Here is a 57,671-nt window from a genome sequence, read left to right on the forward strand (position 1 = left end):
AGAGAAGCGGCTACGTTTCATGTCCTGGTCCTCTCGATGGGCCAGAACGAACTTCAAACCGGATTAGATCAGAGGGGCAAGGTCAACTTCAATTCTCTCAAATAACACCGCAGTCCGTAATGCACTACAGCAAGTCGAGCATGTACTTGGAGCCACGTTCTTTGAAAGCGGTTTGGACGAGCTTAGATCTGCCGTCCGAGACGAAGCGGTGTTAGAAACGACGACACAACTCGCACTTCGTATGCTCGAACCCTTTCGGTCCCTCGTTGAGGAGGAGGAGCGTAAGCGCGCCGTGGCTGGAGGGCAGAGACGCACGGTATCAAGCGAATTGTGGTGCCAACATAGAATGGATCCGGCGATCGCCGAGTTGGTCTCACGTTGCTTTTACAAAAACCGGCTTTACACAGGTGATGACAGGATTGAGAGCGCCAAGGTACCATTGCCTTTTACGTTCGATAGCAAAATTCCAAGCTCGCCTATCGTCTTCATCGACATGCCATTTGCCAGCCGATCCGGTCGAGCTGAGCCGGTTGAGAGGGGGCGGCCACGATGGCATAATCCATCTGAGCGCAGGATTGTATTAGAGATACTTCGTCGTCTGAAGGTCGCAGATTTAAAACACGACCCTGCCGACCTGAATACTCTGGCTGTGTTATCCCCCTATAGGGCTCAGGTTGAGCGTATGGCGAGGGACCTGGACGTGTTGCGAAATAGCGGTGCGAGTTCCATCGCGCAGTTCTCAGGTTTCACCCACGATAGCCGCATGCATGGAACGGTCGATTCTTCTCAGGGCAGCGAGGCAGACTTGGTGATCGTTTCTTTAGTACGAAACAATCACCGCAATGGCGTCGCCTCGCTCGGCTTTCTAAGAGATCCGCGACGGATGAACGTGCTTCTAAGCCGGGCAAAAATGCAGCTAATCGTCGTCGGGTCTTTGGAGTTCTTGAAAGAAAGCACGCGGCACGCCTCCGCCGTCGAACAGGATGACCTCGCGTTCATACGTTTGTTCCTCGACACGCTAGAGCACCTTACTACACAAAAAGCATACCGAGGTGGACCTGCGGCGGTTGTCACTAGCGCGGCTGATGCTCTTGAAGGAGTGACATTTTGATCACGAGCAAAAGCCGTCCACTGGCGATTGCCGCAATCCCCATTCTTCGTGTTTCGGCCCGGGTTGTTCTTGAGAAGGGACGGGGCTGGAGCGCCATTGATGAACTTGTCCTATGGGCATTTTCAATTAAGGCACGATCAGCAACACAGATGGCGAGTGAGTTGAACCTCCCGAGGCGCGTTATCCTAGAAATCGTCTACAGGATGATGCGCTTCCGGCTGATCGAAGCGGTGTTGCTTCATGGTGTTCCGGCATTTCAGGCCACCGCATACGGGTCGGCAATCGTCCTTCATGGTGAGGAAATCCCCACGCTTCAGCGAAGATTTTCTCGCAAGATTGCCTTCGTGGTCGACAAGATAACGGGAACGGTCTTTCCTAAAAGGGACGTTCGCGTCGAGAATGCTGGGGCGCTGACGGCTTTCAAAGAGAGTGGGGCTGCTGTCCATGAGATCGAAGTACGTGGACAAAAGATTCAAACAAGTCCGTCTCAAAATGTCGCAAGATTTCAGGAGATTCTTAATCCCGATGAGACTTTAATTTATTTTGATGGCGATACTCTAATCGAGAGAGATGACGAATACATCATCGTGACTGCTGACGGTCATGATCTAAGGGGGCTGCCAGCAAAGGCACCTACGCAGCTAAAATCTCAAGTTGTTTATGCCCTTTCGCTTCCCGTATCGGGAAAGAAGGTCGTGATGAACTCTCTCATTTCGAAGGACGACGAACCGATCGTGCCATTGATGGCCCGAATTGATTTTGATCCGCGCACAGACCTGATCGTGGGTGGTCAAGAGCACCGGGATGCATTCCATGCCATTCTTGCGACGGCCAGCCGTCGAATATACCTCCACTCGTCGTTTTTGAAAAAGGACAGCTTCGACAATGTTGTAGACCTTTTGCGTGGCGCTGTAAGGAGGGGGGCGCGCATAGATATATTTTGGGGAGCCGGAAGCCCGAACGAGCCAAAAGAAAAGACTCTTTTGGAAGCGACTGCGATCTCAAAGGCGATCTCGGGTGATGACTCTCTCAGAGGAAGTGTCACTATTCATCTGCGCTCCACCGGGTCGCATGCCAAACTGATTGTTGCGGACGATGGGCTCGGTGGTTGGATCGGAGCAATAGGATCTTGCAGCTGGCTCTTCAGCAAGTTTGATCGCCTTGAAGTCACTGCAATATTGCGATCGCCTGGTGTCGTAGCGCAGCTGGTTAGCAGCTTCTGCAAACTTATAGCGCAACCCGGCTTTCGGCCCGAAGTCGGTAGTGAACTTTACCTTTTGGGTAACGCTCTCAGGCTTCAGCCTCAACAAGGAAAAATGACCGCGGGAGTAGTATCGGGCCAGATGCATGAAGCCCTCTTGCGCCACGCGAGTGGGACCGCCGAAAAGCGCTTCCTGATTGCCAGTGATCGGCTAGGAAATGCCGCATTTGCCAATGCAATAATTCCTTCTGAACACTTTCATTCGAGGACAGGTTTAACCCCCGTAGTCGTATACAGTCAGAACTCCGGTGCCATAGCCGAGGCCGGTGCAGCCATGTCGGTCGCAGTGGAGGCACTGGCAAGAGGCGTTCAGGTCGTGTCCCCGTCAGAGAGTTTCCACGCGAAGTTCCTCCTATGGGGCGAAGACGACGTGGTGATCACGAGTCTCAACATGGGCTCTGCAACAATCAGTCCAGACCTTCCGATGGGGGAATTGGGCGTTCATCTGTCAGGTTCGCAGATTGCCAGCCACCTTATTGATAGGCTCCGAGGGTGGTGGTCCTTTCTTTAGGGAGTTTTTGTTCACTACGAGGATGTTGGCATGCTTTTTGACGTAACTACCTATGAAGTTAGCGTCGAAATTGGAAGCAGGCTTGCTCTGGACATAGCGTAAGGCTGGCGCCGATATTGCGTCCGGATCGCTGTCGGCGGGCGCAAATCGGCGTCGGTCGTCAAGCAGATCGATCGCCGTCATTCCGTCCGGCGGCTGCACGAGGTCGCGCTGCAGAAGTGTCGGTGGATTGCCCTCGGTCAGTGCAACGAGCGCAACCTGGGCACGCTTCTTTTGCGTCACGCCGAACTGCACGCCAGCGGAACGCATGCCCGTTCCGATCCCGTCCTTGCGCGCGACCTGCGAGACGCTGACACCAGGCTGGTCGCTCTCCAGCGCGATCATGCTTTTCCTTATCGCTGAGCAGGTTGCCGGCGGGCGCCTGGATCATCCTTCGGGTCGGCGGTCAAGCTGTATTCCGGCGGCGTTCCGCTAGCACTAGTGCCAACGACCGGACGGGGCAGGTGGATAAAGATGCGTCTGCCAGTCGATTTCGACCTCACACTTGTCCAGTCAGGACGCCATGTGCGCAGGCTCGTCGGCGAAAGATGCAGCGTTGCGGTGTATTCACGGATGCCATGCGCTCCATTTCGTTGCCTCGACATGCAGCTCCCAGAACGCCTGGACGGCACGGTTGCGCACATCCGTGCTCACCGCAAAGCGCAGCCGAGCGCGCTTTTTCTGCCGGGCCGCTCGTTCTTCCAGGCGCTTCAGACGGCGTAATTCCACCTGACATTCCGCCTGCTTGAGCCCCGCTTCGTTGCCCACGAAGTACTTCAGCCAGCGATCGAGCGTGTCCTTCGTCAGGCGATGCACGCTATAATATTCCGTACGCGTCGGACCGCTGCGCCGCCACGCCTCGACGTGAACTACCGTGCTCTCGATCTCGAAATGTCTCAAATTCACGGGAAATCCTTGATGCAACGAAGGAGCCCGATCTGTCGCGCCATCGCACTATTCAATCTGGGAGCAGCGACCGCGCGCTTACACACGGCCGAGGGATGGCGAAGGATTGCCGCCCGTAATCGGGGCGAGCGCCTTGCCGAGCAGGAAAGCTGTGGGTCGACCGCGGGTCAACTGGCGATCGCCGGCGACTCGGCTGCAAAATCTGTTCCTGTGAAGCAACGCAGGAGGCGAACGATGGAATTCTTTTGCGGAATTGGACGTCGCTATGGATGAGAAGCGGTGTGCGTCGTCGATGATCATGGCGTGGTGCATCTTGAGAAGACGGCGGTGACAGATGCCGATGCGCTGTTTGCAGTGCTGAAGCCGTTTCTGCCGCGCCTGCGCCACGTCGGCCACGAGGCAGGATCACTGTCGCCCTGGCTGCATCCGGAACTCAAGAAACTCGGCCTGCCGGCCCTGCCTGGAGACGTAGAACGTGCGCGCCGCGATGTAGGCGCAGCGCACAAGACCGACAGGGCCGGTGCGCTCGGCATCGTCCATATCATGCGCACCGGCTGGTTCCGCCAGGCCCATATCAAGTCGGAGAGCTGCTACCGCACGAAGCTTCTGCTGACGCACCGGCGCAATCTGAAGGCCAAGTTCCTCGACCTGGAGAACGCCATACGCCATTCGCTGAAGGCGTTCGGCATCCGCCTTGGCAAGGTTGGCCGAGGAGCCTTCGATCAGGCGGTGCGCACTGCGGTGCCGGAAGATCCACTGTCGTCCGAGCTGATGGACGCCATGCTGTCGGCGCGCGCAGCGCTATGGAGGCACTATTGTCGGCTGCACGATCTCGTCGTCAAAATGGTGGCACACAGCCAACTGTGCCGGCGCTTCATGGCGATCCCCGGCGTCGGCCCGGTCACGCCACTTTCGTTCATGACGGCGATCGATGATCCGTAGCGCTTCCGTCGCTCACGCGACGTCGCGGCCTACTTCGGGCTGACCTCGCGGCGTTGGCAGTCGGGCACCTCGATCGACGTTCAGGGTCGCATATCGAAAGCCGGCGATGCTGATGTACGACGCTCGCTTTACGAGGCGGCGTCGGGGTTGATGACGCGCTTCAAGGGCAGAGACAAGGTCAAGAGCTGGGGCCAGGCGATCGCCAAACGCTCCTGCCACCGTAAGGCCTGTGTCGCCGTGGCGCGCAAGCTGGCGGTGATCATGCACGCGATCTGGACCGATGGAACGTTCTATGTCGGCGATCCGGCGGCAAGCCAGGCGGACGCCGGCCGGCGTGCTCATGACAAAGCCCGCAAGCTGCTCGGAGCGCATCGATGAGCAGAAGACCGACAGTTGAAACGCATGGCGCCGGCACGTTGACGGACACCATCTGACACAAGGAATCCGCTCCGGCGGATGAGGACCGATGCAGACCAGGAACGACGGAACGCACGTTATCTTGCCTGCGGCGCGCCGATCGCGAGACGGCCGGACCGCGCCGGATTGCCTGTGACGCTGCTCCGTCACTCCGATGGAAAAGTGCGCCACGATGGTTCCCGTGTTGCAAATAAGCAGCGCTGCTACCCCGTCGCAGAGCGCGGAAGACTGCACGGCGCATCGGAACTCGACGCAAGAGTACGGGATCGTGTCTTAGAGCATAGAATAGTGTATTATCGCAGTTTGGAAGAGGAACGACGATGGATAGCAAGTCTCTCAAAATACGACCGATTAAGACGGCAAGATAAAAGGGCGCACATTGTGCTGCGGTCGGCTGGTTGTTTTTGCTAGTATTTTCTGCGCCCTCGGCACATTGTGAGGTTTTGCCGCAATGTGCGCTAAGATCCGAAACAATTGTTTTAGCTCAACAATTTACAATGTGCTTCTCAATCGACGATTGCGATTGTCCACGGATATTTGGAAGTGGTTCCTCACCGCCGTGAGGTTAGGCCCTGGATGGCTGCCGCGTTGCATGAGGGCAGCCTGCATCCTTGTCGACATCGCATCTTTGACCGGCAGTCTGCGACCTCGATCGCTCAAAGTGCGAACGTTGGGCCGGTTACTATGAAGGGATACGCCGGCGCCACGCTGCCTTAAAAGTTATCCAAACCGCTGATAGGCGAATGACGAGCGATGTGCATCACCAGCCGCTGCTGGCGGTGCGATATCGGCCACGATCGAATTGAGACGTATTTCGCCGTGCAACTGACACGCCTTGAGCTTTACAATCGAGTCTGCGAGAGGCCTCTCAGCAAAATCGCTCCAGAGCTCGGAATTTCCGGCACGGTGCTGGCATCGATATGTAAGCGATTTCAGGTTCCCTATCCTGGGTCGGGATATTGGACGCGTAAATTGCTCGGACTCCCGGTAGACTTGCCGCCGCTGCCGGAGGCATCGGACGAACTGATTGAGCTAACGTCGCCGACTCCAAAGCCACGCCAAAAGAGAACCGCGAAAGAAGGCTCTGTTCGCAAGGCCAGACCTGCCGCGAAACCCCATCGCCCGGCGCGCCATCGGCTGCTCTTCGGCGTTGAAGAGCACATGCGAAAAACACGCGACGTAAAACAGGGCGAGTTCCTCAGGCCCTACAAGAGAATCCTGCCGGATCTGATTTCCTCAGAGACCCAGTTGCTTCGCGCACTCTCGATCGCCAACGATCTCTATCTCGCGCTGGACGAACAGGGATACCGCGTTCAAATTGCGCCGGCTGCCGACGGCCTTGATCGCATCCGCATCAAGGAACAGGAGGTGGAGCGCAAGGATCGCAAATACGGGCACTATCACTCCGGGAGCATCTGGGCACCGGATCGACCTACCGTTCTCTATGTCGACACGGTGCCGATCGGGCTCGCCATCACCGAAATGACAGAAAGAGTGACGGTGCGATACCTTGATGGCGAATACCATCGGGAGGACAGCAGGCTCATCCGATCCGCCAAGCCTTGGCAGTTAACGCATTCCTGGACAAGGGAGCAGGACGTGCCCTGCGGGCGCTTTCGGGCCATTGCCTACTCGCCGAAAAGGGGCGTCGACTGGTCTGTCAGTTGGCAAGAGACCGAGCAGGAAGCGATGGGCGCGCTGATCCCAAAAATCGTGGAAACATTGAAAGCGGCCAAGGGTACTGTTCAACGCCTTATGGACGCCGAGGATGTGGCGGCCGCGAAGAGGAAGAAAGAAAGAGAGGAGGAGTGGGAGCGCTATCTAAAGCAGGAGGATGCCCGCAAGGTGGCTCAGGCACTAGCGGACAGCCAGAAGCAGCTGGCCGAAATTATTGAAAGGTGGGGCAGGGCGATGACAATAGCGGTCTTATGTAGCAAACGCACCAAATTCCCGCGCGACCTAAAGGGTGGGTTCCCATAAAATCCGGGGATGCCAAGAGTTGCCCCTATCGTCCGGTCCACCCGATACGAACACGCCATCAATACGCTGGTGGCGAAGCGATCCGAGATATCCGGCGCGATCCGGTTCAAGGGTGCGGACCTGGCTCACCAGCTACAGCACATAGACGCGGTGCTGTTGATCCTTGGCTACAAGGGCGATCCGGCGCTTATCGTGCCGCTACGGCGCACCCCAAGCCGATTTCGCAAGGGCGAGCTTTACCGGCTGATCTTGAAGCATGAGGCGGACGGCAGCGCGTCAAACCGAGAGACGGCGACGCGCATCGTAAGCGCCAAGGGATGGGATGCCGCGCTGGTTAAGCCGCTCATGAACAACATCAAGACGGCAAAGGGCTGGCGACGGCGGAAGGCGATCCGAGAGCGTCAAGAGAGCAAATAATAGGGCTAGGCACCCGCCTTCTACTATGGGGTGCCAGGGTCGGTAACGGTATTTCGAAGACCATTAATCATGGTTTATTCATTTCACTTCGGTATATTGTGGAAACGTCACGAAGGACTTACACTCCGAGTCGGTGGGATAAAAATGGCTCTCGACTGGAAATCCAGCGGGAGAAGGGGTGGGGATGACAATCTACAAGGCGGCTATAGCGGTGCTGGTCCAATGAACCCGCACGATCTGGACCATACGATTCTCCATCACATTAACGGGAAGGCCGCCGAGCTTGAGGATCGCCTCAAGTCTGACGTTGTTGCTTTTTACGGCCAAATTCAACCAGCCTACTTCCGTATATTCCGGAATTTTATTGAGGAGGTAGCAAAAACCTCCAAGCGCAAAGAAAAGACGCTTTCTATAGTGCTACGAACACCCGGCGGATCAGCGCAGACCGTTGAGAGAATGGTTTCTGTGGTTCGGAAGCATTACAAATTAGTGAATTTTATTGTTCCAGACCTTGCTATGTCAGCAGGGACAATTTTCTGTATGTCTGGCGACAAGATTTACATGGACTATTCTTCGTCTCTTGGGCCAATTGATCCACAAGTGATGCTCCCTGACGGCAGCGGGTTTGTGGCAGCCTTGGGCTATCTTGATAAGGTCGAAGAGATCGTCAGTAAGAAACAATTGTCGCCGGCGGACGTTGTGTTTCTTCGAGGTCTTGACTTGGCCAAACTTGCATTGTTTGAACAGGCAAGGGATTTATCGATCGATCTGCTAAAAACGTGGCTGGTTAAGTATAAATTCAAAGACTGGAAGACTCATCGAACTACTAATCCTGGCGCAAAAGTGACTAGAGCTGAAAAGATAGAACGAGCTGAAGAGATAGCTAAGCAGCTTGCCAATCATAAGAAATGGCATTCCCATGGCCGTGCTTTGGACATCGATAAGCTACGAGTCTTGCGCCTAGAGATTGACGACTATTCCGATGATGTCGACCTTGCGCCTGCTGTCCGTGGGTACAATGATCTTCTAACTGCTTATACAGACCAGCAGAAATTCCCTTTCTACTTGCATAGTCATCTAACGGAGGCTCTATAATGTCTGAAAAGCTGACCGAAAAAGTGAAAAAAGTGCAAGGTGATCTTAACAAAGTTAAGGTTCGGCACGCTGGTGCTCTTAGCAAGGAAGTGCTGGAGGCTCTTGCGCTCGCCGACCAGTTTTCTTCCATCCAGCCCGAGGTTTATGTACTCCCTCTCGATGCGATGGGAGGATTTTGCGTTGCAAACGCCAAAACAGAGTTGGTTTTGGAAGCTGCGGTCTAGGCGGCCGAACGCTGCCAATATCCGGCCCACACACGGCTAACCGAATGATTGAGTGCGCCGCCAAGCAGGGCGAAGGCATTGCCGCCATTTGACCGGCGACTGTGATCTTCAAGCCATGCGGCGTGGTTGGCGTACTGGTAGAGGTAGCGGTGCGAAACGTGGTGGTGCTGGCCGCCGACCATGCGACGCAGGCGGCTGAAATAGCTTTCCACCATGTTGGTATGCTTGCCATGGCCGTCGCTGTAGCTTTCCGAGTGATTGATACGTGTCGAAGCAAAATCGGCCTCCAGCACGTCCCAATGGTTCGCTTCGTCCGCGAACAACTTGGCGCCGGCCACCATGCGAGCGCGGGCGATCTCGACGCCTTCGGCTTCGCGATGGCGGATGAACGTCAGGGTGCGGCCAGCGCGCTCGCGCAGGGCGATGACAACGCGGCGGCGGTCTGACTGGTGTTCCTTCAAGCGGCGGTCCTTGCGGTCCTCTACGCGGTTCTCAGGGCGCACCACGCCGCCGAAGTAAGCGCCGTCAATCTCGACCTCGCCTTTGAGGGTTTCGTTCTTGGTTTCAGCCGACAGGGCTTCGCGCAGCTTGTGAGCCAGCACGAAGGCGGTCTTGTATTGAACGTCAAGGTCGCGGGAGAACTGGACTGCCGACATGCCCTTGGCGCCGTTGACGAACAGGCAGATCGCGGCGAGCAGATCGACAAACGACAGCTTGCGCGAGGCGAAGATTGTGCCGCTCGTAACCGAGAACTGCGCACCGCAAGCCGCGCACTTGAACTTGCGACGGGTCGGAATGTCGTAGTGATCCAGGCACCCGCATTTCGGGCAAACAGGCTCGCCTTGCGTCGAGGCCCAGCGAAGGCGCTTGAACGTGTCATAAGCCTTTTCCTCGCCACCCTTGTAAATCTCCTTCAGGGAGAGGGTGCGGCTCCTTGTCGGTCTCGTGGGCATCTTTCTGATACGAGACACCCTCGCCACGAACAAAGAGGCTACCGACGCCGCCAAAGCTGCCGTCACTCATGCGACCGAGACGGCCAAACTTGAACTTCGCGCCTACCTGACTGCCGTTCCCGATGGGATCAATCAACTGATCCGCCAGAATGATGTCATGGGCCACGTACTTGTGAAGAATGTAGGCCGACTGCCAGCACAGAACGTGACCCTGCTCATTAAGATGGAGCGTTCGCTTGGACCGGAATTCGACTCGTTCTTTCGGCGAGAGACTTTTGACTTGCCCAAAGTGGCCACTAACTCTGACCGCGTTATTCATCCGGGCAGCGAGATGCGGCAGGGCAGCGAAGAAAGGATAGCAATCTCTGATCTCTGCCTGCCCGAGCACAATGTTTATGTTTATGGCATCGTGTCTTACCACGACGGATATGGCGTTCGGCGGTCCACCCGGTTTTGTCACCGATACGCAACGGCCAGCCGCGACCATGGAATTACATGGGATGTAACCCCCAACCAAAGCCGGACTTTCATTGGCGCTGACAAAGCGCGTTACCACAACTACGGCAACAGCGCCGATTAAGACAGCGGCCCACACCGCTCGCGCCCACACGGCGCGCCGCCTAGCTCACGGTCCCCTCCTGTCGTCGGGGCTTGGTGCTTTTGCTACATAAGACCGGACAATAGAGCGCTTTTTCCTGGATGCCCAAGAGCGGTTGAACACCACGGACGACAATGATCGCCGCAAGCGCCTGGAGGAGCGTCTGGCTCTCGCGAGAGCAATGATGGAAAGCGTCGATCCGCTGGATTTCATTGAAAGCTGGCGGGCACCGCAGGAGCGGTACCAGGCAAAATTCGTCTAGACCAGATTTGTGCTGCCTAGACTTGTTCTTGGCGGCAACGGGACCGCATCCGGACTGTCCGCTTTCGGAAAGCGCTTGGCGTTAAGGTGCCCGCTTCCGTGAAGCGAAGGGGCCGGTTGAGAAGCATCGACGCTGCCCCCTAACTCTTGCTACGCACCCCTCTTCCATTAGAGCCAATCCTGCGCCATCATCCCCGCTGCTTGGAGCTCGCGGCGATCCACGCAGCTCATACATGCGAGGCCCTTCTATCGATTACCAGCCATAATTCGACGCATTCTTCCACTGCGCGTCAAAACAGCAAAAACCTGACTAATACCTCACCCCCTAATTGCTCGAATCTATTTAATCGTGCACGTTGCTATGGCTCGTGAAGGGGCGCACCAAGCGCTTCATACATTTATTTTTTCGTGTGCACCGCACATGTGGGGATACTCTTGTCTTCAATCGGATGGATTGATTTCGACGAAAAGGAGCGCGACCGGGCGAACGCACTGATGCAGCTCTTCACCGAGCATGAGGCAAGGGACGAGCTGGGGCTGGGCGCGATCCGGGATTCAATTGCCGATCACCTCTTCCCCGGCACCAGCACCGTTCAAACTCGCCTCCGTTACATGCTGTTCGTGCCTTGGATCTTCTCCCGGCTTCCTCGGCATCGCAGCTCCATCGAGGTGCTGGATCAGATGCGGTCCGATCAGCTCAAGCTTCGTAATGCCCTGGTCACAGGCATGGAGAGCAATGGCGTCATCGGCGTGAATGCCGGCCGCGAATTGAAGAGGCTGCCGGCCAGCGTCTATTGGGCTGGATTGGAGAATTGGGGCATCCGGTTGTTCCCCGGATCCATCGACTCCTATGCCGCTTCGCTGCCGTCCTGGCCGAAAGAGTCCAGCAGGGACCACGCCGAAGACGACTATGATGCGAACCGTTCCAGGCTAGCGCTGTGGCATCCGCAGCTTCCCGCGGCGCCAAAAGGCCTCTTCGAAAACACGAGCTTTGCACTGAGCGATGAGGAAGCCGAATTCATCGTGGACCGCCTCAACGCCAGCAATCCCGATAGCTTGCTGACCTTCCTCGCTCGGAAGGGCGGCAATGCTCGGGCCGGCTACATCTGGGCACATCCGCACGTCTCCGAATTCCCGGCCCGCATGCGCCGGCTCGTCGAGCACGCCTCGATCTTCTCGGAGGCCATGTACGGTGCTGCCCTTCACTATAATCTGCAGCTCAGCCAGCTCCGGGGCAAGGAGGACTGGGTCGAGGACTACAAGTCGGGCATCGCGAAGTGGCAGCAGGACCTTGATCTTGCCCGGTTGAAGCACTGGTCGCTGGAAGACTTCTGGGACGAGATCCGCCACCCCGCGCATCGGGTGCTCGAACCGGCGCGACGGTTCGTAACCGATTGGACCGACCTGCTCAAGATCAGTGGCGGCCTCAAGCGAAACAAGGCCAAGGGGCTGGCATTGGTGAAGGAGCGAGAGCGGCGCCTCAAGAAGGGACTGTCGCGCTTTACCAACCAGGCAGCACTGAGCCGCTGGAAGGGGGCGTCCGGCGCCTACCGCCTCCAGTTCCGCTGGTCGCAAGCGAGCCGTCATCTGCAGGACCTTGCCCGTGGCTAGGTCGACGTTGGATCCGGAAACGCGGCTTCTCTACGGCGATAGCCTGAAGGCTCCCCCGGGCTACGAGTTCGATTGCGGGGTGGCCACAACCTTCTCCATGGATTTCGAGACGGCCTTGGCAATCTCGGTCAGCATTGCCTTCTTGGTGTCTAAGAACCGAGACGATGTCCTGAGTGACCACGTCGCACTGCTCGAAGCCGTTGAACGCACCGCTAAAAGACTTGTCGTCTACGCCGATGCCGGGCAGATCCATGCCGACAGGGGCGAGGGATCACGCCTGACCTCACTCCTTGAGAAGACCATCGTTGAAGTGAAGTCGCCGGGCGATGGCAGCTTCCATCCCAAGTTGTGGGCAATGCGCTTCAAGCCGCTCGACCACGACGATCCAATTAAAATGCGCTTGCTGATCCTGTCGCGCAACCTGACGCGCGATAGATCCTGGGACGCTGCTCTGTCGCTCGATGGGACGGTCCTATCGAGGCCCTCCGCTGGCAACAGGCCACTGCACGATCTGCTTAAACAATTGCCAAGCATGGCCGTTGGATCGATGGACGACGCGCGGCGACGCATGACCTTGGCGATGGCCGACGAACTCAGATACGTCGAATGGGACATGCCTCCGGGCTGCGACGCCTTAGATTTACACGTCAATGGCATTGGAGCCGGGGGCTGGAAGCCAGCCAAGAGCAGGAGCATCGCCGTCATGTCCCCGTTCATTGACGAAGAGGCCCTGGAGCATCTGGCTGCCTTGGCACCGCGCGCGGCTAAGAAACTGATCAGCAGGCCCGACCAGCTTGCCTGCATCCCTAAGGCGACGTTGGGCAAGTTCGAGCAGGTCCTGGTGCTCGACGAAATGGCAGAAGGCGACGATGGCGAGGAGCCTCTGCCGAATGAGCAGCAGGGCCTTCACGCCAAAATCTTCGTTCAGGAAGAAGGCCGACGCACGACGCTCACTCTGGGGTCGGGCAACGCCACCCGTACCGCCCTTCTCAACAAACGGGGACAGTCGACTCGGAACGTGGAGGTTTTCGCGAGCCTCCATGGTCAGAAGTCCAAGCTCGGCTCCATCGACGACATCCTGGGCGACCAGGGCTTCGGTAGGATGTTGAGGGCATTCGAGCCGGACGAGGTCGAAGCGACTGCAGCCCAAGAGATCGCTGCCGAGCAGCGCCTTCTCGATGCACGAAGAACTCTGGCACGGGGAGTACTGTCGCTTCGCTGCGAAGCGCTCCAGGACGATACCAAGCGTTGGCGGCTGTGGCTGATCCCGAGTGACGGTTTGCAGCTTGAAGAGCTCGGTCGGATTCGCGCGTGGCCGATCACTCTTGGAGAAGGTCACGCCAAGGACGTGCTTGACGGCATCCGAACCGACTCTCCCATCGATCTCGGTTCGGTCCCGCTGGTTGACCTCACCCGCTTCATCGCGATGGAAATCACTGATCTCGCAACGGGTCGCAGCGAGATCTTCAGCACGGGTCTCGACGTCGAGGGCATGCCGGAGGAGCGCGATCTTGCCATCCTCAATTGGGTCGTCGACAGCCGACAAAAGTTCATGGCTTATCTTCGGCTCCTTCTGGCGTCCTTCATCGAACATCCACTGCCGCCGCCCAACAAGACGAACGGCAACGCCAAGGGGGATTGGGGATCCGGCGCAGATGCCGAGCCAATCCTTGAAGATCTCATGCGTGCCCTTTGCGCTGGTGACGGGCGCCTCGGCGCCGTCGATCGGCTCGTGACCCGGATGGAAGCCAGCGCCAAGGACGACACCGACGACCGCCTCCCACCGCACTTCAAGGAACTCTGGCGGGTGTTCCGCACGGTCTTGGAGACTCAAGATGCGCGGTGAGCCTTTCGATGCGTCGTTGTCTCTGGCACAGCTCAAGCACTTCCAACGCAGAACGGTTGACTACGTCTTCGACCGTTTGCACGGGTCCGACCAAGTGCGCCAATTCCTCGTTGCCGACGAGGTCGGCCTTGGCAAGACGATGGTCGCCCGCGGTATCGTCGCCAAGACCATCGAGATGCTCTGGCCCAAAGCGAAGCGCATCGACATCGTCTACATCTGCTCCAATCAGTCGATTGCGGCACAGAACCTCAACCGGCTGAACGTGATGGGCAAGGAAGCGATGGCCCTGCCCACGCGCATCACGTTGATGCCGCTGCGGATGCGCGAGAAGAACACAATCAACGCGAACGGCGTGAACTTCATCAGCCTCACGCCCGGCACGACCTTCAACCTGCATTCGTCGAACGGAGTGATGGAAGAGCGCGCGCTGCTGCTGCGATTACTCGAACCGTTGGCACCACTGGCCTCGCTAAAGAACGCTTTGCAGGTGGGCGCTAGCCGAAAGAATTGGAACTGGCAGGTCAGCCAGATGACCCTGGAAGGCATCGACAAGACGCTCGTCCATCGCTTCCAGTCCGCCGTCTCGAAGAACAAAGTGCTCATGGCCGAATTGGGCGAGGTGTGCGAGCTCTTCGGCACGTACCGGAAGAAATACCCGAAGCCATCCAATTGGGCGCGCACGTCCCTGGTCGCCAAACTGAGAAAGACGCTCTCGCACGCTTGCGTAGTGGCCTTACAACCAGACTTGATCATCCTCGACGAATTTCAGCGTTTCCGCGAGCTGCTATCGGGCGAGGACGATGCCGCCGAGCTGGCGCGCGCCCTCTTCGAGTATGGCGATCAGGAAACGGGTGCCCGCACCCTGCTGCTCTCGGCCACCCCATACAAGATGCTGACGCTGTCCGAGGACTCGCCCGATGACGGCGACCATTACAAGGACTTCCTTAAGACGATCGGCTTCCTGCACGGTCGTGATCGCGCCTCCGCGGTCGCTGATGAACTCGACCTGGAGATGCGCCAGTTTCGACGCTTCCTCCAGCAGTTGCCGGCGGCGACCAAGCAAGCGAAGAAGGCTCGTAAGGGCATCGAAGCTCGCCTCAAGAAGGTGATGAGCCGCACCGAAAGGGTCGACAGCACCATCGAGAGGGACTCGATGCTGAGCGAGCCACAGATGGAAGCGAAGGTAGCCGCGGAGGATCTTCGTCAAGCGATGGTGGCGGCGCAGGTCGCGCGAAGCGCTGGGGCGCCGGAGATCATCGAATACTGGAAGTCCGCGCCCTACCTGCTGAACTTCATGCGCGACTACAAGCTTAAGAAGTTGCTTAAGGACGCGGTGGCGAAGCCCAACCCCGCTCTTGTCGCAGCAGTTGCCGAGGCGGAAGCGTTGGCACTGCGGATGGACGACATCGAGAAGTACCAGCCAGTGGAGCCGGGTAATGCCCGGCTGAGAGCACTGATGTCGGACCTGTTCGACGCCAAGCTTGATCAGCACCTCTGGATCACCCCGTCGCTTCCCTACTATGGGGAAGCCGCCAAGGCGCCGCCGCTGACCAAGGCGTTGGTCTTCTCCGCTTGGCAGATGGTCCCGGACGCGCTCGCAGCCCTCATCTCCTACGAAGCCGAACGACGTATGGGCGCTGCGGAAACAAAGCTGGCCTATTCCGACGCAGCGAAACGCCGGCCTTTGCAGTTTCGGCTGGATGCCAACAATCGGCCGGCCACGCTGCGCACGCTCAACCTCATCTATCCCTCCCCTCTGCTGGCCGAACTGGGCGACCCATTTGCTGTTTTTGCGGCCACTGCCAAACGGCCCTCCATCGAGGAGATGCGGACCGCATTGCGCCACAAGCTCGCCGAACGTCTTGCTGGGCTTCCCAAGGCCAAGGATGGCGAAACCTTGAGCGCGCGAGACTGGGAATGGTCGACGGCGGCGTTGCTGGACGTCGCGGCTGGCAATAGGGCATCGGAATGGCTGCGGAGCGGAGCCTTCGCCTCGACCGGCAATGAAGCAGGTTTCCGAGACCACGTCGCCGAGCTGATCTCCGCAAAAGGCATCGGAGAAGACGGCAGCGAAACTGCATTGGAATTGCTCGTGGATGTTGCGCTGGGAAGCCCCGCGGTATGCGCGGTCCGCGCCATTCGACGCATTGCGCCCGAACTTGCCTGGGATGCCCCAGAGCTTCTGGAGGCCGCGGCCCACGTGGCCTGGGGTTTCAGGACCCTGTTCAACCAGCACGAGACCGTGGCGCTGCTACGCCAGGAGAGCGATGAGCATTATTGGCGCAGCGTTCTCGCCCATTCCGCAGCACACAATCTCCAATCCGTTCTCGACGAATACGCCCATTACCTCGTTGAAGGCGAAGGGTTGGTCGCCAAGTCACCGACCGAGCGCGCCAAAGGCGTGGCAGAAGCCATGGTCAGGGCGCTGTCCATTCGCCCATCTCAGATCGAGGTCGACGACGTCAGGGCCGAGAACGGGCGCATTGTCTTCAGAAAGCCAATCAAGATGCGCGGTCGGTTTGCGATGCGCCTGGCCGAGCTCAAGGATGAGGAAGGTGGTGCCGTTCGGCTGTCAACGGTCCGCGAAGCCTTTAACTCGCCCTTCAGGCCATTCGTCCTTGCCACGACCTCGATCGGCCAGGAGGGTTTGGACTTCCATCCGTATTGCCACCGGGTCTATCACTGGAACTTGCCAGGTAACCCGGTCGATCTGGAGCAGCGCGAAGGGCGGGTCCACCGCTTCAAGGGCCACGCCATTCGCCTGAACGTCGCCGAGGCACACGCTCACGCAGTGCGACAAGGCCGAAAGCCACCTGCAGACCCCTGGGCCGCCATGTTCGCCGCAGCACGACGCGCTACCAAAAGCCGCGACGAGCTCATTCCATATTGGATTTTTGAGGGCTCGACTAAGGTAGAGCGGCGCGTGCCGCTGATACCATTGAGCCGAGAGGAGAAGCGGCTCCAATGGCTGAAACGAAGCCTGACAGTCTACCGGCTGGCGTTTGGGCAGCCAAGACAGGACGATCTCCTGGCCCACCTTGTCCGGCTGGTCGGCAATGGCTTCGATGCAAGCGAGTTCGATGAACTTCAGATCAGATTGCGGCCTTAGCATGAAGCTTCGAAACAACCTTCAGCACGAGCCACAAGCCTGTCGAATGCCGGTTGGAGACAGGCCGTACCCATCAGATACGCGTTCACATGGCCCATATCGGCCATCCGGTGATCGGCGATGGACCGCCTTCGACCTTAGGCGTTTCGCCTGACGACGCTGGGGAGCAATCCCCTCTGGTAACCGCCGCTGCCTACTTATCTGCTCTATGTCCAGTTCGGGGTCGTGAGTTGACGGTCCGGTCAGGGGTGTCGCCCAGCGATAGCTGCTGTTCGGCATTCGATCCATTGTTGGTAAATGCACTGATGACCCCAAGCGACCCAAAGCTGACGCAGTTAGCGAAAATGGGCGCAGCGTTCTCAAATCAGCTACTCGGATGTTAACCGTTTGGGGCGCTATACCGGTTCGGCCAAGTACATACTCGAAGTCTGAGAGGGCATTGTGGGCAAACAGGCGGACGACGCTCTGCTTCAGCGCATTGCAAACTGGAAGCTGGCCTACACCGATGACACCACCGGTGTCATAACCGCCATGGGAGCCATGCTCTGGGATCATGCCGCGTTCCGAACAGCGATCAGGATCGTCAGGCTCGCCAGCCAACGGCAGCGAGCGGAAGGTCCAGACGGTGATGGGCCATCGCTAAATCAGATGCTTTTCGATCTGTTGGCAAAAGGCTACTGGTCCAGTCTACTCCTCGGGGCTAGGAAGTTGCTCGATCCGCACCCACTTGTTGGCCCTCGTGGGGTCTATTCACTTCGGGCGATCCTCAACGACGTGAAAGCGTGCCGGCCTAAAATCACCCGGCGCATTTATGTCGAGCATCTTCGGATGTGCCGCTACGATCTAGAGGCACTTCGACAGGAGAACTGGCAGGCCGTGAAAGCCTCTGCGGGAAAGGCCATATGGGGCGACCCGGCCCTAACCCTCAGCGAATTTTGTCATAGAGACTTCGATTATCTCAGCGGGGTCAAGGAAGCCGATCGGAGCGAAACTGACCTGATCGATCCCGCCGTTCTGGACTTGATCGAAAGACGTCTCGCGGAGCTCGATCGCATCAGCGAATATGCCTCTACCCACATCGCTCATGCAGGCAACGCTGAGAGTCGTCTGGGGAGGAGTCTCGAGGAATTTGACATACGAGACGCGAGGGAGGCGCTCAAAGCTCTCAAGGAGATTGCTGACTTGATCGGGCTCTGGTTTGCCAACGGGGAGATTTCCACTCTGGCCGTGTACCAGGGTAACCAATTCGAAGGGCTCGACATGGCTGCGGTGTCGGAAGCTGATATGCCGGAGCTTGATGCAAACTGGGACCTCATCGACCAGGATATTGCATCATGGCACCTAAAGCCCGAGCAGCTTCTTTCGGGAAATGGATAGGTCGGCGGCTAGACTAGGTCATCCCCTTGGGCGGCTTTGATAGGAGACCTGAGCAATTGCTACGGAGAACATGATAACTGTTTGAAATCCCTGCAGTTGATTGGTGTCCGTTCCAGATGGTCGGGTTTCAGCTCGCACCTAGCGAATAGCTGTCCTTCGGCATACGACCGATCGTTGCCGTTCAGACCGCGTTCATCGCCGACCGAACCTTCCGTTCGTTCAGTGTTTGTCGGACGGTAGACCGAGGCCGTATGGCGGCCTGCGGCTATCAAATCTGAGGGCGCCAATTGGGAACGGGTACTTGCCCACTGCACTGGCTATAGAAGAACTGCACGTTTGCGCCTTCAAGTCACATGTCGCGAATGTCTTCACCCCACGGCTTAACAGCAATCGAGACGGCGGTTCCCGCCGCCATCTGTTCCAGCATCGACGTGAGCCGAGCTCGCCTGTTAGGTCCGGCGGGAATTCCAAGGCTGTGGTCACCGCGTCGACAGGCGAGAACGTCGCCCATTAATTTCGCAGGGTTCTCAGACCAGGTGCGTTCTTGGTGACGAGTATGCATCAACCCTTCAATGACTTTCTCGGCGCGCTGAATTCGCACGCCCCTCGCGCCGTAAAGCCACACAAAGGAAGCTGCGGTTATGTCGAGCATTCGTTGGCATTGCTGTGGAAGCTTGGGATTCACATTGTGTAGCCACTTCGACTGCACGAGAAACCCCTTGTCAAACTGGCCCTCCACGCTCACACCGATGAACATGTCTGTCCCTATTTTTTTCTCGAGTGCTCCACTGCCTTTATCCGGCATGTCTTGGGTAATGATTGACAATCCGGCCCCGAGAAAGCGCTCGCCGTTCAGCTTGTCCTCAAGAGCTTGTCCAATTCGGGAGCTAAGCTGATGCTCCTGCGTGAGGGCATCGTAATGCTCGACTACGACCTCGTCGATCACTGAGCGAAAAGCTTCCGATATTACGTCGCGCTGATTTTTTGTGAGTATCATCTATTCTAGCAAATTCTTTTCCACAGCTTCCAATCCCGTGAAGTCCACGCTTCAAGGAGATGGATACAAATGGATATCCGATCTAACTTGCCCGCAGCATGCCCAACCCGCCCCCGCATGAACCTTTACGCTAGATATAGCCCCTAGCTCATGCCTTTCTGATATATCTAACGACGGAAACGCTGGCCAACACTACTCCGGAAAATCCGCTTGTGCGGAAAACCCATAGAGAAACTTCTCAGTCGCCTACTCGCCCTGACACGGAAGGCTATCCGGTAAGACCTAACGTCCGCTTTCAGGCAATTGCTAGGTCGCTTGGAATGACGAAGTGAGGCGCAAAGCGGGCATGTCTTATGCGGGTCCGGAGGCCGTCAATCCGCTATTGGATCGTAACTGCCGAGAAGCCGTCGCTGCAGAACAACTCTATCTGGCACCTCTGCGCGCATATCCGTGGCGACGGCGACGCTGGTGCGGCTTTGCGCGGCCTGCAGAAGCTTAAGGTGGCGATGGGGGGCCTCTCTATAATGGGAGTGCGGCAAGACCTCCCACTATTTGGCGTTTGAACGGCCATTCAAGAGATCCTACCTACGAACCTCCATTCTGGAGGTCAATTTGATAATTTGGCTCTCGGGGCCGACAGGCGCCGGCAAGACAACAATGGCTGGATTGCTCGCAACGGTTGGGTACAGCGTGGTCCGTGAGTCTGCGCCTTCTCAGCTTTTCGCTGATTTCGTGAAGGACCCGGGACAATACTGCTCGCAGGTTCAAGAAGCGATTATGCGTTCCAGGCACTCTCAATGGAAGGCTTTGCCTGACCGGAAAAAGGTGGTGTTTGACCGTAGTATTGACGAGGATTTTTCGATCTTTGCCGGATGCATGGCATGTCGGGCCTTATTGACGACGAAACGCTTCAAAGGCTGAGGGTTCTCTGTTGTGAATTTAAAGAAGATATGCCTGTTCCCGACTTGATCCTCTACCTCTCCGCCGACATTGAAACGCTTGCTGGTCGCATAAAAGGTCACCCCAAAGTAATCCGGGACCATCTAGGCACACAGTTGAAATTGTACGATGAATGGATTTCGGGTCGCCCCGAGTGTCTTGTAAGGCTCGATAATTCGAAATGTCGGCTTGAGATCCTAATCAACGCCTTTTAGTGAGAATTCGATGTTAAGCCCAATCCAGCGTTGGATTATCTTCGGTGTGTTTTGCCTCGCGACCGTGGGCTTCATGTCCCTCGAAGCGTCTCTCATCTGGGCAATGATCGACAAGGGGTTTTCGGGAGGCAGCACGGTAGCTGCCGTCATGAACACTACAGTGTTGGGTGGCATAGGATTCCTGTTTAAGAAACTGGTCGAGGATACCTTCGTTAAACCTGAACTCCTTCCCATGGGCAGGTTGCATCGTCTTGCAACGGACCGAAGCGGCATTATCGAGGATGGTCGCCGCAGCAATCGGGAGGTTTTTGAAACGCGCAAGGCATTGGTGACCGGTACGCTGCGATTTGTCGAAGAAACGCTTCAGGGCTGGGTTCCCGGCTCTCACTTCGAGCTTTGCGTGTTCGTCGATGCAAACGAGCCACTGCTGTTCAGCTACTTCGACTCCAACCATGATACAGTGGCGCGCAGCATGTCTCTTCGGGAACAGAACGCAAAATTCTATATCGAGAAGGGCTACGAGGTGACCAAGGTCTTGTCAAACCCCACCTCGCAGCCGCGCGTAGTCGGCGATACCCACGACATCAAGGCAAGCTATTCGTTCACGACGGACGAACAGCGCAAGCAGATCAGGTCGTCGGTACTTCTTAGCTTGGATTTGGGACGGCCGTTCGCGCTTGTTGTGTCTAGCAATGTCAAAGGCGCATTCAAGGAGAGCGACGCCAAACTAATGTCATTCGTCCGTTATGCCGGAGAACTCATACGTTCCGACCTGCTGGACGACGGGTTCGTTGACGAAATCCGCGCGATGAAGCCCGCATTGTTTCCGGCTAGCGTGCCGATAATCGAAAGTAACGCGGCTGCGAAGATCGGTGCGTGAAGGCGAGGTAGCCGGTGCCCTCGCGGCGTTAGCATTTCCGGAATCTTCCGCATCTGCAGAAATTAAACCGCGTTGTCTACTGCGTGCCCCGTCCAGACCCTTGGCCGGCATGTCCGCTTTGGGATACCTGAATGAGGCGCAAACCCACCGCTCGCTCGCTGCGGCGCGGTTTAGGGCGCGCTCGCGAGCGGCTATGCGCGGACCTATTCTGAATGACTGCTGTTCGCTTTGCGAATGACTGTTTCCGGTTCCATTCCTAGCGCGTTGGCGACGCGCCCAAGAACACTTACCGAAGCATCAGCGCGCTCAATGGCATCTATCTAGCTCTATCTAGCGGGCGATCAGACCGGAGCGCCTGCCAATTCCTCGGGACTTATGTGCCGTCGGCTTCGGGCTTGCCGGTCGTCTTAGAGCCTAGACCAGCTTCGACAAGTCGGCGGAAAGCCTCCGATCTGGTGGGAAGATCGGGTTGATTTCGGCGCCATTCGTCAACGCGGGCAAGCAAGTCACTCGTAAGCCGCAGTTCGAAGCGCTCAGTTTTGTTATCAATAGCATCGGGCGTGTTTGACAATGACTATGTCCGTAATGTACGGTATGTACGTAAATTGTGGTTCGCGCTTTGCGGCCGAACAACGTGCTCGAACACGTCGCTCGGCCTGACCACAACCCAAGCTGTTTGGAGCTCGGATCATGGTTGATTCCGACAATACCACGACTTTGCCTTTCGTCATCGGCCGGCAACGCGATGAGCTCGAGAGGACGGGGCTGCAAGCCACAGATTCCGCTTTGAGACTATGGAGCGAGTGGCAACGCGCTCGATATGCCTCATTGCTGTTATGTCGAATTCAGCAGCGGATGGAGGCGCGAATGATCGCAAATACCGGAATCCAGGTATTGACCGCAGGCCAGCCGACGCCGTGGCAACTGTCAATGTCTACTACGGGTCTCGACTCTGAGCATCTCATAGCTTGCGAAGCCGAGGTCTTTGCGATGACCGAAGCTCTAAAGCTTCAAGATTCGATCCCCGAAGTCGCGACTACGTCGCTCATCGGCGTCATCGCCAAGTTAGAAATGATCGTCGGCGCTGATCGAGATATTGGTGACCCAACCGATTTCCCGTGGCCGCACATAGCGTCCGTACTGGACGACTTGAAAGCGATCGCGGGAAGCTTGCCGGTTGGTAGCCGAAGCCGGGAAAGGACGCGGAGCGATGTCGCCAGGCATTGGGAGTCAGCGGTCAAGCTGGTTGCGGCGCTGAAAAAGGAAGGCGCGGCCGAGTTCCGTGGCGATGTAGCGGTCTCCTGACATGCCGAAACCGCAAGTCGCAAGTCATTGCACGCTGTGGCCCTACGACATGAACTTCGTGCTTTTCTTCGCCGTCCGGACGCCTCTGGTGGCAGGTCGATCCACTATCGAGAGAGCGACCGCGATGGCTGAGGAAACCAGGACCGGCCCACAGGCTTTAGTTCCGGCGAACGACAACGGCGACCTCGCCAGCCCCAAGGGGCGCCCCGAACCCATGGCTGCGGTCAAGCTGGATCGGGTGGTTCTGGATATCGCCCGGATGATCGGCCGGCAACTGGCGCGGGAGGCATTCGAGGTGAGGCTGGCGGCCAACGACAATCGGCCGCGCCGCCGAGAGGGAGAGGGCGGGGAGCCGGATGGTAAACCCCTTGGGAACAGGAGAGAGGATCTGCCGCCATGACCCGTGTTGCACTCTATGCCCGCTATTCTTCTGACAGCCAGCGGGATGCCTCCATCGAGGACCAGTTGAGGCTGTGCCGCGAGCAGGTAGCGCGTGAGGGCTGGAGCGTGGCGGGAACCTTTGAGGATGCGGCGATATCCGGTGCCAGCACAGTGCTCCGGCCGGGCATCCAGCATCTGGTGCGCGATGCCCAGCGCGGCCGCTTCGAGGTGGTGCTGGCCGAGGCTCTCGATCGCATCAGCCGCGACCAGGCAGATGTTGCCACCCTCTTCAAGCATCTCAAGTTCGCCGGCGTTACCATCTTCACTTTGGCCGAGGGCGAGATCAGCGAACTGCATGTCGGCCTCAAGGGCACGATGAATGCCCTGTTCCTCAAGGACCTTGCCCTCAAGACCCATCGTGGCCTGCGAGGGAGGGTGGAGAAGGGCAAGGCCGGGGGCGGGCTGTGCTACGGCTACCGGGTGGTGAAGAAGCTCGATGCGGAAGGCGAGCCCGTCCGTGGCGACCGTGAGATCGTGCCGGAGGAAGCGACCATCGTGCGCCGCATCTTCTGCGAATTCGCTGCCGGCAAGAGCCCGAAGGCGATCGCCGTCGACCTGAACAAAGAGGGCGTTCCTGGTCCGCTCGGCCGGCACTGGGGCGATACCAGCGTGCGCGGGCACGTCATCCGGGGTACCGGCGTCATCAACAACGAGCTCTATACCGGCGTGCTGGTTTGGAACCGCCTGCATTTCGTCAAGGATCCTGCCACCGGCAAGCGGGTCTCTCGGGCCAATCTGCCAGCCAAATGGATCCGCACTGAGGTGCCGCATCTAAGGATCGTCGAGGACGAATTGTGGAGGGCCGTGAAGGAGAGACAGAAATCCATCGCCAGCCAGTTCGAGGTGGTGGCTATCGCCACCCGCAAGGCCCGGGCGAGGAGGCTGCACACCATGAAGCGGCCGGTCTCCCTGCTTTCCGGATTGCTCACCTGCGGCTGCTGCGGCGGGCGCTACGGCCTGTTCACGCGAGACCGCTATGCCTGCCTCAACCACCAGCGTCGCGGCATCTGCGACAATGGCCGCACCATCACCCGCGAGAAGATCGAGCAGCGCGTCCTCGCAGGGCTAAAGGAAAGGCTGGTCTCGGCGGATGCCGTGGCCGAGGCGATCAGAGCCTATGCTCAGGAAACCAACCGCCTCAATCAGGAGCGACGCGCGCAGGGGGAAAAGGACCGCAAGGCGCTCGACAAGATCGAGCGCGCCATCGCCGGCATCATGGCCGCGATTGAGGATGGCCTGTACCAGCCTTCGTTGAAAGCGAGGATGGAAGACCTGGAGACGGAGAAGGCGGAGATCACCGGGCGTCTGGCAGTGGCGCCCACAGACGTCCCTGACCTGCATCCCAACATCGCCACTCTTTATAAGAAGCGGGTCGAGCAGTTCACGCAAGCACTCGCCGACAACGATGGCGGACGTCCGGCCGCCGAGGCATTGCGCTCGTTGATCGGACAGATCGTGCTCACGCCCGGCGACAAGCGCGGCGAGGTGCATGCCGAGCTACGCGGCGAGTTGTTCGGCATCCTCGAACTCGCCAGACCTGACCAAAATCCGAGGTCTGACGATGTTATGACAAAAGGGGTTGCGGGTCCCCGCAACCAGATACAAAACAGCCCGCCCTCGTGCGGGCTGTTTGATGGTGGCTGTGGATTTGAACCTCTCAGGGCCCCCCAAGGAGGCGTTAGCCGACGCAGTGAGACAAAAAAGACAAATCCTGTCCCCCCGCAACCACCTCTGTCATACTACGCTAACCGTCCCGGTCTAACCGGGGACGGTTTTTGCGCTCTGGATTCGGAAACGTCTGGATCGAGCAAAAAACGGTAACCATTCGGCCAGGGCAGCGGTAGCTACGATTTCGGGCGAGGGTTTTCTGCGGTGGGTTTCGGTGGTGCGTGACCCGCAGCCCTGCGCTCGTCTACGATATGTCGAAGGTTGTCGATGCCGTCTTCGGTGAAGACGACGATAAGTTCGCTCTTTCGGATGCGGGATAGTCGTCGTAGGCGCTCAGGCAGCCGTCTTCCGAGAACATCTCGATCGCCCGTCGGCCCACATTGACGCGCCGACTCTTTCGGCGCAAAGGTATATTAACGACTTGTTAACCAAGCGTCAGTCGCCGCTGGAAATAGGGGGGTAATTTGGAACCGTTTCTGGGTGCAAATCGCCTAAATTGGGATGATCGGGCCGAACTGCATTCGACCGATACGACGGGCAGCTACCAGATTGAAAATGTGCTGGCAGGCGGATCCAATCTCTATGAACTGGAAACGGGCGAGGTCGGTGATATTGTCGGCAAGGATATCGTCCACTTGCAATGTCATATCGGGCTCGACACGATCAGCTTGAAGAATCTCGGCGCGGGCAGCGTGACCGGCCTCGACTTTTCACCGACCGCGATCGCAGCTGCGCGCGATTTCGCGGCGAAGGCAGGCACTGACGTGCGCTTCGTGGAAGCGCCCCTATTCGAGGCAGTCGAAGCGCTCGGCCGGACCTTTGACATTGCTTACGTTACCTGGGGTTCGGTAAATTGGCTGGACGATGTGTTCCGCTGGGCGCGGGTCGTTGCCGATCTCCTGAGACCTGGCGGCCGGCTCTATATGGCCGAGGGCCATCCGTTGATGTTTCAGTGTGATCGTAAGGCCGCGGCGCTGGAGTTTAAGCACGATTGGCGAACGCCTATAGCTCGACCGCTCGCATGGAACGAGGAACGGACCTATACCGGCGACGACCGCATTTTGAATCATCCTCGGTATTATGAGTGGATCCATCCGATCAGCGACGTGGTGAACGCGCTGATTTCAGCGGGGCTGACGCTCGATTTTCTGAACGAGCATGACATGGTTTCGTGGCAGCACTTTTCATTTGCAGTGAGGGCAGGCAAGGATATGTACGGCTTGCCAAACAACTCCCCCAAGATCCCAATGGCCTATTCCATTGGCGCGACGAAGCGAAGCGTCGGCAAGATACCATACCTTGTTGCTCCCAAAGCGATTGAGGGCCACTAGTTCTACTATTAATCCGGTTTTGTCCTCGCCGAGGCACGATTGCCACGACCCCGGAATCGTCCTCAGCCCATACGTTGCCTCATTGAGCGGCGGCTGGTTCCAACCCCTCCGGCGGCGAGCCAGAACGATCTCAGCGGTCGGACAGTGCAAAGTTTTCAGGACTGTTGAAGTTCAAAATTAATTAATGAAAGCTAATGTTCCATCGGCAGGTCGATCCGAGAACCTGAATAACACAAGGGGTTTTCACCCTATTGGCTCTTTTCGGCGCTAGGTTAGGCGGCATAAAGGATGCCGTGTTTTCGTCGGCAAATATTCCGGCGGCAGTGGCGGTTTTGGTTATTGCCATCAGCGCGGCGTATGCGGACCACCAGAACAAAATCGTTTCGGACCAAGCCGTCCGCGCGGATGTGCTAGCCAAGGTCAATCTGATCCGAGCCAAGCTGGAAGGGAACATCAACGGAAACCTTCAACTCGTGCATGGGCTGGTCGCGACGGTCGTGACTGAACCCTACATGGGACAGCAACGCTTCGCCTCGCTCGCGAGTAATCTGTTTGGCGAGGGCTCGCAATTGAACAACATTGCCGGCGCACCCAATCTGGTCGTTTCATTGATGTACCCGCTAAAAGGCAATGAGAAAGCCGTGGGCCTCGATTACCGCAAGGACGATCGGCAGCGTAACGCCGCGCTGCGGGCGCGAGACGAGCGCAAGTTGATTCTTGCCGGCCCGGTCGATCTGAAGCAGGGCGGCCAAGGCTTCATCGGCCGTTTTCCAGTTTTTGTGCCGAGCGCGGGCAATACTGAAAGATTCTGGGGCATCATTTCCGCCGTTGTTGACGTGCAGCGCCTTTACAAGGCGAGCGGCCTGTTTGACGATGATCTCGGGATTGACGTCGCGCTCATCGGCAAAGACGCCCTCGGCCCGAGCGGAGATCAATTCTACGGCGATCTGGGCGTCCGCAGAAGCAATCCAGTAACGGCCGAAGTTCTGCTCCCGTCGGGTTCCTGGCAAATAGCGGCCATCCCCAAAAACGGCTGGCCTTCGACACCTGGCAACGCGTGGCTCTTGCGCGCGATCATGGCCGCGGCCGGGGCGCTGGTTGTGATCCCATTCTTGGTCACAGGTCGTCTGATTGGCGAGAGACAGCGCAACTATGCGGAACTGCGTCGATTGTCGAGACGACTCGAACTCGCTCTGGAGGCGTCGGCTATTGGCGTTTGGGAACACGATCTCGCGACCAATGACCTGTCGTGGGACGATCGCGTCAACGAAATATATGGCAAACCCAGCGATGGAGGGCCTCGCGGCTACTTGGATTGGGCGGCGGCAATTCACCCCCAGGATTTAGCCAGCGCCAACGCAGACTTCGACCGTGCCGTGGCCAGCCGCGGAACATATTCGTCGGAATACCGGATTGTTCGTCCGGATGGCGAGGTTCGTCATGTCCGATCCAAGGCGGCCATATACCAGGCCCCAAACGAGACGCTCAAAATGATTGGTGCGGAATGGGATGTGACAGCCGACGTTTTGCTGAATAGCGATCTGGTTCGTGCAAAACAGCTTTCCGAGTCGAAAAACGCGGAACTCGAGACGGCCAAGGCACGTATAGAGCATATCGCGCTTCACGATTCGCTGACTGGTTTACCCAACCGTCGTTACCTCGACCAGGTGTTGGAGGAGTACGCAGCAAACGCAAAGCACGACGGCGGCCATGCGGCCCTACTTCACATCGACCTGGATCGGTTCAAGCACATCAACGATACGCTTGGCCATGCCGCAGGTGACGCGATGTTGGTGCACGCATCTGCCGTCCTCCGGTCCAAGGTCGAGGATGGGGGATTCGTCGCTCGGATCGGAGGAGACGAATTCGTCGTGCTGTGCACGGTGCATGACGATATCAAGCGACTGGGGGTGCTGGCTGACCGCATCATCAGCCAGATGGGCGAACCCGTCCACTATCACGGTCACCGATGCCGGTTTGGTGTCAGCGTGGGAATTGCGGTCGACAACGGAAAAGACGCCGAAGCCAAGCACCTGCTGGTGAACGCCGACATCGCGCTTTACCGAGCGAAAAGTCGCGGGCGCAATCGATACGAATTCTTCACTGAGGCGATGCAAAGCGAAATTGTCGACACAAAGCGGATTGCCGATGAAGTTCTCGGTGGCCTCGAGCGCAATGAGTTCATCGCTTTCTACCAGCCCCAGTTTAGCGCAAAAACGCTCGAAATCGTCGGTGTCGAGGCGCTTGCGCGATGGAGGCACCCAAACAAGGGTATCCTAGCGCCGGATGTCTTCCTCACGATTGCAGAGGAACTAAATGTCGTCTCGATGATCGATCGAACCATACTGAACCATGCGCTTTCAGATTTTGAAGACTGGTCTGCCGCGAATCTTCATATACCGCGAGTATCAGTCAACGTTTCGGCGCGACGCCTCCAAGATGAAGAACTTATAAAGAGCTTGAGAGAACTGAATATCAAGAAGGGAACGGTTTCATTCGAACTTGTTGAGTCCATTTTCCTTGACAAAAACGATGATTTGGTGACCTGGAATGTCGATCAAATCAAGCAACTGGGCATTGACATAGAGATAGATGATTTTGGCACGGGCTATGCCTCCATTGTCAGCCTACTCAAGATACAGCCACGCCGACTGAAGATAGATCGGCAACTGGTCATTCCAATCGTCGAATCGCCGCAACGAAGGCAGGTTGTCTCGTCGATCATCGAAATCGGCAAGTCCTTGGGTATCGAGGTCATAGCGGAAGGCGTCGAGACGATGGAGCACGCCCGCGTACTCAAGGGGTTGGGCTGCGACATACTGCAGGGTTATGCTTTTGGGCAGGCGTTGGACTCCAACGGCTTAAAGGCCTTTGTTCGCTCTCGGCGGCTGCGCGCGGCCAGCTAGGTGTCAGGCTGGCGTCGCACGATTGGGTCGGCAGGGCGATCGTTACCGCCTTCGGCTATTCCCGCGGCCCTGGTGCATCATTTCGTACTGAAGGAACGGCTCCTCGAACACATAGGCGCACTCCCCGGGGCGGCGTTGATTCATCCGCGGCAGCAACAAGACCTAAGTCAGCAACAAACCTTTCATGCTGGAATGTAAGCGGTGACGCCTGACGACCGCGCATCTTGGCGCTACTCGAAGGTCTCGACTGGCGGCGGGTTCACGAGGCGCGCCGGACCCGGCGGCCTCGATCTGCTCGGCCTATTCAGCAGCAATTGATCCGCGGGGAGCGTCTCAGAACGACGGCCGAAGCGGTGGCGCTGCAATTCCTTGATGATCTGGATCAGCCGGGCGACGCTGCTTGGCCTTTAATTGGCGCTCGGCGAGAGCAGATTGTTCCTTCTCTTCCTCACCGGCCGCTGTGTCGGCGCCGAGCATTGGGCCGTCATCGCTTCGCTGATCGAAACCTGCAAACTGAACGGTGTCGAGCCGCTCGGCTATCTCGCCAACGTCCTCACCAGGATCGTAAACGGCCATCCCAACAGCCGGATCGACGACCTGCTGCCTTGGGCCTACATCCGGACGGCCGAGCTAAAGGCGTGGCCTGAGAACACCGCTTACGCTGGAATGGCCCTTGCGCGCGATGATGATGGGGCCGTGCACGGCGTGGCCGGGTCGATGATCTATGGCCATCTCGATGTCGGCGCGCGACAGCGTCGGATCGCCTGATAGGCGGTTGTGCATCAACACACCAACGGAGGGAATCATCAGGTTTCAGCTATTTGTGTGCCAAACTTCGAGGGTTGTTAATTGGGTGTGTGCCGAGTGACCGATCGTGACCTTCCATAACCGCTTGCTCAGTACCCTGACGTCCTGATCAACCACGGATTCCGAACGCGATCTGTCCCGCAATTGTCACTCGCGGCGACTGAACGGCCTGTGTCTACTTCTCTGTTGGAGATGCCCTTTTCCCAAAGGAAGTTTGCACGTGGGTCAGCAGACAATGAGGATTGATTTGTCCCAGCGATCGATCTCGCTGCTGGCGTACAAATTGCTTTGCCGATTTTGAGGAACGAACGCATGGAGTAGACCCCAGGGACCGGAACTGATCGTGAAGCGGCCAGAAGACTTCGTTCCCGCCCGAACGTCGCTTCGCGCAAGTTTAGGTTAGACGCGGCGGAAGCCTGCACTTTTTGCGTGCTTCGTCGAGCGCCTTGGCCGCGTCCTTGGCCACTTGGGGTTTCATGATCTTTGCCGCAGTATTGAGCACGCAGTCGATATAATCGTCGTCCTCGTCTGCGACGGACACGCCGATCATAGTCGCTGTGGCCAGGAGGATTGCAGCAGCTAGTTTCGTGACACCCTCCTCTTGGAGCCTTGGCATCTATCAACCTACGTCGTGAACCCATAAACAGGGAAGCGAGCTTGTGCGGCGGGGCTAAGGTCTGCGCCTGACTATTACGCAGACGGTGCCCTGGGCGCGGTCAGCATTACCCTCTTGTCCCCCTTGCGAGGCGTCCGTGCCCCCGCCGCATCGGCGATATAGCACTGATGCTCTCGGGTTTGAACAGCATGGACTTCCCTTCGGGCTGCATGCTGAACAATGTCTGGATGAGCCGATATGATCTGACCGACTTCGCGTGGCGCGTGATCGAGCCGCTGTTGCCCGACAAGCCGCGCGGCGTGCCTCGCGTCGATGATCGCCGTGTTCTGAACGGCATTTCTGGGTGTTACGGTCAGGTGCGCCGTGGCGTGATCTGCCGGAGCGTTATGGGCCGCCCATCACCTGCTACAATCGCTTCGTGCGATGGCGAAAGGCAGGGGGTCTTGGATCGGCAAGGCGGTATAGCACCCGTGTTGAAGGCAGGCCCAAAGCAAGACTGCCTGGCATTCGCGTTTTCGATGATCCCGGCCTTCGCCTTCGCGCGCCCGCCTACGGAACCACTTTGCCAAGCTTACCCCAGATCCGGGCGCTTGGCTTCCAACCGTACCGGCGCCTCCAAACGCTAGCATTTTTAACCGGTCATTCACCATACTGCTATAAGCATTGCAATGCTGCGGCTGTGTTTGTGTACCGCAGAGCCCTGACGGCAAGATAATGTTGCTAGGCGTCCAAGTCGTTTCTAGGAATTCTCGCCATACCGGCATTCCAGGGCGGTGGCAATTCGTTCGCACAGCAGCTCGCCCATGCCAATTCTTAGGTGAAGACGGACGCGACCTCCTTGCGGATCAACTAATGTCACGACAACGCCTAGTTCCGTATATTCAGCAAGTTCGAGAACGTCGTTGACAATGAAGTCGGATGCTTGGCCGGCCGTATCGGAAGTGTCGTTCATCGCTCTCTCCTAGTCATCAATGGCCGCTTGCCGGGAAAGCCGAGCCTAACACAGTGGCCCTCTGCGAAGTTCCCCGCAAAGACCTGGTTGGATTATATTGTCTCCTTCGGCGATCTGAACCGTCCCTAGTTGTCCTCATATATTGGACCCGCACATCATCAGGTTTCGTCGGCCACCATTTCGGCCCTCCATGTCACAATCGCTGGAATGAAATAGGGCATATGCTCAGCGCATGTTTGGAGAAGTGCATTGCCAACACGGACTCTGGCATGATTCATCCGGTGTCAGTCTGATTTGGAGGCCGGCCTGATGGGACGCTGAGCATAGGGGCAGCCGTGGAAGGCAGGTTGGAAACGTATAAGAAAGGTGTTTGGACCGATTTCAGGTTAGGCCATGCATCAGGAAATCCGGCTTTTTGGCGCTGTTGCGGTCCGACCCGCCATCCTTGCTCTCCTATCCCAGTTCGAAACCGCCACGGGATTCACGTTTGCGGTCAACTGGGAACTCTGCGACAGGAAAGAAGCAGGTTGAAGCTGGGGAACCTTTTCGACCTCGTCAATCCGGACCTGGTTCAGGATCTTACCGCCTTGGGAAAAATCAAGGCGGGTAGCCGGTTAGCGTTTGGCCGTATGGCAATGGTGTGGCGGCCAAGGCAGGCAGTCGATCGCTCAATATCAGGCCCGCGGCATCTGCGAGCAACGGACTGGCCACGTGCCGATGGGCTACGACGCGCTCGTGGCCCCCTGGCGTGCGCCACACGCGAGATTTGGCGTTGACGCCCATTTGACAAAGACGGAAGGAGACGCTGGTGCCTCGCCTGCTCAATTTGTCCAGAACTTCAGCATGTTTTAATAACTCCAACGTGACCTAATCCTCGCCACGCCATTGGGGATTGCGGTGAACGAAAATCCAAACCTGCACATGTTGGCTCTTCAGAACGAAATTCTGGAGGCTATCGCTACAGGCATGCAGTTCGACGCTGTCGCCGAACTCTTGTGCCGCCGCGCCGAGGGGCTTGCCCCGACCGCAATCTGTTCAATCCTGTCTGTCGACATTGAGGGGCGTTTGCATCCCGTCGCCGCCCCGAGCCTACCAAAACGCTACTCCGAGGCATTGGAAGGTCTTGCGATTGGTCCGTGCGTCGGATCGTGCGGCACAGCGGCCCATTTCGGAAAACCAATTGAGGTCGTTGACATCTCCATCGATCCGTTGTGGGCGCCATTCACCGGGTTGGCCCTACCTCTTGGTCTGATGGCTTGCTGGTCAAGCCCCATCAAGGCCCGCGAGGGGCATGTTGTTGCAACATTCGCCTTTTACTATCGCACAAAACGCGGCCCAAGCGATCTGGAGCGGCAGATTGTCCAAACCTGCGTCCATCTGTGCGCCATCGCCCTTGAGCAGAGGGCAATTCAGAAGAGAAACCATCAACTGGCGTTCTACGACCAGCTCACGGACTTGCCGAACCGACGCTGTTTCGACGAGTTGATCGGCCGCAAGCCACGGGGTTCCACATCCTTCGGCCTGATCCTCCTCGATATTGACCATCTCAAATTCATCAACGACACGATGGGACACATGGCGGGCGACGCCCTCATAAAGGAAGTCGCATGGCGTTTGCGAAACGCGAAACTCGATTTAGCCTGTCGCCTCGGAGGCGACGAATTCGCCATTGTCGTCGATCCATGCCCCGACCATGCCGCTCTATCCGTCGTGGTGTCCGCCCTTGGCGACGCCATGAAGGAACCTTTCCATAGCGATGGAAATACGATCGTCCCTCAGGTAACGATGGGTGGCGTGGTGTACGGTATTGACGGGACGGATGCCGATTTGCTTCGTCAAAATGCAGACTTTGCCCTCTATCATGCCAAAGAGACGAACCGCGGCGGTTATGTTCGATTCGAGCCGGGCCTCCGCACGGCAATCACCCGCCGGATGGAATCGATCAGAGAGGTTGACCAGGCGCTGGCCGACAAGCGTGTCGTCCCTTATTATCAACCGCTCGTTCGCCTCGAAACCGGAGACATCATTGGTCTCGAGGCGTTGGCTCGCATCAAAACGGCTGACGGCCGTATTGTCGCGGCCGGTGACTTTCAGGCAGCGCTCTCGGATCGGGAGGTTGCCTGCCGTCTGACCGACAGCATCCTCCCACAGATCGCGAACGACGTTCGATCCTGGATCGCGAACGGCATTCCATTCCAGCACGTCGGCATCAATTTGTCGGCTGCCGATTTCAGACGGAACGATCTTGAAACCCGTCTTTCGAAAGCGTTCGATGCGGCCAAAGTGTCATTGAAGCATGTTGTGCTCGAGGTGACCGAGACAGTGCTCATGGGCGATCCCGGCAACGAAACGGTCCGAGCTGTGGAGCGTCTTCGAGAGAAAGGAATGCTTGTCGCGCTCGATGACTTTGGCACCGGATATGCCTCCCTGACCCATCTTCTCAGTTTTCCGGTCGATATCATCAAAATCGACAAATCCTTCGTCGATCGCATGTTGATCGACCGGCCGAGCGAGGTGATTGTCGAGGCGCTTATCGACATTGCGCGAAAACTGGACAAGAAAATTATCGGCGAAGGCATCGAGTGCTCTGCCCAGCACGAGCGTCTGCGCGAACTCGGCTGTACATTCGGTCAAGGCTTTCATTTTGCCCGACCTGCGGATGCTTTGACCACCACGCGCCTGCTACTAAGCTTTGCTCAAAAGCTGCCATTTGACCAGCGTCGTCACACGGGAAGCGACTTTCCCATCACGGCAATCGCATAGACGCCCGGACGGCCCTTGTCATCGACGACCGGGTGGTCACTCACATACCCCGATTTGCTACCTTTCTCTGCGGCGTCGTCCCATCGCCTCGGCGATGAAGGCGCTCAGGCCGCCGACACTGTCTTCAATCGCCTTGACCGTGAGCCCCTTCGCCACTGCGCCTTGGCCGCAGCGCTTGGCGAGACGCGCAGCAAGGCGGGCGAGCGGGCCCACTCCAGCGTTCCAAGGCTGGTCGATGATATTGTCGTCGATCCATTTCTCAAGGAAGTTCGAAGCGGCGATGGACATCTGCTTTCCTCCTCACAGTCTGGTTGGCCGGCCATCGATGAAACTGATGAAAGCGATTTCAAGGTCCCCAACCTCATCTTCCATCTCTTGCAGGCTGATCGACAGAGCACGGGCGTCCATACGGCAAGTCATGGCAAGCATATAGGCGCGGCCTTCCCCTAAATAACGAAGGCGCACGTCGATGTTGTTCACCGTCCATTTGCGGATAAAGTCGAGGCCACGGGGGCTCCGCAAATAAACGTTCTGAAGTAGGCGACGTCCTGCTATTGGCGTGAAGTTCGTTACGTATGCAAATTCTCGGCCGACATGGAGCAACATCTTGCTTTAATGAGATGGCGCCTTCGCTCCGGTTATCCGTACGGCCAGGGTGAAGCTGCGTCCACAGCGCTTTCGCGTCAACTGGTGCGCTGCCAGCACACCCTGCAGCTCTAGGGAGCAGTTTGCGCTTCCGTTCCGGTGGTTGGCACAACGCACCGTTTTAGTACCGTAGGTTTGTGCATTGCACATGCGGAACATGTGCTTGTCTTCCACATTCCTGTTGCAACGAACGGTGTACCGGGGGCCGGCTATGGCAAACGATAAACTTACAACCTACAAAGCGAAGCGCGATTTTCGCCAGACGCAGGAACCAAGCGGGCAGGGAGCGGTCAAACCCTCACACCGTCGACGCTTCGTGATTCAAAAACATGACGCCACGCGGCTGCACTATGATCTGCGTCTTGAGCTCGACGGTGTCTTCAAATCCTGGGCGGTGACGCGTGGTCCCTCCCTCGACCCGCATGACAAGCGGCTTGCCGTTGAAGTGGAAGATCATCCGCTCGACTATGGCGACTTCGAAGGGACAATCCCCAAGGGCCAGTATGGCGGAGGCTCTGTGATGCTCTGGGACCGCGGCTACTGGGGACCGGAAGGAAAGAAGGCCCCCGAACAGGCGCTGGCAAAGGGCGACTTCAAGTTCAGGCTCGAAGGCAAACGGCTTCATGGCAGCTTCGTATTGGTCCGGATGGCCAATGACCGTGAAGGGGGCAAGCGGACCAACTGGCTTTTGATCAAGCATCGCGACGAGTTTGCCGTCGAGGCGAATGGCGCCGCCATCCTCGACGACAATGATACGTCGGTTGCGTCCGGGCGAACGATGGACGCGATAGCGGCCGGCAAGGGGCGCAAGCCGAAGCCTTTCATGCTGCAAGGCGGGAAGATGGGCGCGGATGCCGTTTGGGATAGTAGCACAGGGTTGGCGGCGCAGGAGAGGAAAGCGGGCGCCAAGGCGACGAGGAAGCCGAAGGCGGTGGCTGCCGAACCGCCCGACTTCATTGCACCGCAGCTTTGCGAGACTTTAGAGCGCCCGCCGTCGGGGGATGGCTGGCTACATGAGATCAAGTTTGACGGCTACCGCATCCAGATGCGGGTGGTTGACGGCCATGTAACACTCAAAACCCGAAAGGGATTGGACTGGACCGGCAGATATCCGGCGCTTGCGCGAACCGCGGTCAAGCTGCCCGATGCAATCATTGATGGCGAGATCTGCGCCTTGGACGAAAATGGCGCGCCCGACTTCGCTGCTCTTCAGGCGGCGCTTTCCGAGGGCAAGACAGGCGAACTGGTCTATTTCGCCTTCGACCTTTTGTACGACGGCGAAGAGGATCTGAGGTCCCTGCCGCTGACTGACCGGAAGTCCCGCCTGCAGCAGCTGCTGTCGGAAGCCGGCGACGATCCCCGTCTCCGTTTCGTGGAACACTTTGAGACCGGCGGGGACGCGGTCCTGCGGTCAGCGTGTCGTCTCTCCCTCGAAGGGATCGTATCGAAGCGCGCCGACGCTGCCTATCAGTCGGGCCGCACTGAAACCTGGGCAAAGTCCAAGTGTCGTGCGGGCCACGAGGTCGTCATTGGGGGCTACGCCACCACTGCCGGTAAATTCCGCTCCCTTCTTGCGGGCGTGCATCGCGGCGATAACTTCGTCTATGTCGGCCGCGTTGGAACCGGCTATGGGGCGGCCAAGCTCAAGGCTTTGCTGCCCAAGTTGAAAGCCGTTGAGACGGCGAAATCGCCATTCACTGGGATCGGAGCTCCGAAGCAGGAGCCTGGCGTCGTCTGGCTGAAGCCAGAGGTGGTGGCTGAAATCGAATTCGCTGGATGGACCTCTGACGGTCTCGTGCGTCAGGCAGCTTTCAAGGCGCTGAGGGAAGACAAGCCGGCCAATGAGGTGGAGGCGGACAGACCGGCGGCGCCGGCAACGACCGCGGTGCGGCAACCAGCCCCAACCTCGTCCAAGGTTCCTAGACGCGGCGGCAAGGTCGATGTCATGGGAGTGCTGATCTCAAACCCTGACAAGCCTCTCTGGCCGGACGCTAATGACGACAAGCCGGTGACCAAGGAAGACCTCGCCCGCTACTACCAGGCTGTCGGTCCCTGGCTGATCGATCACATCAGGGGACGGCCGTGCTCAATCATCCGCGCACCGGACGGGATCGGCGGCGAAGAGTTCTTTCAACGCCACGCTATGCCTGGCACCTCGAACTTACTGGAACTCGTGACCGTCTTTGGCGACAAGAAGCCATACCTGCAAATCGACCGCGTCGAAGGTCTTGTTGCAGTCGCCCAGGTAGGAGCGATGGAACTGCATCCATGGAACTGCGAGCCACAGCGCCCCGAGGTACCCGGCCGTCTCGTCTTTGATCTTGATCCGGGCCCGGACGTTCCCTTCTCGACGGTGGTCGCCGCGGCGCGGGAAATGCGCGATCGGCTCGATTCACTGGGGCTCGTCAGTTTCTGCAAATCCACGGGCGGCAAGGGATTGCACGTCGTTACGCCGCTGGCGGTCGCCAAGCGCAGCAAACTTGCCTGGTCTGAGGCCAAAGGCTTTGCGCGCGATGTCTGCCTGCAGATGGCGCGTGACAATCCAGCCCTCTACTTAATCAAGATGGCCAAGAACCAGCGTCACGGGCGTATCTTCCTCGACTACCTTCGTAACGATCGCATGGCCACCGCAGTTGCCCCACTGTCCCCGCGCGCGCGACCTGGCGCGCCCGTTTCTATGCCTCTGACATGGAACCAGGTCAAAGCCGATCTCGATCCGACGCGGTTTACACTCCGCACCGTCCCCGGTCTGCTGGCAAAGAGCATTGCATGGCGGGAATATGGTGATGGCCATCGACCGCTCGAGGCCGCGATCAAGCGGCTGGCAAGGTCGACGAAGCAGGCGGCATGATCAGGCGTTTCGCGTGGATATATCGAATACTGCTGCATTGTCCTGGGTTTCGCGCAGTCCTTTGTAGGACGCATGCCTCAGCTTGCGGTCGTTGGACAGCCGCGAAATCGATCTCGGCTATCAACGTCGGCTGAGCAAAGATTAGCTTTTTGCCCTTCAGGGCACGGGGGTCGTGGTTCTCAAATCGTCGAGCGCAGTGCGCAGAGACCTTGCATCGTGAAAGCGGTCCCACCGAGCCAGCGTAGAGCCAGCCAATCCTGTTTTTCCCAGCTAGGGCGTGGACTCATAAGCGCGCAGCCAAATCCGGATCGCTGCAAGTTTGATGAAGGCAAGATAGTTTGCGGCAGTTTGTCATATCGGGTGGCGATGCGCCGGCATTGCTTGATCTTATTGAAGAAGCACTCCACCAAATTGCGTGCCCGATACAAATATGGGCTAAAACAGATTGGGTCGTTGCGATTTCGCTTCGGAGGAATGTTAGCCCACGCACCTCGGTCACCGGCGAATGCTCTAATCCAGTCTGCGTCGTACCCTCGATCAGCCAGCAACATTGCGCCTGGATTTAGATCAGACAGCAGCTCGGTGACGAGCCGATTGTCGTGGGCCTCACCGGTCGTCAGTTCAAGGCGAACCAGCATTCCGTTGGTATCGACGCAAGCGTGTATTTTGGTCGTCAGCCCACCTCTCGACCGGCCCATTAGCCTTGTTTCGGCCCCACCCACGCAACCGCCGTGCTGATGTACGCGGACAATGGATGTGTCGATCATCTGGACGGAGCCATCATGGGTTTCCGCGAGGGCCTCCATGATCGAGTCCCAGATGCCAGCCATCCGCCAACGAACAAACCGGTTGTAGCAGGTCGTGTAAGGCCCAAAGTTCTCTGGCAGAAGCGCCATGGCGCTCCCGACCGCAATATCCAGAAGATGCCGTTGAGGACCCGCCGGTCGTCGACCTTCGGCACGCCGCGCGGCTTGTTCGGAAGGAACGGCCTGATGGCAGTCCACTCATAGTCCGTGAGTTCGTATCTCATGATTCGAGGTCCCGGTTGGGGAACTTGAATCATGTCTATCTTAGTGCTCGCAACACCGAACGGCAGTTCCGAAATGGGTCGGATAGCGGACATGCCGCTGACATGTCAAAAGCGACGCGCATGACCCAGAGGAGACATTTATTCAGCGCCATTTTGTTCGCAGCGAATTATGACAACGGCATAAGTACGTGACACTCAGTCGCCGCGTTCAGCTTTATTGACTGTGGATCATGCGTGCTGTCGAACGTGATGCCGCTGCACGTCGGCGCACCACGGTTTCCGGTCCAACTCTTCACCTACAAACGCCGCTCATATTGATATCTCACAGACGGTCAATACTGCTCAGCTTAAGTCGGCTGCCGGACTTATATTTTTCGGGCGGGAACGATGGCTCTACCGATGTACCGTGATGGTTGCGCTCCCGCCGATGATGCGGTGAGCCCGTTAAATCAAACGATTCGCTTATTCGGGATAAGGAGCGCAGGGTGAAATCGGCCTCGATAGGAGGGGCGCTCATGACAATGTTGCAGGAAGTTGAGGCTTCGGTCGATGTATACATCACTGGTGAGTTAAGCCGTCGCGCGCCCAAAACAACGGACTACCTCATGGAAAAGTTGGCGATACAGGACCTCGCCGCGCGGATGGCTGACAATCCCGGCGAGATCATGCCGCGCCTCGTTGACTTGGCGCTGGAGATGACCGGGAGTGTCACCGGCGGCCTCAGTCTGTTCGAACCGGACCCAGCGCCGGGCATTTTCCGCTGGCATCACCTGCGTGGCCGTCTGGAGAAGTTCACCGGTGAAACGACGCCCCGGATGTTTTCGCCTTGCGGCGTGACCTTAGACCGCAACTTGCCGGTTTTGTGCAAGCGTCCTGAGAGGACCTACACGTGGCTTCAGGATGCGGAGATTTCGCTGCCAGAATTGCTGCTCGTGCCGCTCTATGTTGGCAGCGTGAAACCAATCGGGACGTTGTGGCTGGTTTCGCAAGATGAGGACTACTATGACAGCGGCCATGCGCGGGTGATGACCGAGCTCGCCTCGTTCGTCGGCATCGCGCTTCACGTGCAACAGACTGAGCAGAACTTGAAGCGGGCACTGGAGCATCAGCAAACGCTGACGCGCGAGATGAACCACCGGGTAAAGAACCTTTTCGCCGTCACCGATGGAATGATCCGGGTCAGCGCCAAGGCTGCGTCCTCACCAGCCGAGATGTCGGAACTTCTCTCCGGCCGCCTCCATGCGCTGGCGGCGGCGCACGACCTCGTCAGGCGTCAGATCGGCGACGAGACGGTGAGCGAAGGGACTGAACTCGACCAGCTTCTCCGGAAGATCCTCAAGCCGCACGAAGATTCGGCCTTTAGCCGCTTCGAAATCAACGGACCGCCGGTCCACCTCGGTGATCGTGCCACGAATGGCGTGGCGATGGTCTTCCATGAACTCGCGACCAACGCCGCCAAACACGGAGCGCTGACGCTCGGCTCAGGCAGGATCAACGTGTCATGGACCCTCAAAGACGAGTATCTGCTGTTGCACTGGCAGGAAAACGGCGGCCCGCAGATCATGGCTGCACCGATCAGGAAGGGCTTCGGCAGTACGCTCACCCACAACACCATCGTCCGCGAATTCGGTGGCACGCTCGATTACGATTGGCGGCCTGACGGACTATCAGTCGATATCAACGTGCCGATCCAGAACTTATCAACCTGAAGCACTGATGCCGCCGCGCGGTGCTACAGTGGCGCTTCATCTCTCGCTCGACAGTGCGCACACGACTAAGACAGCTTGTCGGGCTTAGTAGGGCCCGATGTCCGTTTTTGGCCCGTTTCGGACCTGAGGCGATGTCCTGTTTAAGTCTGCAGTACGACGGATAGCCGACATGGCCTCAAGCTCCCACACAAACGCGCGATTTATGAGGACACGCCCTAGCAGAGGCTGCCAATGCCACCGCGCGCAGCAGCAGACGCTTCATACCCAACGATCATGAAGCTCTCGCTTTGTGTGCACATGATTTTCGTGTGCACTTGATTTTCTGCCAGTCACCTGTCCGGCCGGATCGATAGTTTGGCTGCGCTTCGGCTATGATCCTTCAGCCCCAGTCGGCGAGCGTGCTGCAAAAGTTCGGCTCCACCCCTTTCACTTCTTCCGAAAGGGACCACTCAGTCCCTGCCTGAAACGACCAGGTCTTCAAGCAGATGACGGCGCAAAGATAGTTCCGTTGCGGTGAGGTCGTGTCCGTCAAGATAGACGAGGTCGAAGGCCATGAACACGGATTCGGTTGAACCCGCTTGCCGCCGCGCCCGCCAAGCGACCGCTTCGGGGCGCCAAAGTCCGACCGCCCATCGCCCCCAAGCACAACCGCCTCCCTGTCCAGGATTGCCGTGTGAACATTAAGTTCCCTTGCGGCAGCGGCGATGGTGGGAAAAGCATGCGTCCAGTCGTGGCCTCCCCGGGTGAGGACGCGGATGGTGTTCGGCTCGATATGGATGGCTAGGCGATAGCCGTCTCACTTGATCTCGTAAAGCCACTCACTTCCTTTTGGCACCTTCGGCCTGGAGGAGTGCGAGGCAAGGCTCGATCCGCTGTGGCACCGGATCGAAGGGCAAATCGGGCTACTGCTGATTGCGGTCTTGCAGCGGACGTGAGCGAAATGCAGGCTTGGTTGGCTCGCGCAGCGCAACCGCAGGTCTCGGCGGTTGCCTCCGTGCGCCGGCCATCAGCGCTTGCCCGGGCGGCTCTCGACTTCTACCGATTTGCGAAGTGCATCCATGATGTTGATGACATTGCTCGACGTCGCCTTGTCACCTGAAGTCTTCGATTTTGTTGAGCGCTTCGTCTTCTTGCGCTTCGCCTCGATGATTTCGAGGAGCTTGTCCTGCACCGGATCGGACACAAGCTTGCTGTCCCAATGGCGGGTCTGCTTCTTGATCAGCTGCTGAATAAGCGGCATCATCTCTGCATCCGAGGGGCCCCCGTCGATTGCACTGAAGTAGGTTTCTTCATCGCGCACCTCGTCGCCGTAACGGAGGGTCCACAAGACAATGCCCTTTCCGCGTGGCTCAAGCATGACCGCCCGCTCACGTCGCGATATGACAAGACGCGAGATGCCCACCATGTCTTCTGCGGCCATGGCATCCCGGATGACCGAAAACGCCTCTTGGCCAACCGGGTCGTCGGGCGAGAGGTAATAGGGGGTGTCGAGCCAAATCCATTCGATGGAGTCACGGGGCGAAAAGACGTTGATTTCAATTGTTTTGGTACTGTCCAAGGCAACGTTGTCGAGTTCTTCATCCTCCAGGATAATGTAATCGTTCTCGCCTCTCTGGTAGCCCTTGACCTCGTCTTCCCCCTTGACCTCCTTGCCAGTGACGGCATCAACGTAATGGCTAACGACGCGATTGCTGGTCTGCCGGTTGAGCGTGTGGAAACGCACTTTCTCGCTCGCAGATGTTGCTGGCATCATCTGCACGGGACAGGTGACCAGCGAGAGCTTCAGATAGCCTTTCCAGTACGGACGTAGCGGCATGGTTGTGTGCTCCCGTCACGCTGCGCGCTTGGAGCGCGCGGCTCGTTTTGGCTCCGTCGCACCGGCGTCGGCCTTCGGAAGAGCGCGTTTGTCCCTGCGCGTGGATGCCAAGGCGCTCTGACGCAAAGCCTGCAACAGATCACTCGCTTTGGCCGGAGGCGGCGTTTTCCTCTTCGGCAAGGCTCGACCTTCAATCTTCGCCTTCACAAGCTCAGCAACTGCGGCGTCATAGCGGTCATCAAACGCCCTGATGTCGAATGAGCCCTTCTTGGTGTTGATGATGTGCTTGGCCAGATCCAACATCTCGCCTTCAATCTTCATCGCTGGCACGTCGTCAAAAGCTTCATTGGCCGAACGAACCTCATAGTCGAAATTGAGCGTGGTCCCGATCAGGCCTTTGCCATGAGGGCGGATTAGGACCGTGCGCAAGCGGCGGAACAATACAGTCCTGGCTAGCGCGGCAACCTTCGCCTGCTTCATGCCATCGCGCAGCAGCCGGAACGCATCTGCACCCATCCTGTCTGGCGCCAGATAGTAGGGCTTGTCGAAATAGACGTCATCGATCTCGTTACAGGGGACAAAAGCTTCGATCCTGAGGGTCTTGTCGCTGTCGGGAACTGCCGATGCGACCTCCTCTGGTTCGAGCACGACATAGTCACCGTTCTCGATCTCGTACCCTTTGACCTGGTCTTCACGCTCGACGGGATCGCCTGTTTCGCTATCGATAAACTCGCGCCGTACCCGGTTTCCTGTCGATCGGTTGAGAGTGTTGAAAGCGATCCGTTCCGAAGACGAAGCGGCGGTGTAAAGAGCAACAGCGCACGCTACTTCTCCGAACTTGATGTAGCCCTTCCAGTTTGCACGTGATGCAACCATGATACCCGCACTCCGACACAACTTATGCGAGTCGTTAATCAACTCGGGATCACAATGTTCCGATTCAAAAATGAATCCGTTTTCAAAGGCTTAGGAGGGCGACGCCACAGGTCGAGATGCAGCGATCAAGGCGTGAGAGATCGCTACGATGTCGCTGCCAGAGCTAACCTTCGATGGTAGCCCGGGATGCACTGCCGGACGAACATTAGTCCGGTGCGTTCGTTACGGGCCCGAACAGAGAGATCCAAAATGGGCGACAAGGGTGCGACCAAACATGTGCAGCGAAGGAGCGGGTAGGAACGGCACAAGGCGGCGGAGCAGGTCGCACCGCCTGTCCTCTCCCGAGTACCTGATCGACCTGGCCGCCGCCGAAGGCATGCCGGAAAATGCACCCGACGCGTTCCAGGCGCAGTTCTTGAGCACAGCGGGTCTCGTCGGGTGAAAGCACCGGATCATCCACCACCTCCATCAGAGAGCTGTAGTATGTCTCGGGCTCGAAAAGCACCGTCTGTATGTGCGCTGCCTGTGCACCCGCGCCATCACCATGGCTTGCCTGAAGCCAAGCCAATTGCAGCCGCTGCCAAACCACGTCGGAAAAGGCCTGTTTCTCCTCCAATACATGCTGACTCCTGACCTTGGCCTGGGAAGCAGGAGGTGCCGCCTGCACGACAAAGTTGAGGCCTTGACGCTCGGCATAACGGATCGCCGCTTCCAGCGTCGGAAAGTTCAGTTCAACCTGGGTCAGGGTGTCCCGGCCGCCCGTATAGCCCATCAGCGGCTCGATGAACGGGGCTGTGCGAGGTTCGAAGACCAATCGCCAGTCCTTTCGGGGCTTTGCCGAGGTCATGGCCGAGCGGCATGGCTGGTAGATCCGTGCCGTTGCGCCGTCCGGAAACACTGACCACCCCATTGACAAAGCCGGCTCGGCCAGTCGAGGCCGATTGTCATTGTCCGGTCGGCCGGAGGTCCTGGTTGGGTTTTTGATGGCGCTGCTTTGAACTGTCTCCATTTGTCTCTCCCTCCCTATCATGAAGGGGTGGTACGAGCAGCGGCCGTGGCGGCCGCTGCTCGTACTGCCGTGCGTCAGTTCCTGCCGTTGATTGCGATCCGCTTGGCCTTCGCCTGCGCCCGCTCGGTCTTGGGCAAGGTCACGGTCAGCACCCCGTTTTTGAAGGCGGCGTTGACCTTGTCTTCCTCGACCTCGTAGCCGAGCGGAATGAGGCGCTCGAAGCGACCGTAGAAGCGCTCGGAGAACTGCCGGTCTTTGTCCTCGGTCTCGGAACGCTTCTCGCCTTTAAGCTTGAGGGCCCCGTTTTCCAGCAGTACTTCTATGTCGTTCTCGTCCAGGCCAGGTATTTCCGCCGTGACGCGGACTTCCCTGTCCGTGTCGGAGATTTCGACACTCGGCCAACTGGCCCCGAAGGAGGAACCAAAGGCCGGCAGTCTTGGGCCAAAGCTGCGGAAGGCGTCATCGAACAGCCGGTTTACCTCCCGGTGAAGAGAGACGAAGGGGTCTCGATCTCCATCAGGGAAGAGACTGGGGGCCGAGTTTCCGTTGCCCCGGCCCCATGGGATCAAGTCACGTACGCTCATTGTCTTTCTCCTTTCGTAGGTGTCTGAGCCGGGCGGGACGCCCGGCTCAAGCGGAAGCCTTCATGGTGGATTGCTCAGGCGGCCAGCTTGTCGGCCTCGACCTTGGGCGCCTCGATCTTCGGCATGGGAGCCCCGCCGGAGATTTCGATCTTGCGCGGTTTCATCTCCTCGGGAACCTCGCGCTTGAGATTGATGCTCAGCAGCCCGTTCTCAAGGCTGGCGCCAGCCGCCGTCACGTGGTCGGCCAGTTCGAACCGACGCTCGAAAGCGCGCCCTTTGATGCCCCGGTAGAGATACTGGCCGTTCTCATCGCTGGATTGCGACCCGCTCACAACCAGCATGTTGGGCTGGTGAGTGATGGTCAGCTGGTCTTGCGAGAAACCGGCGACCGCCATCGTGATGCGATACTCATCATCATCAACCTTGGCGATATCGTAGGGCGGCCAGTTGTCGAACGAGGCCACACGGCTCGCACTTTCAAGCATGTCGACCATGCGGTCGAAGCCGATGCTGGACCGGTATAGGGGGGTAAAATCGAGGTTCATAACCACATCCTCCTTTGAGCAACATGGATCATAGGAGGCGCCAAGAGCCTTGCCGCCTCCTGGTCTTGCCGGCCCCATTGGGCGACCGGCGACCATCAATTTAGAATCGGGACTTGCACCTTCAAGAGGAAGAATAGGAAAATTTTAGCGGCAATCTGGGCAAAGGCACCCATGCAACCCCTCCCGCCGGCGGGGTCACTCGCCGATGGGCCCATGGTGCAAGAACAATTACGTCGCGCTTAAATCCGATCGACGAATGGTACGAACGCGGCCACTACCGCGCTGTCACTGCCGTCAGGACCGGTAAGCTCGTCCGATTGATCCAATTGTTGCAACGCATCCATGATCGCGTCGAAGCTGACCGGTTCACCCGCCCCCGGCAGCATGCGAAGCGCTGGCACGGATTCTACCGCGCAGGCATCCGACGCCCATGACGAAAGGATGGCCCGCTTCTCCTGAACGTCCAAGGCAACGTCGGCCAAAACGTCGTGGGGATGTTTGAAATGCCGTGCCGGATGCAGCAAGCGATCCAGAAAAACATCAGGGGCCACGGGTTCAATCGATGCAAAATGGGTCGAAATGGCTGCTTCCATTGATGGTCCTCCGCTTCCGACAATCTCCTGCGTGTTGAGTTTGGCGGCGCTCGCGATTCCCGCCAGACGAAATTTTGGAACGTCTCAAGCAAGTTTCAATGGCTCGGCACGGGTCACATCCCGTCGTCAACGCCTCAGAACCATTTTATCGGGCCGGTGAAACAATCGGCGAGAATCTCAGTTCTGACGTCTGGCGAACTCGAAGGCCGAATCCGGCAGGAGAACCAGTCATGTCTTACCTCTCTAGGAACTTGTGCATTGGCTTGATCACAGGAGCCCTGATGCTCTCGACTGGCGGCCTTGCTCCGGCCACCGCACAGGAAATTCCGAACGACTTCAGCGCAATCGTGCGTCAGAAGCTGCCAGCGGTTGTCGCAATCACGACCAGGCAGATCATCCAGGATCAAACGACGCTCAACGACTTTCTCAATCCCTTCGACGGGGGAGGGCGTATCCAGCCCCAGGTGCGGGAAGCACTCGGCTCCGGCTTTGTGATCAGTCCCGAAGGCTTCATCGTCACCAATAACCATGTCGTCGCCGACGCAACTGAGATTCATGTCGTGTTCTCCGACAAGGAGACGGCGCCTGCGCGGGTGGTGGGCCGCGATCCGGCAACTGACATCGCGGTATTGAAAGTCGATCCTCGGCCCAACATGACGGCGACGGCCTGGGGGGATTCGGAGGCGATGCAACCAGGGGCCTGGACCATCGCCATCGGCAGTCCTTTCGGCCTCGGGGGCACCGTCACCGTCGGCGTCCTTTCTGCGCGCTCTCGCGATATCCAGGCCGGTCCATACGACGACTTCCTGCAGACAGACGCCTCGATCAACAGAGGTAACTCGGGAGGTCCTTTGTTCAACGCGCGCGGCGAAGTCATTGGTGTCAACACGGCAATCGTGTCGCCGTCAGGCGGCAGCATAGGCATTGGGTTCGCGGTGCCATCGCGCACAGCTCGGACCATCGTCGACCAACTGATCAGCACTGGCCGCATCGAGCGCGGCTTCATCGGCGTGCGTCTTCAGGAGGTCACGCCCTCCATTGCCGAGGCGCTCGGAATACCGGGCGCCAAGGGAGCGCTGGTTGCCTCGGTCGAGGCTGGCAGCCCGGCGCAGAAATCGGGAATTCAGTCCGGCGACGTGATCACCCGGTTCAACGGCAAGGACATCCAAGGCGTCCATGACCTGACGCTGGCGGCAGCAAGCCAAAAGCCGGGATCGAAAGTGACCGTGACAACGAACCGGGGCGGCACAAACCAGGAATTGTCGCTGACTGTCGATCAACGCAGGGACCAGGAGGAACAGACCGGTGCCATTCCAAGCCTGGGGACTGAGGACCAGCGCCTTGGCCTATCGCTGAGCGCCATTCCGGACGAAGCGCGCCAGCAACTGGGCCTGCAAGCCGACACCATGGGCGTGTTCGTCCAGGATGTCGCTCCGAACAGTCTTGCAGCCGAAAGCGGCATCCGGCCAGGCGACGTTATCGTGTCGGCCAACAACCGAAACATGACCCAGCCGTCCGACGTCCGTGAGGAATGGGCGAAATCCCGTCAGCAGAAAAAGCCAGTGCTATTCCGTATCGACCGGCAGGGACAATCGCTTTTCGTTGCTGTGGCAAACTCTTGACTGACAGGCCAGATGGCGTCGCGATCTCTGCTGTTGGGCTGGCCCACTAGCGGAGCGCACCAGAGTTGTGAAGCTGATAAGCAGTATGTTTTGAACCGGCGGTCCCTAGGTTTCGGTATCGCCTGACCGATAAACGCGCTGTCCGGCCGGGGCGCCTCGACCTCAATGAAGCGAGGAATCGCCGTGCGACGAGCCGGTGAAATTGGCGGAAGACGTGACGGAAACGCGCGAGCGTGCCAAAAGCACTGGGGACTTGCTGGTGATTGCTATCTTTAACTATGCCGATTTGCGGCTTGGCCGATCTTGGCCGATGCCTTCCTTGGCCAGGCTCTTTCGAAGAACTGAGGCCAAGTCGACCACGTTCTCCTTGGGTTTCGGCGCCGGTTTCGGGGGTTTTTTGCCCTTGCGTTTGGCGTCAATCATAGCAATCAACGCATCCTCGTAGGTGTCCTCGAACTTCGAAGGATCGAACTTTGTCACCTTCTTGTCGATGAGAAGCCCCGCGATTTCGAGCAGATCCGAATCGTACTTTGGGCTTTTCACATCGTCGAAGACGGTCTCTTCCGCTGTCATCTCATTGTGGGTCCGTAGCTCGGTCAGCAACATCCCTTTTCCAAGGGGCTGTATCAACACTTCGCGCCCGCGCTGATAGAGTACGACGCAGGAGCGTGCCGCAACGCGCTTTTTGGCCATCGCATCGCGCAGGACGGCAAAGGCCTCCAGGGAGGCACCGTCTGCCGGGATCAAGTAATATGGTTTCTCCAGAAAACGTGTGTCGATCTCGGCAACAGGAACGAAGGAATCGACGTCAAGTGTATGCTGCGACGTAAGCTTCAGTTTCTTTATCTCGTCCGGCTCGACGTGGATGAAATCATCCTTGTCCGCCTCATACCCTTTGATCTGATCCTCGGCTTCGACAACGTCGCCAGTCTCTTCATCGACATAGGCGCTTTTGACCGGTAAACCGTCCTTGCGGTTCAAAATCTTGAAGTGGATCTTGGATGCCTCGCTTGTGGCACCAACTATCTTCACCCCGCATGACACGGAACCAACCCTCAGAAAGCCCTTCCAGACCGCGCGTGGCGCCACCATGCCGTTTCTCCTAGACGTCGATCTCGGCACAACGTCAGGCACACGGTTCTGTTCCGCAACGTTGGCAGCACTCATTGCCAGCAGCCCAAGACTTATTCCTCCCGGTAATCCAGCAGCTTCGCATGTCGAAGCTTGTCCTCGCCCTTCAAGACCTGACGCGCGCGACGAGACCAGGCTTCAGCCATTCTTTCTTTAGGCCGATCGGCACCGGTCCGCCGATCTTGCCTTGCACGCGATCCTATAGTCGCTGACGCTTGTCGGCTTTAAAGGCAACGAAAGCGCCGCCGGCATAGGGGCCCTTGTCGGCCACGAGCACCATTGCGGGCTTTCCAGCCTCGCGCTGCACACCAATGATGTCCATTTCCTTTTCGGCATAGCACTTGATCTTGCGCCAGTTCGTCGTCAGCCCGCTGCGGTAGACGCTGTCCTTGCGCTTCGACACCATGCCCTCCAGCCCCGCCTTGTCGACCAGGTGATAAACCGCGTCGCCGGTGCCGGGCATGGCTTTGCTGACCTGAATGCGACCGACGGCTGGGATCAATGCCTGCAGGATTTCGCGGCGGTCTTCCACCGGCATATTGCGCAAATCATGCCCGTTCAGGTGCAGCAGATCGAACGCCACCAAATACAGGTCGCGCGACGGCTTACGGCGGGTGACGGCTGACTGCAGGGCGTGGAAGTCGGACAGGCCGGCCTCGTTGACCGTGATTGTCTCGCCATCGATGATGAAACTTTCCGCCTCGATCGCCTCCGCTTCTCCGGCAAGTTCGATATAGCGGCCGGTCCAGTCGTATCCGTTCTCGGTGAACAGCCGGATCCCGTTTTCATCCTTGATAATCTGGGTCCGATACCCGTCGAATTTCATCTCATGAAGCCATTCGTCGCCCTGCGGTGGCCTGTCGACCAGCTCGGGCTCCATGGGCTTGATGAACTTCAGAGGCATGCGCTGACTCGCATAGTGCGATTCAATTAGCGAGCGCTAAAATGGTTCCGGAACATTTTAGACGATTTGAATGTTTGATAGCTATGACGAAACTATGCGACCTTGGCCCGCCGATTCCCGGCAAGCAGCACGACGGCGAGCCTGCCGACGATCAAGAGAATTTCATGATTTGCCCGGTATGCGGCCAGCGGCTCGACATGCGTGACTTCCGCCAGGTCGCTTGGCACGATCAGCCCCAACACGAGCCGTTGGAACTGGAGCCCTATGTCACGAGCCGGAATGGATACCGATTGCGAACGTGGTCGTTGAAATAGCGGCCCTTGGCGAAGGCGGCTTTGAACGCGGTGAAGGTCTCAAGCGGTACGTCCAGAAAGTCGTACTGCCTGCCACTCGCTACAAACCACACTGAGAGAACCCTGGTTTCCGGATCGTATTCGAACTTGTGTATTGAGGTCGACGGCATGGTGCACCAGCTGTTCCGGTGAGCGACCCGCGAGATGGCCCGCCCACTGAGGAAGCAGCGAGCGGGCCGACCACGGCTGTACGTCCATGGCCATCATCGCCGCCACGGAAGGGACGGTGACGGCATTCCAACTCTCATTGGATTTCGGCGTTCCACACATAAACAAAAAGGCCCGCCACCTCTCGGCAGCGGGCAGTGTAGGTCGCTAGGATCACCCAGCGGTACTAAAGTACACGCCGCCTCGCCAAAAGGGAAACCTTAGATATCGCTAATGCATGATTCGGACCCTGGGGCTGACCGTGTCGTATCAAATCCGAGAATATCCCTGCGGGCCAGGTGATAGCGGGAATATCGTGCAGAGGCTCCGACGTCCTATTGTGCAGCCGAACAGGCAACGAAAAGGCGCGTGACGCTCCACCGATCCGAAAACGACTTTCTTGAGGTGACCGACGAGAGCAACGGCTAGCAGCGGCGGGCCGTGCCTAGGGATAGTTGGACGAAACGGTGGGTACACCCCTGCTGGATGGGTGAGGTGCAAAACGATGCAACCACAATGCCCCGATGCGCGACAGAAAGCCGTCGCAACGTCGTCGTTATTCAAGCCGGAATTCAACCGCATGCTTGTCGGCATCACTAATAAGGCCGCTGTCCATAGCGGTTTCGAAGGCCTTGGTGAAATACTGATCATCGGAGGCTTCGTGATCCTGCTGTGCAATATCGATCGGCAGTGCTCCGATCACGCGGCCTGTCGTCTTCTCGATCACCGTGACGGTCCTCTGCATCAGGGTTTGTTAACCGTGTCGTCGACTGCGTTGGCCGTCGATTTGACGTCCCTGCCGACGCCGCGGACGGTGTTGGCGCAAGCCGTAAGGGCCAAAGCACAGGCAAGAATGACAATCGGTGCGGTGCGTAGCAGTTTCATGGACGGGTTCTCCTATTTGTCCTGGTTTATCATGTCCGTTTAGTGCCGTATCGCACCGGATTGGCCTGTAACCGCCATCACCTTGTTGTGGGCGGCCGCTTCATGTGCGGTGTCAAAGGGCGTTGCGACGGTCGTCCCATCCGGAGCCAGTATCACAGCCAGGAACGGAAGGCCGATCAGCGGTGGTGCGTAGACAACGTACGCTGGGCGGGCATTTTTCATTGCCCATGTAGCACCTTTTGTCGGTTAGTACCTAATCCACGCCCTGAAAGATGAAAAAGCCCGCCAGCCGGTGCCAGCGGGATTCCAGGGTCAAAAGACCTGCTCACGTCGCAGAAAGACCGGACTCGATGACTTGCGCCGTGATTGAGGAAAGTATTCCCCGCTTCGTCAGGACCGGCTTTTCATAGGCTTTTTTCATAGCTGCTCCTCGCTTTTTCACACACCGAAACTGGTTTGGGCAATTAACTCGTCAAGCTGATGCTAAAAAGGCCGCCAGCTTTCGACAGGCTAGGTCTGAGTAGCTGGCTCAACCAGCATAGGTCAATGAGCGGCGGCATTTGGTTGCAAACCGCGCCCGATCTCGTTCGACCTCTTGCTCTTTGTTTCCCCTCCACGCCACTGGCCGGAGCATCGTCCTCGTCATTGAGCAACGGGCAGGCTCAGAAGCCGTGGATTCCCGTCAACATCATCTGAAATCGTGTCGGCATCGCGGCCGCTGAGATTGCTCGCTAAGCGTCTCCCTCTTTATCTGTCGGTGGCTGGCCAACCTTAAAATGCCGAAGCGCCTCTATTCTTCACATTGCGCCTTCCTGCACCAGCACCTTGGCAAGCGATTCCTTCTGGCGGGAAACAGCCATGATTTTTTCCTTTCGGATAGCGATAGGGGTATCGTCGTGGCGGCAGGAGGCGACCTATGCAGAGTTTCACCGTCGAGCTGATACGCGACGGCAGAGCCGTGGAACGTGCCGAGATTCAGGCCGAAAATGTTGTGGAAGCCGCGAAGATGTGGGGACCGGTAACCATCCCGTACGCCGAAGAGCCTGACATTGGCGAATGGATCAGGGTAACGCACCCCGACGGCAACACGACAACTTGGTTTGAGCGATCGCTAGGCGGCGGCAGCTAGGTGTGGGCTCGCTGGCCAGGATAACGGCAGGGTCGAGGGCAAGAGCGGTGACGCACGCCACGCGTCGCGATCATCGCAGAAGAAAACGGAGGGATGATCCGGTGCGAACCAGCGGGCGAAGAACTTCGGTCGCGTTGGACGGCAAACTGGCAATCCAGATTGACGGCTGTCCTGTCGAAATTGGTCGACCAAGACTTAGCCGGCCCTCCCAAATCCGGGAACGATGTTAGCGGGAGAGCGCTACATCCCCGGGCCCCCCATTGGGCGCGTCTTTTACTGCCGCCGGCATAAAGCGTGAGCAAGTCGTGATCGATCGCAGCGGCAGTCCGTCAACCCGGCGCCGCGAGTTGTGCGCGAGAGCACTGGCTTCCGAGCGTTTCCTCCAGCCGAGCCATTCGGCGACTGACAACGGATTTGCGACTCCCGCCACGATACGCCTCGTCCCTGCGTGATCTACCGAAGGTCCTGGCTTCGGCTTCTTCTGATCTGGCACATCGTACACTCAGTGCGTCCGGCCGGAGCGGAGATGCATCTCGATCTTATTGATTGCCTTGGTGAGGACATCGACTGCCTGCAGATTGACCGCGAAGTCGAAGTTCCCTTGCGCCGTTTCGAATATCAGAACGCCGACCTTGGCGAGGTCGTCGCTCATCATGCCTATTCCAATGCCGGTCGGCATATAGGGTGGTTTTTCTGACATGGTTCTCTCCTCAGATGCGGTGTGGGCTTGTCGGGCTTTTGGCCATCCAGCGTCCGACCTGGAGTGGCCAAGCACGATCGATGGACGATGGCCGTGTAACCCGTCTATTCGAAATGCATCGACTGGCCGCGCATCATCGCCAGGGTCAGTGCAATTGCAGGATTTGCAGGTGGCTTCTCCATAAGCAGGGAGCCGTCGAAATCGCGCCATGCCGCCATGCGCAATTCTTCACCGTCTTCGCTGGCTGCAGGGTCGAAAACGTGGGCATCATAGGGATCCCTGTCAATCTCGATCGTCCAGTCCTTGAGCGCCTTGCGAGCCATTTCTTCCACCTGGGCGAGGTCACTGGTGAAGAAGGGGATGCGGTCGCCATCTTCCGAAAGCGGCTCGACCCGATCCAGCGTCGGCCGCTCGGGCACCCAACCAAGAACGAAGGCAATATCGAAATCGATCTGGCGGTCCGGGCCAGTTGTACCCTCCAGCCGTTTGACGACGTCAGGATAGAGCTGCTTGCGCGCCGGCCACGTGTTCGCAAGTGCCTTGGCCTGCAGTCTCGTTCGGGGCACATCGATCAGTTCCATGATCTGATGGCGCGGAACCTTGTCCTCCGGCCAGCCCGCACAACATGCAGTCCTCGCAGCCTCGTCGGCCTCCATCCAGACCGAAGCAGCCTGGTCCTCGTTCTCGGTTGGCTGGTCGTCTTCCGGAAAGCCTTTGATATCCCACCTTTCCAACGCGAACAAACCTTCCGTGCCTTGCAAAGCCGTAATGCCGGCGCGCGCGAAAACTGCTTCGGCTGCCCCGACCCCGCGTGCCAGTTCCTCGGGCGTTGCCCCTTCAATGTTCAAGCGAAGTTCCATGGTTCGCCTCCTGTATCAATCCTCCCTGCAGTGAACAAAATAAGAACAAAGGTGTCAAGAGACTCCTGATGGTCGGGAAATAGTTCTTTTTTTCAATGGGGTAGGTCACATTGGGCAATCGGTTGAGGCTTCGTGCTCAATCCCAACGCAACTGCATTCATGGCCGCTGCTACACGCGGACCACAGCGGACGAGGGACAGTCGGTCCCGCGTCCTGTCCTGCGGCCGGCGCTATGTTGAGGCTCCTATGGCTGTCCTGTTAACCGCCCGCGGCGGCGGCGAATTTCCTCCGTCCCGCGCGCGACAATGTCCGCAATTGCGGACGCGCGCAGGACTGCGGTTTATACGTCGTTTTTCCTTGGGCGCCGCCAGCCGGCGCGAACATCCAACAGGACAGGTGGCCTTCGACGCCTCGTCCTGTTGGCAAACCGTTCTTCCGGTGCCACGGGGCGGTCGCGACAAACATTTCTTCCGCAGCGCCACCTCGCCATGCCATTGACTCTTTATTAGGAAGGGAACAAATGAGGAACATTCCGCCAGCATATCGCGTTCAGGGGACAGATGAGTGCATCGAGGCCAAACGCTGCTATTTCCGATCTGCGAGATCGCATTTCGCGTCTCGAAGGCGGTAATGCGCGCAAAAGGGCGGTGCTCCCATTCGGCATCTCCTCTATCGACAATCATCTGCCAGGCGGGGGTGTGGCGCTTGGCGCACTTCATGAAGTTGCCGGCGGCGGCAATGGAGCGATCGATGGCGCCGCAGCGTCGCTTTTTGCGGCCGGGATTGCAGCCAGGACGCAAGGCAAGGTGCTGTGGTGCGTGACGCGCCAGGATCTGTTTGCGCCGGCAATCGCCCAGGTCGGACTGCATCCCGACCGGGTGATCTATGTTGAAGCCGGTGACGACAAATCTTTGCTCGCCTGCTTCGAGGAAGGTCTACGGCATGTCGGGCTTGGGGCTGTGGTCGCGGAAGTGGCGCGCCTGTCCATGACTGCCTCGCGCCGGTTGCAACTGGCATCGGAAGGCTCCGGCGCAATGGGTATCGCCATCCGCCGCTGGCGCCGCCAGACCGAAGCCGCCGACTTCGGGCAGCCGACGGCGTCTGTCACCCGCTGGCGGGTTTCCGTGCTGCCGTCGCGACCGCTGCCTGTGCCCGGCGTTGGCCGGGCGCGATGGCAACTTGAACTGATCAGATCTCGTGGAGGGGAAACACTCGATATCGAAGTGGAGGCTTGTGATGCCAAGGGTCGTCTCGCTCTTCCTTCCAAACTGGTCGACCGACCGGCTCAGAAGGAAATTGGGCGACGTCTCGCCGCCACCGGATAAGCCTTTGGTGCTGGTCGGGCGGCATGGTAGTCGTCGCCTGGTGACTGCGGTGGATCGCGCGGCAATAGAAGCAGGCTTGCGCGTCGGAATGCTCGCGACGAAGGCACAGGCCCTCGTGCAGGGCCTGGCGGTTATGGACGCGGAGCCCGATGCTGACGCGGAGGCATTGGAGCGGCTGGCGCTATGGGCGTTGAGACGCTATGCGCCGATCGCCGCTGTGGATACTCCGGACGGATTGGTCATGGAGACCACTGGCGCCGATCACCTTCATGGCGGCGAACAGTTGATGCTGTCCGATATGGTCGAGCGTCTCAGCCACGTCGGCTTCTCGGCGCGGTCAGCGATTGCCGATAGCTGGGGTGCTGCTCATGCGGTGGCGCGGTACGTCAAGCAGACCGTCAGCGTGGTCGCTGTCAATGCAACCTGTGATGCGATCCTTCCTCTGCCCATCGCGGCACTGCGGTTGCCCGATGCGATCGTCAGCGGTCTGCGAATTTTGGGCTTCGACAGGGTTGGCGAGCTTCTGAAGCAACCACGCGCGCCACTGACCCTGCGCTTCGGACCGGAACTGGGTCGTCGCCTTGACCAGGCTTCTGGACGCCTTGCCGAACCGATAGAGCCCGTGCGGCCAGCCGATGTGGTCGAGGTAAGACGAGCCTTCGGCGAACCCATCGGCGCGGCCGAGACGATCGCCCGCTACATCGGCAAGCTTGTTCAAGCGCTATGTGTCGAGCTGGAGACCAAGGGCCTTGGCGCCTAGCGGCTCGACCTGCTGTTCTACCGGGTCGACAACAGCATCCAAGCCATTCGCGTCGGCACTGCCATGCCGGTCCGCGACGTGAAGCGGCTGACGCGTTTGCTATGCGACAAAATCGAGAAGATCGATCCGGGTTTCGGCATCGAGTTGATGCGCTTGTCCGCACCCTTGGCCGAGCCGTTGACGCCCAAGCAGACCATCTCCTCACTTATCGAGCAACCGGACGCTGACATCTCAGACCTGATCGACATCCTCGGCAATCGTGTGGGCTTGGAGAAGCTGTATCGGTTTACCCCGGTGGCAAGCGACGTGCCCGAGCGATCGTTCCGGCGCGTGGCGCCGGCCTCGGCCGAAACCGGCCAGGCATGGCCAGATCATTGGCCGCGGCCGGCTCGTCTGTTTGCCGTGCCGGAGCCCATCGAGGCGATAGCGTTGCTGCCGGATCATCCGCCGGCGAGCTTCACCTGGAGAGGCATCCGCCGACGGGTCAAGCGCGCCGATGGCCCCGAGCGGGTCTTTGGCGAATGGTGGAAGCGTGATGCCGAGCTTGCCGCCGTGCGCGACTATTTTCAGGTCGAGGACGAAGCCGGCGAGCGGTTCTGGATCTATCGCGCCGGCGACGGCGAGGATGCCGCGACCGGTTCGCATCGCTGGTTCCTGCATGGCATCTTCGGATGACTGCGTCGTATATTGAACTCCAGTGCACCTCGCATTTTTCCTTCCTGCGCGGCGCCAGCTCCTGCGAGGAATTGTTTGCGCAGGCCGCAATCATGGCCCTGCCGGCGCTTGCCATCTGTGATCGCAACAGCCTGGCTGGCGTTGTGCGGGCTCACGAGGCTGCAAAGGCAACCGGCGTCAGGCTGATCGTCGGCTGCCGGCTTGATCTGGCGGAAAAGATCTCCATCCTGGTCTATCCAACCGATCGCGCGGCCTATTCGCGGCTTTGCCGCTTGCTGTCGCTGGGCAAGAAGCGTGGCGGCAAGGCGAAATGCCTCCTGCATTGGGCAGACCTTGTCGCCTATGGCGAAGGCCTTGTTGCCTTGTTCATTCCGGATCAGGCTGATGACACATGCTCGCTCTGGCTGCGGCGGCTACACCAGGCATTTGGCAATCGAGCCTATATGGCGCTGACCTTGTTTCGCCGTCCAAATGACGCGCTGCGGCTGCACGAACTGTCCAACCTTGCCGGAGAGGCCGGCGTGCCGACGGTTGTTACCAACGATGTGCTCTTCCATGAACCGTCACGGCGCATCTTGCAGGACGTCGTCACCTGCATCCGCCACAATGTCACGATCGATGGTGCCGGGTTTCGGCGCGAGCGGCATGCCGACCGCTACCTGAAGCCGCCTGACGAGATGGCACGCTTGTTCGGCCGCTATCGCGAAGCGATGGCTCGAACCGTTGAAATAGCCGAGCGCTGCCGGTTCTCGCTCGACGAACTTGCCTATCAATATCCCGAGGAGCGGATGCTGCCGGGTCTGACACCGCAGCAGGCCTTGGAGAAACTTACGTGGGAAGGCGCGACGGAGCGTTTTCCCGAAGGCGTGCCGGACAAGGTTGTTGGCACGCTCAAGCATGAATTGCAGCTCATCGAGAAGCTGCAATACGCGCCGTATTTTCTGACGGTCAATGCGATCGTTCGCTTTGCCCGCAGCCAGGACATTCTCTGCCAGGGCAGGGGATCAGCAGCCAACAGCGCCGTCTGCTATGTCCTTGGCATCA

At 58.3% G+C, this 57,671-nt stretch carries 47 protein-coding genes and 10 pseudogenes (1 of these 57 running past the window's edge); 32 read left to right on the forward strand and 25 right to left on the reverse strand.

Features of this window, described 5'->3' with window-relative positions; all coding sequences use genetic code 11:
• Positions 1 to 241 precede the first annotated feature (241 nt).
• Both NKH52_RS25180 and NKH52_RS25185 read left to right on the forward strand, forming a co-directional pair.
• Positions 242 to 1,111 (forward strand): AAA domain-containing protein, encoded by an 870-nt coding sequence (locus NKH52_RS25180; RefSeq protein ID WP_352735007.1) that lies wholly within the window; start codon positions 242 to 244, stop codon positions 1,109 to 1,111.
• Positions 1,108 to 2,883 (forward strand): phospholipase D-like domain-containing protein, encoded by a 1,776-nt coding sequence (locus tag NKH52_RS25185; RefSeq protein WP_352734890.1) that lies wholly within the window; start codon positions 1,108 to 1,110, stop codon positions 2,881 to 2,883. The genes NKH52_RS25180 and NKH52_RS25185 overlap by 4 nt, the downstream gene beginning before the upstream one ends.
• Here NKH52_RS25185 and NKH52_RS25190 read toward each other — a convergent pair.
• On the reverse strand, positions 2,821 to 3,267 hold the full coding sequence (locus tag NKH52_RS25190) for a hypothetical protein (RefSeq protein WP_352734891.1): 447 nt from the start codon (positions 3,265 to 3,267) through the stop codon (positions 2,821 to 2,823). The two genes, NKH52_RS25185 and NKH52_RS25190, sit on opposite strands and share 63 nt — an antisense overlap.
• Before the next feature lie 222 nt (positions 3,268 to 3,489).
• Positions 3,490 to 3,828 (reverse strand): hypothetical protein, encoded by a 339-nt coding sequence (locus NKH52_RS25195; RefSeq protein WP_352734893.1) that lies wholly within the window; start codon positions 3,826 to 3,828, stop codon positions 3,490 to 3,492.
• A 234-nt stretch (positions 3,829 to 4,062) separates the two neighbouring features.
• Here NKH52_RS25195 and NKH52_RS25200 point away from each other — a divergent pair.
• The 5 genes and pseudogenes from NKH52_RS25200 (at position 4,063) to NKH52_RS25220 (ending at position 8,903) form a co-directional block, all read left to right on the forward strand.
• Positions 4,063 to 5,148 (forward strand): annotated as a pseudogene (locus NKH52_RS25200) (IS110 family RNA-guided transposase).
• A 792-nt stretch (positions 5,149 to 5,940) separates the two neighbouring features.
• Positions 5,941 to 7,167: a hypothetical protein gene (locus tag NKH52_RS25205; protein ID WP_352734895.1), complete on the forward strand. Its 1,227-nt coding sequence runs from the start codon at positions 5,941 to 5,943 to the stop codon at positions 7,165 to 7,167.
• Between the two features lie 69 nt (positions 7,168 to 7,236).
• Complete coding sequence (locus tag NKH52_RS25210) at positions 7,237 to 7,584, forward strand: hypothetical protein (RefSeq protein WP_352734897.1); 348 nt, start codon at positions 7,237 to 7,239, stop codon at positions 7,582 to 7,584.
• 144 nt (positions 7,585 to 7,728) lie between these two features.
• The gene (locus tag NKH52_RS25215) at positions 7,729 to 8,679 is read left to right on the forward strand and encodes an SDH family Clp fold serine proteinase (protein WP_352734899.1); all 951 of its coding nucleotides are present in this window, start codon (positions 7,729 to 7,731) and stop codon (positions 8,677 to 8,679) included.
• Positions 8,679 to 8,903 carry a hypothetical protein gene (locus NKH52_RS25220; RefSeq protein ID WP_352734901.1) on the forward strand — a complete coding sequence of 75 codons (225 nt, stop codon included), beginning with the start codon at positions 8,679 to 8,681 and terminating at the stop codon, positions 8,901 to 8,903. Before NKH52_RS25215 ends, NKH52_RS25220 begins: the two co-directional genes overlap by 1 nt.
• On the opposite strand, the gene NKH52_RS25225 is transcribed toward NKH52_RS25220, so the two are convergent.
• Positions 8,900 to 9,856, reverse strand: a complete 957-nt coding sequence (locus NKH52_RS25225) for an IS1595 family transposase (protein ID WP_352735008.1) — start codon at positions 9,854 to 9,856, stop codon at positions 8,900 to 8,902. The two genes, NKH52_RS25220 and NKH52_RS25225, sit on opposite strands and share 4 nt — an antisense overlap.
• Here NKH52_RS25225 and NKH52_RS25230 point away from each other — a divergent pair.
• The 7 genes and pseudogenes from NKH52_RS25230 to NKH52_RS25260 all read left to right on the forward strand — a co-directional run bounded on the left by NKH52_RS25230 (position 9,849) and on the right by NKH52_RS25260 (position 18,658).
• The gene (locus NKH52_RS25230) at positions 9,849 to 10,436 is read left to right on the forward strand and encodes a hypothetical protein (protein WP_352734903.1); all 588 of its coding nucleotides are present in this window, start codon (positions 9,849 to 9,851) and stop codon (positions 10,434 to 10,436) included. The genes NKH52_RS25225 and NKH52_RS25230 overlap by 8 nt on opposite strands.
• Positions 10,437 to 10,569: 133 nt before the next feature.
• Entirely contained in the window at positions 10,570 to 10,716 is a 147-nt protein-coding gene (locus NKH52_RS25235) for a hypothetical protein (RefSeq protein ID WP_352734905.1), read from the forward strand.
• A 434-nt stretch (positions 10,717 to 11,150) separates the two neighbouring features.
• Positions 11,151 to 12,326: a DUF6361 family protein gene (locus NKH52_RS25240; protein WP_352676971.1), complete on the forward strand. Its 1,176-nt coding sequence runs from the start codon at positions 11,151 to 11,153 to the stop codon at positions 12,324 to 12,326.
• A gap of 7 nt (positions 12,327 to 12,333) precedes the next feature.
• Positions 12,334 to 14,172, forward strand: a complete 1,839-nt coding sequence (locus tag NKH52_RS25245) for a phospholipase D family protein (RefSeq protein ID WP_352734907.1) — start codon at positions 12,334 to 12,336, stop codon at positions 14,170 to 14,172.
• The gene (locus NKH52_RS25250) at positions 14,162 to 17,281 is read left to right on the forward strand and encodes a helicase-related protein (protein ID WP_352734909.1); all 3,120 of its coding nucleotides are present in this window, start codon (positions 14,162 to 14,164) and stop codon (positions 17,279 to 17,281) included. Before NKH52_RS25245 ends, NKH52_RS25250 begins: the two co-directional genes overlap by 11 nt.
• Before the next feature lie 41 nt (positions 17,282 to 17,322).
• A pseudogene (locus NKH52_RS25255) lies at positions 17,323 to 17,403 on the forward strand (pseudouridine synthase); the annotation flags it as partial.
• A 319-nt stretch (positions 17,404 to 17,722) separates the two neighbouring features.
• Positions 17,723 to 18,658, forward strand: coding sequence for an AbiU2 domain-containing protein (locus NKH52_RS25260; RefSeq protein WP_352734911.1), 936 nt, complete (start codon positions 17,723 to 17,725; stop codon positions 18,656 to 18,658).
• A gap of 349 nt (positions 18,659 to 19,007) precedes the next feature.
• Here the strand turns inward: NKH52_RS25260 and NKH52_RS25265 are convergent, their stop codons facing one another.
• The gene (locus tag NKH52_RS25265; protein WP_352734913.1) at positions 19,008 to 19,604 is read right to left on the reverse strand and encodes a hypothetical protein; all 597 of its coding nucleotides are present in this window, start codon (positions 19,602 to 19,604) and stop codon (positions 19,008 to 19,010) included.
• Positions 19,605 to 20,267: 663 nt separating this feature from the next.
• Between NKH52_RS25265 and NKH52_RS25270 the strand changes: the two genes are divergently transcribed.
• The 7 genes from NKH52_RS25270 to NKH52_RS25300 all read left to right on the forward strand — a co-directional run bounded on the left by NKH52_RS25270 (position 20,268) and on the right by NKH52_RS25300 (position 29,340).
• Positions 20,268 to 20,576 carry a deoxynucleoside kinase gene (locus NKH52_RS25270; protein ID WP_352734915.1) on the forward strand — a complete coding sequence of 103 codons (309 nt, stop codon included), beginning with the start codon at positions 20,268 to 20,270 and terminating at the stop codon, positions 20,574 to 20,576.
• Between the two features lie 243 nt (positions 20,577 to 20,819).
• Positions 20,820 to 21,689: a hypothetical protein gene (locus NKH52_RS25275; protein ID WP_352734917.1), complete on the forward strand. Its 870-nt coding sequence runs from the start codon at positions 20,820 to 20,822 to the stop codon at positions 21,687 to 21,689.
• 690 nt (positions 21,690 to 22,379) lie between these two features.
• Entirely contained in the window at positions 22,380 to 22,994 is a 615-nt protein-coding gene (locus NKH52_RS25280; RefSeq protein WP_352734919.1) for a hypothetical protein, read from the forward strand.
• Positions 22,995 to 23,043: 49 nt separating this feature from the next.
• The gene (locus tag NKH52_RS25285; RefSeq protein WP_352734921.1) at positions 23,044 to 23,394 is read left to right on the forward strand and encodes a hypothetical protein; all 351 of its coding nucleotides are present in this window, start codon (positions 23,044 to 23,046) and stop codon (positions 23,392 to 23,394) included.
• A complete protein-coding gene (locus NKH52_RS25290) occupies positions 23,391 to 25,256 on the forward strand; it encodes a recombinase family protein (RefSeq protein ID WP_352734925.1) in 1,866 nt (621 codons plus the stop codon). Before NKH52_RS25285 ends, NKH52_RS25290 begins: the two co-directional genes overlap by 4 nt.
• 311 nt (positions 25,257 to 25,567) lie before the next feature.
• Complete coding sequence (locus tag NKH52_RS25295; protein ID WP_352734927.1) at positions 25,568 to 26,434, forward strand: class I SAM-dependent methyltransferase; 867 nt, start codon at positions 25,568 to 25,570, stop codon at positions 26,432 to 26,434.
• 293 nt (positions 26,435 to 26,727) lie between these two features.
• Positions 26,728 to 29,340 carry a bifunctional diguanylate cyclase/phosphodiesterase gene (locus NKH52_RS25300; RefSeq protein ID WP_502908110.1) on the forward strand — a complete coding sequence of 871 codons (2,613 nt, stop codon included), beginning with the start codon at positions 26,728 to 26,730 and terminating at the stop codon, positions 29,338 to 29,340.
• Positions 29,341 to 29,645: 305 nt separating this feature from the next.
• On the opposite strand, the pseudogene NKH52_RS25305 reads toward NKH52_RS25300, so the two are convergent.
• A pseudogene (locus NKH52_RS25305) lies at positions 29,646 to 29,729 on the reverse strand (IS66 family transposase); the annotation flags it as partial.
• 76 nt (positions 29,730 to 29,805) lie between these two features.
• On the opposite strand from NKH52_RS25305, the pseudogene NKH52_RS25310 reads away from it, so the two are divergent.
• Positions 29,806 to 29,955, forward strand: a pseudogene (locus tag NKH52_RS25310) (transposase domain-containing protein); the annotation flags it as partial.
• A 586-nt stretch (positions 29,956 to 30,541) separates the two neighbouring features.
• Here the strand turns inward: NKH52_RS25310 and NKH52_RS25315 are convergent.
• Positions 30,542 to 30,697, reverse strand: a complete 156-nt coding sequence (locus tag NKH52_RS25315; RefSeq protein ID WP_352968027.1) for a hypothetical protein — start codon at positions 30,695 to 30,697, stop codon at positions 30,542 to 30,544.
• Between the two features lie 293 nt (positions 30,698 to 30,990).
• Here NKH52_RS25315 and NKH52_RS25320 point away from each other — a divergent pair.
• Positions 30,991 to 31,202: pseudogene (locus NKH52_RS25320) on the forward strand (transposase); the annotation flags it as partial.
• Positions 31,203 to 31,502: 300 nt separating this feature from the next.
• On the opposite strand, the gene NKH52_RS25325 reads toward NKH52_RS25320, so the two are convergent.
• Entirely contained in the window at positions 31,503 to 31,715 is a 213-nt protein-coding gene (locus NKH52_RS25325; RefSeq protein WP_352734929.1) for a hypothetical protein, read from the reverse strand.
• Positions 31,716 to 32,108: 393 nt separating this feature from the next.
• On the opposite strand from NKH52_RS25325, the pseudogene NKH52_RS35520 reads away from it, so the two are divergent.
• A pseudogene (locus tag NKH52_RS35520) lies at positions 32,109 to 32,433 on the forward strand (molybdate ABC transporter substrate-binding protein); the annotation flags it as partial.
• A gap of 179 nt (positions 32,434 to 32,612) precedes the next feature.
• The gene (locus NKH52_RS25330) at positions 32,613 to 34,478 is read left to right on the forward strand and encodes a bifunctional diguanylate cyclase/phosphodiesterase (RefSeq protein ID WP_352734931.1); all 1,866 of its coding nucleotides are present in this window, start codon (positions 32,613 to 32,615) and stop codon (positions 34,476 to 34,478) included.
• Between the two features lie 57 nt (positions 34,479 to 34,535).
• Here the strand turns inward: NKH52_RS25330 and NKH52_RS25335 are convergent, their stop codons facing one another.
• Both NKH52_RS25335 and NKH52_RS25340 read right to left on the reverse strand, forming a co-directional pair.
• Positions 34,536 to 34,766: a hypothetical protein gene (locus NKH52_RS25335; RefSeq protein ID WP_352734933.1), complete on the reverse strand. Its 231-nt coding sequence runs from the start codon at positions 34,764 to 34,766 to the stop codon at positions 34,536 to 34,538.
• 12 nt (positions 34,767 to 34,778) lie between these two features.
• Positions 34,779 to 34,958 (reverse strand): hypothetical protein, encoded by a 180-nt coding sequence (locus NKH52_RS25340; RefSeq protein ID WP_352734935.1) that lies wholly within the window; start codon positions 34,956 to 34,958, stop codon positions 34,779 to 34,781.
• A 376-nt stretch (positions 34,959 to 35,334) separates the two neighbouring features.
• Here NKH52_RS25340 and ligD point away from each other — a divergent pair, with 376 nt between their 5' ends.
• Entirely contained in the window at positions 35,335 to 37,974 is a 2,640-nt protein-coding gene (ligD, locus tag NKH52_RS25345) for a DNA ligase D (RefSeq protein WP_352734937.1), read from the forward strand.
• 270 nt (positions 37,975 to 38,244) lie between these two features.
• Here the strand turns inward: ligD and NKH52_RS25350 are convergent.
• Positions 38,245 to 39,004, reverse strand: a pseudogene (locus NKH52_RS25350) (IS5 family transposase).
• Between the two features lie 515 nt (positions 39,005 to 39,519).
• On the opposite strand from NKH52_RS25350, the gene NKH52_RS25355 reads away from it, so the two are divergent.
• Positions 39,520 to 40,713, forward strand: a complete 1,194-nt coding sequence (locus tag NKH52_RS25355; RefSeq protein WP_352734939.1) for an HWE histidine kinase domain-containing protein — start codon at positions 39,520 to 39,522, stop codon at positions 40,711 to 40,713.
• Positions 40,714 to 40,934: 221 nt separating this feature from the next.
• On the opposite strand, the pseudogene NKH52_RS25360 reads toward NKH52_RS25355, so the two are convergent.
• From NKH52_RS25360 to NKH52_RS25390, 7 genes and pseudogenes are all read right to left on the reverse strand, one after another.
• Positions 40,935 to 41,720 (reverse strand): annotated as a pseudogene (locus tag NKH52_RS25360) (ATP-dependent DNA ligase); the annotation flags it as partial.
• The gene (ku, locus tag NKH52_RS25365; protein WP_352734941.1) at positions 41,720 to 42,529 is read right to left on the reverse strand and encodes a non-homologous end joining protein Ku; all 810 of its coding nucleotides are present in this window, start codon (positions 42,527 to 42,529) and stop codon (positions 41,720 to 41,722) included. The pseudogene NKH52_RS25360 and the gene ku (NKH52_RS25365), both read right to left, overlap by 1 nt.
• Positions 42,530 to 42,544: 15 nt before the next feature.
• Positions 42,545 to 43,405: a non-homologous end joining protein Ku gene (ku, locus tag NKH52_RS25370; RefSeq protein ID WP_352734943.1), complete on the reverse strand. Its 861-nt coding sequence runs from the start codon at positions 43,403 to 43,405 to the stop codon at positions 42,545 to 42,547.
• A 205-nt stretch (positions 43,406 to 43,610) separates the two neighbouring features.
• Positions 43,611 to 44,414, reverse strand: coding sequence for an NADH dehydrogenase ubiquinone Fe-S protein 4 (locus tag NKH52_RS25375; RefSeq protein WP_352734945.1), 804 nt, complete (start codon positions 44,412 to 44,414; stop codon positions 43,611 to 43,613).
• 74 nt (positions 44,415 to 44,488) lie between these two features.
• Positions 44,489 to 44,998 (reverse strand): Hsp20/alpha crystallin family protein, encoded by a 510-nt coding sequence (locus tag NKH52_RS25380; protein WP_352734947.1) that lies wholly within the window; start codon positions 44,996 to 44,998, stop codon positions 44,489 to 44,491.
• Positions 44,999 to 45,072: 74 nt separating this feature from the next.
• Complete coding sequence (locus NKH52_RS25385; RefSeq protein WP_352734949.1) at positions 45,073 to 45,549, reverse strand: Hsp20 family protein; 477 nt, start codon at positions 45,547 to 45,549, stop codon at positions 45,073 to 45,075.
• 233 nt (positions 45,550 to 45,782) lie between these two features.
• On the reverse strand, positions 45,783 to 46,136 hold the full coding sequence (locus tag NKH52_RS25390; protein ID WP_127296066.1) for a hypothetical protein: 354 nt from the start codon (positions 46,134 to 46,136) through the stop codon (positions 45,783 to 45,785).
• A 74-nt stretch (positions 46,137 to 46,210) separates the two neighbouring features.
• Here NKH52_RS25390 and NKH52_RS25395 point away from each other — a divergent pair, with 74 nt between their 5' ends.
• Entirely contained in the window at positions 46,211 to 47,758 is a 1,548-nt protein-coding gene (locus NKH52_RS25395) for a Do family serine endopeptidase (RefSeq protein WP_352734951.1), read from the forward strand.
• A 276-nt stretch (positions 47,759 to 48,034) separates the two neighbouring features.
• Here the strand turns inward: NKH52_RS25395 and ku (NKH52_RS25400) are convergent, their stop codons facing one another.
• From ku (NKH52_RS25400) to NKH52_RS25425, 6 genes and pseudogenes are all read right to left on the reverse strand, one after another.
• Positions 48,035 to 48,850, reverse strand: a complete 816-nt coding sequence (ku, locus tag NKH52_RS25400) for a non-homologous end joining protein Ku (RefSeq protein WP_352734953.1) — start codon at positions 48,848 to 48,850, stop codon at positions 48,035 to 48,037.
• A gap of 92 nt (positions 48,851 to 48,942) precedes the next feature.
• Positions 48,943 to 49,793: pseudogene (locus NKH52_RS25405) on the reverse strand (ATP-dependent DNA ligase).
• Positions 49,794 to 49,885: 92 nt separating this feature from the next.
• Positions 49,886 to 50,020, reverse strand: a complete 135-nt coding sequence (locus tag NKH52_RS25410; protein WP_352734955.1) for a hypothetical protein — start codon at positions 50,018 to 50,020, stop codon at positions 49,886 to 49,888.
• A 35-nt stretch (positions 50,021 to 50,055) separates the two neighbouring features.
• Positions 50,056 to 50,256, reverse strand: coding sequence for a KTSC domain-containing protein (locus tag NKH52_RS25415; protein ID WP_164780261.1), 201 nt, complete (start codon positions 50,254 to 50,256; stop codon positions 50,056 to 50,058).
• A 593-nt stretch (positions 50,257 to 50,849) separates the two neighbouring features.
• Positions 50,850 to 51,020 carry a hypothetical protein gene (locus NKH52_RS25420; protein ID WP_352734957.1) on the reverse strand — a complete coding sequence of 57 codons (171 nt, stop codon included), beginning with the start codon at positions 51,018 to 51,020 and terminating at the stop codon, positions 50,850 to 50,852.
• Positions 51,021 to 51,037: 17 nt separating this feature from the next.
• Positions 51,038 to 51,178 (reverse strand): entericidin A/B family lipoprotein, encoded by a 141-nt coding sequence (locus tag NKH52_RS25425; RefSeq protein ID WP_128305165.1) that lies wholly within the window; start codon positions 51,176 to 51,178, stop codon positions 51,038 to 51,040.
• Between the two features lie 916 nt (positions 51,179 to 52,094).
• Between NKH52_RS25425 and NKH52_RS25435 the strand changes: the two genes are divergently transcribed.
• Positions 52,095 to 52,307 (forward strand): hypothetical protein, encoded by a 213-nt coding sequence (locus NKH52_RS25435; RefSeq protein WP_352734960.1) that lies wholly within the window; start codon positions 52,095 to 52,097, stop codon positions 52,305 to 52,307.
• A 502-nt stretch (positions 52,308 to 52,809) separates the two neighbouring features.
• Here NKH52_RS25435 and NKH52_RS25440 read toward each other — a convergent pair.
• Entirely contained in the window at positions 52,810 to 53,007 is a 198-nt protein-coding gene (locus NKH52_RS25440; protein ID WP_127296072.1) for a hypothetical protein, read from the reverse strand.
• 104 nt (positions 53,008 to 53,111) lie between these two features.
• A complete protein-coding gene (locus NKH52_RS25445; RefSeq protein WP_352734962.1) occupies positions 53,112 to 53,867 on the reverse strand; it encodes a hypothetical protein in 756 nt (251 codons plus the stop codon).
• Between the two features lie 560 nt (positions 53,868 to 54,427).
• On the opposite strand from NKH52_RS25445, the gene NKH52_RS25450 reads away from it, so the two are divergent.
• The 3 genes and pseudogenes from NKH52_RS25450 to NKH52_RS25460 form a co-directional block, all read left to right on the forward strand.
• Positions 54,428 to 55,192, forward strand: a complete 765-nt coding sequence (locus NKH52_RS25450; protein ID WP_352734964.1) for an ImuA family protein — start codon at positions 54,428 to 54,430, stop codon at positions 55,190 to 55,192.
• A pseudogene (locus NKH52_RS25455) lies at positions 55,104 to 56,627 on the forward strand (DUF6504 family protein). Before NKH52_RS25450 ends, NKH52_RS25455 begins: the two are co-directional and overlap by 89 nt.
• Positions 56,624 to 57,671: the beginning of an error-prone DNA polymerase gene (locus NKH52_RS25460; protein WP_352734966.1), read on the forward strand. 2,219 nt of this gene lie beyond the right edge of the window; only the first 1,048 of its 3,267 coding nucleotides appear in the window; its start codon is at positions 56,624 to 56,626; its stop codon lies off the right edge, out of view. The pseudogene NKH52_RS25455 and the gene NKH52_RS25460 overlap by 4 nt, the downstream one beginning before the upstream one ends.

Source organism: Mesorhizobium sp. M1066, from assembly GCF_040318635.1.
Taxonomy (GTDB): Bacteria; Pseudomonadota; Alphaproteobacteria; order Rhizobiales; family Rhizobiaceae; genus Mesorhizobium.

Bases quoted from the DNA above. Each gene is read 5' to 3' on its own strand.
- NKH52_RS25180 (WP_352735007.1), top strand. From the start codon at position 242: ATGCTCGAACCCTTTCGGTCCCTCGTTGAGGAGGAGGAGCGTAAGCGC.
- NKH52_RS25190 (WP_352734891.1), bottom strand. From the start codon at position 3,267: ATGATCGCGCTGGAGAGCGACCAGCCTGGTGTCAGCGTCTCGCAGGTC.
- NKH52_RS25205 (WP_352734895.1), top strand. From the start codon at position 5,941: ATGTGCATCACCAGCCGCTGCTGGCGGTGCGATATCGGCCACGATCGA.
- NKH52_RS25215 (WP_352734899.1), top strand. From the start codon at position 7,729: ATGGCTCTCGACTGGAAATCCAGCGGGAGAAGGGGTGGGGATGACAAT.
- NKH52_RS25220 (WP_352734901.1), top strand. From the start codon at position 8,679: ATGTCTGAAAAGCTGACCGAAAAAGTGAAAAAAGTGCAAGGTGATCTT.
- NKH52_RS25225 (WP_352735008.1), bottom strand. From the start codon at position 9,856: ATGCCCACGAGACCGACAAGGAGCCGCACCCTCTCCCTGAAGGAGATT.
- NKH52_RS25250 (WP_352734909.1), top strand. From the start codon at position 14,162: ATGCGCGGTGAGCCTTTCGATGCGTCGTTGTCTCTGGCACAGCTCAAG.
- NKH52_RS25275 (WP_352734917.1), top strand. From the start codon at position 20,820: ATGTTAAGCCCAATCCAGCGTTGGATTATCTTCGGTGTGTTTTGCCTC.
- NKH52_RS25280 (WP_352734919.1), top strand. From the start codon at position 22,380: ATGGTTGATTCCGACAATACCACGACTTTGCCTTTCGTCATCGGCCGG.
- NKH52_RS25285 (WP_352734921.1), top strand. From the start codon at position 23,044: ATGAACTTCGTGCTTTTCTTCGCCGTCCGGACGCCTCTGGTGGCAGGT.
- NKH52_RS25290 (WP_352734925.1), top strand. From the start codon at position 23,391: ATGACCCGTGTTGCACTCTATGCCCGCTATTCTTCTGACAGCCAGCGG.
- NKH52_RS25315 (WP_352968027.1), bottom strand. From the start codon at position 30,697: ATGATCGGCGTGTCCGTCGCAGACGAGGACGACGATTATATCGACTGC.
- NKH52_RS25325 (WP_352734929.1), bottom strand. From the start codon at position 31,715: ATGAACGACACTTCCGATACGGCCGGCCAAGCATCCGACTTCATTGTC.
- NKH52_RS25335 (WP_352734933.1), bottom strand. From the start codon at position 34,766: ATGTCCATCGCCGCTTCGAACTTCCTTGAGAAATGGATCGACGACAAT.
- ligD (WP_352734937.1), top strand. From the start codon at position 35,335: ATGGCAAACGATAAACTTACAACCTACAAAGCGAAGCGCGATTTTCGC.
- NKH52_RS25355 (WP_352734939.1), top strand. From the start codon at position 39,520: ATGACAATGTTGCAGGAAGTTGAGGCTTCGGTCGATGTATACATCACT.
- ku (WP_352734941.1), bottom strand. From the start codon at position 42,529: ATGCCGCTACGTCCGTACTGGAAAGGCTATCTGAAGCTCTCGCTGGTC.
- ku (WP_352734943.1), bottom strand. From the start codon at position 43,405: ATGGTTGCATCACGTGCAAACTGGAAGGGCTACATCAAGTTCGGAGAA.
- NKH52_RS25375 (WP_352734945.1), bottom strand. From the start codon at position 44,414: ATGGAGACAGTTCAAAGCAGCGCCATCAAAAACCCAACCAGGACCTCC.
- NKH52_RS25380 (WP_352734947.1), bottom strand. From the start codon at position 44,998: ATGAGCGTACGTGACTTGATCCCATGGGGCCGGGGCAACGGAAACTCG.
- NKH52_RS25390 (WP_127296066.1), bottom strand. From the start codon at position 46,136: ATGGAAGCAGCCATTTCGACCCATTTTGCATCGATTGAACCCGTGGCC.
- ku (WP_352734953.1), bottom strand. From the start codon at position 48,850: ATGGTGGCGCCACGCGCGGTCTGGAAGGGCTTTCTGAGGGTTGGTTCC.
- NKH52_RS25415 (WP_164780261.1), bottom strand. From the start codon at position 50,256: ATGCCGTCGACCTCAATACACAAGTTCGAATACGATCCGGAAACCAGG.
- NKH52_RS25425 (WP_128305165.1), bottom strand. From the start codon at position 51,178: ATGAAACTGCTACGCACCGCACCGATTGTCATTCTTGCCTGTGCTTTG.
- NKH52_RS25435 (WP_352734960.1), top strand. From the start codon at position 52,095: ATGCAGAGTTTCACCGTCGAGCTGATACGCGACGGCAGAGCCGTGGAA.
- NKH52_RS25440 (WP_127296072.1), bottom strand. From the start codon at position 53,007: ATGTCAGAAAAACCACCCTATATGCCGACCGGCATTGGAATAGGCATG.
- NKH52_RS25445 (WP_352734962.1), bottom strand. From the start codon at position 53,867: ATGGAACTTCGCTTGAACATTGAAGGGGCAACGCCCGAGGAACTGGCA.
- NKH52_RS25450 (WP_352734964.1), top strand. From the start codon at position 54,428: ATGAGTGCATCGAGGCCAAACGCTGCTATTTCCGATCTGCGAGATCGC.